Source organism: Micromonospora sp. NPDC005553, assembly GCF_042871765.1.
GTDB lineage: Bacteria > Actinomycetota > Actinomycetes > Mycobacteriales > Micromonosporaceae > Micromonospora.
In genome coordinates this window covers 391,156-446,279 of sequence record NZ_JBIAJD010000002.1, presented here as the reverse complement: position 1 = coordinate 446,279, position 55,124 = coordinate 391,156, and the positions used below count along the sequence as shown (strand labels likewise).

Genomic DNA, 55,124 nt, shown 5'->3' with positions numbered 1-55,124 from the left:
CAGCGGATCGCCGCCGCCGCCACCCCGGTCACCGCGGCGGCCATCGTCTCCGCGGTACGGGCCGAACCCGCCGCCGCAGTGCTCGGTGACACCGCCATGCTGCGGATCGCCGACCGGGTGCGCGACGACCTCGTCGGCGCCGGGCCGTTGGCGCCGCTGCTCGCCGACCCGGAGGTCACCGACGTCCTCGTCAACGGCGTCCGGGTCTGGGTCGACCGCGGGTCGGGGCTGCACCAGGTCGCCGTCCCGATGGGCTCGGTGGAGGACGTCCGTCGATTGGCGCAGCGGCTGATCGCCAGCGCGGGGCGGCGGCTCGACGACGGCTCCCCGTACGCGGACGCGCGGCTTCCCGACGGCACCCGACTGCACGCCGTCCTGCCGCCGGTGGCGACCGAAGGTCCCTACCTCTCGCTGCGGACCTTCCGGCACCGGCCGTTCACCCTCGACGAGCTGGTACGCCAGGGGACCGTGCCGCGACCGCTGGCACCACTGCTCGCCGCAGTTGTGGCGGCCCGGTTGGCGTACCTGGTGACCGGGGGCACCGGGTCGGGCAAGACCACCCTGCTCAACACCCTGCTGGGGATGGTGCCGACCACCGAACGGATCGTGCTGGTGGAGGACGCCGCCGAACTGCGTCCGGGGCATCCGCACGTGGTGGGGCTCCAGGCACGTACCGCCAATGTGGAGGGGACGGGCGTGGTCAGCCTGGCGGACCTGGTCCGGCAGGCGTTGCGGATGCGCCCGGACCGGCTGGTTGTCGGGGAGTGCCGGGGCGGTGAGGTGGTCGACCTGCTGGCCGCGCTCAACACCGGCCATGACGGGGGCGCGGGCACCCTGCACGCCAACACACCGTCGGACGTGCCGGCCCGGTTGGAGGCCCTCGGCATGTTGGGTGGGCTGCCTCGCGCCGCGCTGCACGCCCAGGTGGCCGCCGCGTTGCAGGTGCTGTTCCAGGTACGACGCGGCGACCGGGGTCGCGTCCTGGAGTCGGTCTGCCTGCTGCTGCCCGAGGGGCCCGAACGCATGGTGACGGTGGTGCCCGCCTGGGTGCGCGGCAGCGGGCTCGGGCTCGCCGCCCGTGCCCTCGGGGCGCTGCTGCGGGAGCGCGGGGTGGCGGTGCCACCCATCCTCAGCGAACCATGGCCCGGCTCGGCGGGTCCGGCATGACCGCCGAGACGATGCTGGTTGCGGCGCTGCTCCTTGTCGCCGCTGCCCTGGTGGCGTGGCCCGTGTGGACCATTCGGTCCCGTCGCCGCCGCGTGCTGGCACCGGAGCGGATGTCCGGCCGTGTTGATCCGGATGACGCCCTGGTGCAGTGGATCAGGGAACTCGGTCGCACGCCGGACGGGCCGGTCGACGGCACCGGAGCTGCCCCGACCAAGGGTCATCCGGTCGGCATCGCGGGCGAGTCGGGTGCCACCGCGGGTGCCAACGAAAGACGGACGGCACTCGGCTGGCCCGACCGGGACGTCACCCGCAGCCCGAGGTGGCCGGGAGCGGCAGACGGGTTCACACGTCCGGAGGGGCCGACGCGCCCGCCGGCCCGGCGGGATCCCCGACGCCCGACCGGCACCGCCCGCCCGGGGGTGGTCCCCACGATGCTCGATGCCGAACGGCAGCCGGGCGCGTCAGCGGCCACGATCACGATCGGTGTCAGCGGCGTGGACACGGCCGGTCGGAACGACGTCTCCGGCCCGGCAACCGCTGACAGGCACGGTGACCTGGACGCCGGCTGTCGAGGCGGCGCGTCCGCCGGGGCGGCGTCCGACGGGTGCGCGATCGTGGACTGCCGCGCCCACGGGCGCGTCGGCGCGATCGGAGGAAGGCCGGGTACGCCTCCATCGGTGCGCATCGCGCGATCGACGACCCGCGTGCTGCCGGTGGTCGGTCTGCTTGGCGGCGGGGTGGGTGCCGTGGTCGGCGGTCCAGTGGCTGCGGTCGCGGTGGCCGGGTACGGCACGCTGGCCGTGCGCGCCGCGCTGCGTTGGCGAGTGAACCGGAGCGCCGAGCGGGACAGACGACGTGGGCTGGACCAGCTCTGCGGCCTCGCGGCGGACCTGCGGGCCGGCCTGCCCGTCCCACACGTGCTCGACGTCACGGCCGTCGGAAGTGACGGGGGGAGTCGCCTACGTCAGCTGACCTCGGCGGCGGTGCGCTTGGCCGACCGGACCGGCGCGCCGCTAGCGGAGCTTCTGGAGCGGATCGAGGCGGACGCACGGGCGACCGACCGGGGTCTGGCCGCGGCGGCGGCCCAGGCGGCCGGTGCCCGGGCCACGGCCTGGCTACTGGCGGCCCTGCCGGTTGGCGGGATCGGGCTGGGGTACGGCATCGGCGTCGACCCCATGGCGGTGCTCCTGCACAGCACGGTCGGCGGCGCCAGCGCGGTTGTCGCGGTCGCCCTTCAGGTAGTGGGCCTCCTCTGGGCGGAACGGCTGGGCGCGGCACCGGGGCGGGCCGGATGACCGCCCACGGCCCAGCCAGGCGGCGACCGGACGTGATCCGGCTCGTGGCGGTGCTGGCTGGGCTCGCCGTCGCCATCGTCGTCGAGGGCTGGCTCGGGCTGCTCGGCGCTATCCCGGCCGCGTTCCTGCTCGATCTCCTGTTGCGGCGGATCGAGTCGCCCGCCGTGCGTCGGCGGCGGCAGCAGGAGGCCGCCGACCTACCGCTCGCCGCCGACCTGCTGGCCGCGGCGATGCGGGCGGGCGCCCCGGTGGATCGCTCGGTACTGGCCGTCGCCGAGGCACTGGACGGGCCGCTCGCCGGCCGGTTGGCCCGGGTCGGCCGCACGCTGCTGCTCGGTGGTGGCCCAGCAGAGGCGTGGTCCGCGCTGGACGGAGTGCCCGGCGCGGAGCGCCTGAGCGCAGCGGCGTTGCGGTCGGCAAACAGTGGTGCCGCCCTGGCCGGCGCGCTGACCCGGCTCGCCGACGACCTGCGCGCCGACCGGGCCACCGCTGCCGAGGCATCGGCCCGCCGGGCGGGTGTGCTCATCGTCCTGCCGCTGGGGCTCTGCTTCCTGCCGGCGTTCATTCTCGCCGGACTCGTGCCGGTGATCGTCGCCGTTCTCGGCGACGTGCTCTGACCCATCGAGAAGGGAAACAGTCATGCGCAAACTCATCGCCCGCCTGCGCGGTGATGCCGGAATGAACACGGCCGAGTACGCCGTGGGCACCCTCGCCGCGGTCGCCTTCGCCGGGATCCTGTTGAAGGTGCTGACCTCCGGCAACGTCCAGTCGGCACTGACCGCCGTCATCGACCGGGCACTGAAGTGATCGAGCGCCGGCAGGCCGGCCGCGATCCAGGTTCGAGCGTTCCCGGGCTGGCGGCACGCGGCGGGCGGAGACTTCGCGTCCTCCCGCGGACCGTTGGCGGGGACCGGGGGTCCTTCACCGCCGAACTGGCGGCCGGCCTGCCGGCGCTGCTCCTGCTCCTGCTGGCCGGCCTGACCGCTGTCAACGCCGTCAGCGCACAGGCGGGTTGCCTGCACGCGGCCCGGGAGGCTGCGCTCGCCGCCGCCCGGGGCGCGGACGGCGGCGCGGAGGGTGACAGCGCGGCGCCGCCGGGCGCGGCGGTTTCAGTGTCCGTCGACGGTGACCGGGTGCGGGCGACGGTACGGGCACCCGTCCGGACGTTGGGCGGCCGGCTACCGCGGATCACAGTGGTCGCCACCGCGGTCGCCGCCGTCGAACCGGGCGCGCACGAGGGGAGCTGGTAGTGCGAAGAGATCCGTCACCCGGCACCGGTCACCCACCGGCTTCCGGGGAGCACGTTGACGGCCGGCCGGACCGGCAGCGAGGTGGCGCTACGGTCCTGCTGCTGGCGATGGGGCTCGTCTTCGTGGTGTTCGGGACGTTCGGCGCCGCCATCGTCGCCGCCGGAATGGCGAGCCAGCGGGCGGCGGTAGCAGCCGACCTCGGCGCGCTGGCCGGGGCGGCGCGGGCGCTCGACGGCGACGCCGCAGCGTGCGCGTCCGCATCCGACCTCGCCGGTCGCAACGACGGCCGGCTGGTCGGCTGTCACCTCGACGGGATGGACGTGCTGGTGACGGTCGAGGTGGCGTTCACACCACTACCCGGCCTGACCCGGGTGGCTACGGCGAGCGCCCGCGCCGGCCCGGTACGTAGTTGAGCCGGGTGGTTGCCCGCCTGACCGGCGTCGTGGTGTCAAACGCGGGAACGGGTCGTTGCGCGGCTGACGGAGCTGGGGCCATCGGGGATTGGTGGGCGCTACGGAGCTGAATCGTTTACGACGCTGGGCGTGATGCGTTTACGACATCAGCTCCAAAGGGGGAGCGGACCGCATCCGGGGGCAGGGGGGCCAGGGCGCCTGCGGCCCGCCGGCCGGGACTGGTTGAGGTCCAGGTCCCGGCCGGCAGCCGAGGATTGGGTGGCCGCCACGGCGACCGTGGAGGGTCGCCGCACCGCCGTGGCCCGGGCCGGGTGTGTCAGCGGGCCTGGAGCGCGTCGAGGGCGACGGCCATCGCGATGACCAGGCGACGGTCGATCTGCGGGTTCTGCACCTCGACGACGTACTTGTCGCGCAGGCCCCACTTCTTGACCACCGTGAAGACCGGCTGACCGCCTGCGGTGAAGTCGAAGTGGTACGGCAGCCAGGACAGCGAGTCGACGAATCGACGCAGCAGTGCCACCGGCATGCTCCGCTCCTGGCCCGTCACCTGCGGCAGACCGGCCTGCTCGACGTGCCAGGTGGAGCGCAGCAGCGACTGGGCGAAGTCCTTGCGGAACAGCCCGATCGGGTTGCCGGCCGCGTCGGTGACGTCGTACGTGGCGCCGAGGTCGATGCGCTGGCGGGCCTTGAAGCCGAGCAGAGGCTGCTGCTTGGAGTCGTCCGTGTAGATGGTCACCTGCTCCTTGAAGGCGAGCCGCTTCTGCTGCGCGAACGCCAGCAGCTCACCCTCGGTGCCGTCGGGGGCGACCGCCCGGACCTCGTACTGGTTGACCATCATGCGCAGTCGCTGGCGGATGTGGAACTGGTGCTGGCCCTGCAAGTTGTCGAGCTGCATGTGCACTCCTCCGGGGGTTGGTGCGCCGGAGTCTCGCACAGCCCCACAACCGTCGCGTCCCTGCCGCCCTTGTTCAGCTGCTGCTGGGTAGCCGTCGAGGTCGCCGGACGACTACCCAGCACGGAGTGGTCACTGGTGCCCTGGCAGGACCACTCCGAAAGACGTCAGCGACTGTCGACGGAGTTCGCGGCCCGCAGCGACCAGGTGTTCAGCACCTGGTGGATGCCGCGCAGCCGCTCGTTGATCTGTTCCAGCCGTTCCGCCTGGGCCAGGGCGGCCAGTGCCGACCCCAGCGCGATCTGCTGGTCGAGGGTGAGATTGTCCTGGTCGATGGTGTAGAGCAGGTCGACGGTTTCGGCGATGGTGTCGGCCACGGCTTCTCCTCGGGCACGGGGGCGGTCGGCAACATGGGCATCGATGGAAGCGCTCCCACACCATTGTGCCCCGTGCCAGGCCGATTCATGCAAGCCGCTCAGTCCGGCAGGTTCGCCAACACCACGTCGAGCACCCGGATCGCGTCCGGCTTGGAGAGGGGATTGTTGCCGTTGCCGCATTTCGGTGACTGCACGCAGGACGGACAACCGGCCTCACAGCCGCACTCCGCGATCGCGTCCCGGGTCGCCCGCAGCCACGCCGCCGCCGTCCCGTACGCCCGCTCGGAGAACCCGGCACCACCCGGATGCCCGTCGTAGACGAAGACGGTCGGCGCCTCGGTGTCGGGGTGCAGGGCGGTGGAGAGCCCGCCGATGTCCCACCGGTCGCACGTGGCCATCAGCGGCAGCAGGCCGATCGCGGCGTGTTCGGCGGCGTGCAGCGCACCCGGCACGTCGGCCGGCTGGACCCCGGCGAGGGCCAACGACTGCGGTGACAGGGTGAACCAGACCGCCACAGTGCGAAGCTCCCGGGTGGGCAGGTCGAGCGGCCGGGTGTCGATCACCTCGCCGGTGGCGATCCGCCGCCGCTGGTACGACACCACCTGACTGGTCACATCCACCTCACCGAGGAACATGCCCACCGGGCCGGCGTCCACGTACGAGCGCACCGACACCACCGACAGGTCGGTGACGTCGCGGGCGTGGGTGGACCAGTCCGGCTCCTCGGCGCGTACCAGCGCGCAACCGTCGGCCAGGTCCAGCTGGTCGACCACGTACGAGACGCCCTGGTGCAGATAGACCGCGCCGGAATGCAGCAGGAAGTGCGACGAGCCGCCGTCGACAGTGCCGAGCAGCCGGCCGGTCGACGACTCCACCACCGCGACCGGGGCGCCGCCCTCGCCGCGCAGGTCCACCTCTGGCCGCTCGCGGTGCCGCCAGTACCAACCGGTGGGCCGCTGCCGCAGCGCCCCCGCCGCGACCAGCTCGTCGACCGCCTCCTTCGCCCCCTCGCCGAAGAGCGCCAGGTCGGCAGGTGTGAGCGGCGCCTCCACCGCGGCGCAGGCCAGCTGCGGTGCCAGCACGTAAGGGTTGGCCGGGTCGAGCACCGTCGCCTCCACCGGCGCGCCGAAGATCGCCTCCGGGTGGTGCACCAGGTAGGTGTCCAGGGGGTCGTCCCGGGCCACCAGCACCGCGAGGGCCTCCTGCCCGGAACGCCCGGCGCGGCCCGCCTGCTGCCACAGCGACGCCCGGGTGCCCGGGTAGCCGCAGATCAGCACCGCGTCGAGCCCGACCAGGTCCACGCCCAGCTCCAGCGCGTTGGTGGAGGCCAGGCCGAGCAGGTCGCCGTGCAGCAGCGCCCGTTCCAGCTCGCGCCGCTCCTCCCGCAGGTAGCCACCCCGGTAGGCGGCCACCCGGTCGCCGAGCCCCGGAACCGCGTCGTCCAGCGCTCGACGCGCGTTGGTGGCCACCACCTCGGCGCCCTTGCGGGAGCGGACGAAGGCGAGGGTGCGTACTCCCTCGGCGACCGTGTCGGCGAGCAGGTCCGCGGTCTCGCGCAGCGCCGACCGGCGGACCTGGTGGAGCTCGTCGTGTTCGCCCGTCGCCTGCGGCGGCACCGGGGTCGAGGCCGACGAGTCGGGTGGCAGCAGCGGCGGTTCCCAGAGCGCGAAGGTGACCCCGCCGCGGGGGGAGGCGTCCTCGGTGACCGCCGTCACCGGCAGCCCGGTCAGCCGCCCGGCCGCGGTGGCCGGGTCACCGGACGTCGCCGAGGCGAGCACGAACACCGGGGTGGCCCCGAACCGGGCGGACTGCCGGCGCAGCCGACGCAGCACGTGCGCGACGTGCGAGCCGAACACGCCCCGGTACGTGTGGCACTCGTCGATCACCACGTACGCGAGTCGGCGCAGGAAGCCGGACCACTGGGCGTGCTTGGGCAGGATGCCGTGGTGCAGCATGTCCGGGTTGGTCAGCACGAACCGGGAGTGCCGCCGGATCCACTCCCGCTCGGTGCGCGGAGTGTCCCCGTCGTAGCAGGCGGGGCGTACCCCTTCCAGCTCCAGCGCGGAGACGGCGCGCAACTGGTCCGCGGCGAGGGCCTTGGTCGGTGCCAGGTAGAGCACCGTGGCCCGGGGGTCGGCGAGCACTGTGGCCAGGGCGGGCAGTTGGTACGCCAGTGACTTGCCGGACGCGGTGCCGGTGGCGACGACGACGTGCTGGCCCTCGTACGCCAGGTTGGCAGCCTCGGCCTGGTGCTGCCACGGCGCGACCACGCCGCGTCGGGTGAACGCCGCGCGCAACTCCGCCGGTGCCCACGACGGCCACGGCGCGGGCACCCCGGCGCGGGCCGGCACCCGCTCGACGTGGGTGACCGGGTCGGCGGCGCCTCGGGCGCGTAGCCGGCGCAGCAGGTCGGCGGGCGCTGGCCCGGTGCCGGGAGCAGCGGATACGGTGGCCGCGGACGACGACTCCAGGTCGTGGCGCGGCGTGCCGCGCGCGGAGCTGAAGTCGTTGGAGGTCACGCCCTGCACTCTCGCACTGGTGTTCGGAGATGAAAAGTCGGACACCGGGGTAAGGGAAAGCCTCCGCTGGCGTCCGCAGGCCGCCCCGGCGGTAGTGGTTAGATGCCCACGAGAGTTTACGGCTCTGGCGAGGAGGACCGATGGAGCTGTCACTGGCGACCCGCACCGTGGGCGAGCACACGGTGCTCGAGGTCGGTGGTGAGGTGGACGTCTACACCGCGCCCCGGCTCCGTGAGCGACTCCTCGAACTGATCGACGGTGGCGCACGTCACGTGGTGGTGGACCTCGGTCGGGTGGACTTCCTCGACTCCACCGGGCTGGGCGTGCTGGTCGGCGCGCTCAAGCGGCTCCGCTCGGCCAGCGGTTCGTTCGCGCTGGTCTGCGACAAGGAGCCGCTGCTCAAGATTTTCCGGATCACCGCGTTGGACCAGGTGTTTCCGCTGCACCCGACGGTCGACGCGGCGGTCAGCGCCGACTCGGCGGGCGCCGACGCGTGATGGCGACAGTCAAGCTCTCCTTCTCGCCCGCTCCGGTGCACGTGCGCACCGCCCGCCTGGTCGGCGTCGCCGTTGCCCGGCGGGCCGGTGTGCGGGAGGACCTGCTGGACGAGGTGCGCCTGGCCATCGGTGAGGCGTGCACCCGCGCGGTGGCCCTGCACCGGCAGTACGGCCTGGCCGACCCGGTGCTGGTTGAGATGTCCGACGGTGGCTCGTACGCCGTGCGGGTGGTGGACCGGGCGCCGATCGAGGCGGGTATTGGTCTGTCCGCGCTGCCGCCCGACGAACTGGCCAACGAGTCGCTGACCGATGAGGCGCTCACCACCGGCGTCGGCTTCGCGCTGCTCGCCGGTTTCGTCGAGGACCTCCAGGTGCGCCCGGTCGACGAGGGCATCGGCACCGAGGTGCGGATGGTGTGGCCGGTCGGCCGCTGACCAGTTCCGCTGCGTAGGCCGCGTCCCCTGCTGGGGATGCGGCCTTCTTTGCATGGATCGGGCCCTATATCAGATTTCGTTTCATAACACAGCGACGAAGATCATCGCGACACGGTGCCACCTGGGTGTGACCTCCAACACTGTGGAGGGCTACAGTACCCGGGTTGTCAGCAAGTGACCTATCCCGCAGCCAGCGGGTATGGGTGTTCATCGCTGGTCCGCTGGTGGGTTGGCGCGCGCTTGCGAGTCCGCATCCAGGCGTCGGTCAGTGCGTCTCCACTCACCGGCGCGATTGTTCGGTAACAGGAGGACACAGATGTCCGAGACCTTGGCCGCCGACGGCGGCGGGCTTTCCCTTACCGGAAGCAATGTCACCTACGTCGTCATCGCCGCGGTTGTCGCGCTGGTGGCGCTCGGTTTCGCTGCCGCCCTGACGAAAACGGTGCTGGCCGCTGGTAAGGGCACCGAGAAAATGCAGGAGATCTCGGGGGCCGTCCAGGAGGGCGCCTCGGCCTACCTGCTCCGACAGTTCCGCACCCTGGCGATCTTCGTGGTCATCGCCGTCGTGCTGCTCTTCCTGCTTCCGGTGCACGACACCGACGGCAGTGAGCTCGCGGTGAAGCTCGGCCGGTCGCTCTTCTTCGTGGTGGGCGCCCTGTTCAGCGCGTTCATCGGCGGTGCCGGCATGTGGCTGGCCACCAGAGCCAACCTGCGGGTGGCCGCCGCCGCGAGGGAGCGGGCAGGCGGCCGCGAGGCGGCCATGAAGATCGCGTTCCGGACCGGCGGTGTCGTCGGCTTCTTCACCGTCGGCCTCGGCCTCTTCGGTGCCGCGCTCGTCGTTCTGATCTACCGGGGCGACGCGCCGACAGTGCTGGAGGGCTTCGGCTTCGGCGCCGCCCTGCTCGCCATGTTCATGCGGGTCGGTGGCGGCATCTTCACCAAGGCCGCCGACGTCGGCGCCGACCTGGTCGGCAAGGTCGAGCAGGGCATCCCCGAGGACGACCCGCGCAACGCCGCCACCATCGCCGACAACGTGGGCGACAACGTCGGTGACTGCGCCGGCATGGCCGCCGACCTGTTCGAGTCGTACGCGGTCACGCTGGTCGCCGCGCTGATCCTCGGCCGCGCCGCGTTCGGCGAGGAGGGCCTGGTCTTCCCGCTGATCATCTCCACCATCGGCGTGCTGATCGCGATCGTCGGCGTCTTCATCACCCGGCTGCGTGCGACCGACCGCAACGCCCTGACCGCGATCAACCGGGCCTTCTACCTGTCGGCTGTGCTCTCCGCGGTGCTGGTGGCTGTCGCCGCCTTCGCGTACCTCCCGGCGACGTTCGGCGAGTTCGACAGCGGGCTCACCGACGCGCCCGGCAACCCCCGGCTGGTCGCCATCGGCGCGGTCGTGATCGGCATCGTGCTGGCCGCCGCGATCCAGGCGCTGACCGGCTACTTCACCGAGACCAACAGGCGACCGGTGCAGGACATCGGCAAGAGCTCGCAGACCGGTGCCGCAACCGTCATCCTGGCCGGCATCAGCATCGGTCTGGAGTCGGCGGTCTACTCGGCGCTCCTGATCGGCGCCGGCGTCTTCGGGGCGTTCCTCCTCGGCGGCAGCTCCATCACGCTGTCGCTGTTCGCGGTGGCGCTCGCCGGCACCGGCCTGCTCACCACTGTCGGCGTGATCGTCGCGATGGACACCTTCGGGCCGATCTCCGACAACGCCCAGGGCATCGCCGAGATGTCCGGTGACCTCGACGAGCACGGCGCTCGCACGCTCACCGAGCTGGACGCCGTCGGCAACACCACCAAGGCGATCACCAAGGGCATCGCGATCGCCACGGCGGTCCTCGCGGCGACCGCGCTGTTCGGCTCCTACACCGACTCGCTCCGCAGCGCGTACGAGGACGCTGGCGTGGGCGACGTCGGTACGGAGATCCTCAACTCGCTGAACGTGGCGAACCCGCGCAACCTGGTCGGCCTGATCATCGGCGCGGCGGTGGTCTTCCTCTTCTCCGGGTTGGCCATCAACGCGGTGTCCCGCTCGGCCGGTGCCGTGGTGATGGAGGTCCGCCGGCAGTTCCGTGAGCTGCCCGGCATCATGGACGGCACCCAGCGCCCGGAGTACGGCAAGGTCGTCGACATCTGCACCCGGGACGCGCAGCGCGAGCTGATGACCCCCGGCCTGCTCGCCATCCTGGCGCCGATCGCTGTCGGCTTCGGCCTCGGGCCCGGCGCGCTCGCGGCGTACCTGGCCGGTGCGATCGGTGCCGGAACCCTGATGGCGGTGTTCCTGTCCAACTCCGGTGGGGCCTGGGACAACGCCAAGAAGCTGGTCGAGGACGGCGCGTACGGGGGCAAGGGCTCCGAGGCGCACGCCGCCACTGTCATCGGCGACACCGTCGGCGACCCGTTCAAGGACACCGCCGGCCCGGCGATCAACCCGCTGATCAAGGTGATGAACCTGGTCTCGCTGCTGATCGCACCCGCCGTGGTGGCCTGGAGCGTCGGCGACGAACGCAACGTCGGCCTGCGGGTCGGCATCGCGCTGGTCGCGACGCTGATCATCGTGGCGTCGGTGGTGTTCAGCAAGCGCAAGGGCATCGCGATGTCCGACTCGGACGCTGACGGCAACACCGGCGCGGGCAGCACCGACCACCGCCCGGAGACGGTCAACGCCTGACCCAGGAACGGCCCGGGGTCCCCGGTCGACGTAGCCCGTCGACCGGGGACCCCGGCCGTCCGGCCCGATGCCACACCTGGCCAAAGGCCGTACGCTGCAACGCATGCGTACGTGCCGGGCGTCTGCCGCCGGAAAGCTCACGGTGGTCCTGGCCACGATCGTCGTTCTGGCCGGCTGCGGCGGCGGCCCCAGCCCACGGGCCTGGGCGGCCTCGGTCTGTGGCGCCCTCACCCCGTGGCGCTCCGAGATCAACAAGTTGACCAGCAGCACCGACGAGCAGATGACCGCGCAGACCACGCCGGCGCAGGCCAAGGAGAACCTGGTGCGGCTCTTCGACGGGGCGGAGCAGGCCAGCGAGGCCGCGCGCCGCAAGGTCGAGAAGGCGGGCATCCCGGAGGCGGAGAACGGCGAGGCCATCTCCGCGGGTTTCCGCAGCTCGCTGGGGAAGATGCGGGACGCGTACGGCCGTGCCCGGGACACCATCGACGGCCTGGGCACCGGCGAGCCGACGGTCTTCTACGACGGCGTGCGGGCCGCCGTGGAGACCCTCAACAAGGAGTACGACGCCGGCGCGCTGGACACCAGCAAGCTCAACTCCGAGGAGTTGAAACAGGCATTCGACGAGGTGCCGGAGTGTCGCTGAGCGGGCTCGGTGACACCGGGAAGGCACAGCCGCCCCCGGCGCTGTTCCCCGCGCCCGAGTCCGACACGCCCACTCCCGGGCGACGCCGTGGCGGCGCGCCGCAGGACCGCCCGTCGCCGGACGGCCCGGTTCGGAACGGCCCGCCCCAGACGGACGACGCGGGCCGGCAACTTGTCTTCTTCGGCGCGGATGCGGCCGAACCGACAGTCGCCGACCTGGCCGGGCTGCTCGCCGGGCCGGCCGAGGTGGTCCGGATGGGCGGCACCGCCCGGCTCTCGGTGCAGGTGGACGCCGCCTGGCGGGTGCACGTGCTCGTCGCCGAGCTGGCGTCGCGTGGGCTGGCGGCGAGCTGGGAGCCGACCGAGGGCGCGCGACACGCCGTTCGTACGTCGTACACCCGGATCTTGAAGCCGCTGGCGGCCGCCTGGCTGCACGGTACGACGAAGCGTCCGCCGGCCGCTTTCCACCTGACCGGTCGGCGTTTGCGGCTGTGGCTCGCCGCCGCCGGGACGCCGGAGCCTCCGGACTGCTTCCTGTTGCGCCTGGGCGTCGACGACCAGGAGTGTTGGGAGCCGATCGGCGTGGCGCTCGCCTCGGCGGGGCTGGCCGGGGCGCTGCTCGGCCCGGGTGAGGGCGGCCCGGCGTACCGGATCACCGGCCGCCGCCGGTTGGCGCGGCTCGCCGAGCTGGTCGGCGGGCCGCCGCCCGCGACACCACCCGAAGCCTGGCCAACCTGACCCACCCCTCATCGTGTCGATCATGGAGTTGTGCTGGGGGATTTATTGCTCTCCCGGGGCTAAAACGCCCACCATGAGTCCATGATCGACGCGGTTGGGCGGCGGCTTGAGACGGTGCGGCCGGGTGTCTGGTGCCGGACAGACGGCGGGTCGATCCAGGCGGAAAACGGGCGGGTCGTGGGCCCGCCATCGTCACAGTGACCCGCTTCGAGCCCTACCCACGGTGTACGGTGGCGCCGTCCGGCAGTGCCGAGCGCGGCGGAGCGGCGTCGACAGCCGCGTCGAAGCGGTTTGCGGCCCGCGAAACCCGAAACGCGGGCGGCGCGTTACGTTGGACATCCGGACCGCCGGTGCGACGGCGGGGTCGAAAGCGGTCGCTGTCCGGGCGCCGGCAGGCCACGAGCAGGAGTGAGGTCGGGGAGAGACGTGCCGAGCAACGCTGGAACCACCCGTCTGGTCATCGTCGAGTCACCGGCGAAGGCCAAGACGATCTCGGGCTACCTCGGCCCGGGGTACGTCGTGGAGGCCAGCTTCGGTCACGTCCGCGACCTGCCACGCAACGCCGCCGACGTGCCGGCCAAGCACAAGAAGGAGCCCTGGGCCCGGCTCGGGGTGGACGTCGACAACGGCTTCCAGGCTCTCTACGTCGTCTCCGCCGACCGCAAGCAGCAGATCAGCAAGCTTGTGAAGCTGGCAAAGGAAGTCGACGAGATCTTCCTGGCGACGGATGAGGACCGCGAGGGCGAGGCCATCGCCTGGCACCTGGTCGAGACGCTCAAGCCCAAGGTCCCGGTCAAGCGGATGGTCTTCCACGAGATCACCAAGCCGGCGATCCAGGCGGCGGTGGCTAACCCCCGGGAGATCGACCGCGATCTGGTGGACGCCCAGGAGGCGCGCCGGATCCTCGACCGCCTGTACGGCTACGAGGTCTCCCCGGTGCTGTGGAAGAAGGTCATGCCGCGGCTCTCGGCAGGCCGGGTGCAGTCCGTGGCGACCCGCATCGTGGTCGAGCGGGAGCGGCAGCGGATGGCCTTCCGCACCGCCGAATACTGGGACATCCTGGCCAGCCTCGCGGTGGCCAACGCCGGTGAGGGCCCGCGTGCGTTCAACGCCACCCTGATCGCTCTCAACGGCGACCGGATCGCCACCGGTAAGGACTTCGAGCCGACCACCGGTCGCGTCCGGGCCGGCGCTGGCGTCGTGCACCTCGACGAGAGTGGCGCCCGGGGTCTCGCGGCCCGACTGGAGGGGCGGCCGTTCACCGTCACCCGGGTGGAGGAGAAGCCCTACCGCCGTCGCCCGTACGCGCCGTTCATCACCTCGACCCTCCAGCAGGAGGCGGCCCGCAAGCTGCGCCTGTCCTCGCAGCAGACGATGCGCACCGCGCAGCGCCTGTACGAGAACGGCTACATCACCTATATGCGTACCGACTCGGTCAACCTGTCGGAGACCGCCATCTCGGCGGCCCGCCGACAGATCGTCGAGCTGTACGGCGAGCGCAGCGTTCCGCCGGAGCCGCGCCGCTACACCGGCAAGGTGAAGAACGCGCAGGAGGCGCACGAGGCGATCCGCCCGGCGGGGGACAACTTCCGTACGCCGGGTGAGGTGGCCAAGGAGCTGTCCGCCGAGGAGTTCAAGCTCTACGAGCTGATCTGGCGGCGCACCATCGCCTCGCAGATGACCGACGCGGTCGGCTCCAGCGTGTCGGTGCGCATCCGGGCGGTCTCCACCTCGCAGGAGGAAGCCGACTTCGGCGCGACCGGCAAGACCATCACCGACCCGGGCTTCCTGCGCGCCTACGTCGAGTCGAGCGACGACGAGAACGCCGAGGCCGAGGACGCCGAGCGTCGGCTGCCCACCCTGGTCAAGGACCAGCCGCTGACCGCCGACGAGCTTGCCGCGCAGGGCCACCACACCCAGCCGCCGTCGCGCTACACCGAAGCGTCGCTGGTCAAGGCCCTGGAAGAGCTGGGCATCGGTCGCCCGTCCACCTACGCGTCGATCATGCAGACGATCCAGGACCGGGGGTACGTCACCAAGCGCGGCCAGGCGATGATCCCGACCTTCCTGGCCTTCGCGGTGATCGGGCTGATGGAGCGGCACTACCCCCGCCTGATCGACTACGACTTCACCGCCACGATGGAGAACGAGCTGGACGAGATCGCCGGCGGTGACCACGCGGCGGTCGACTTCCTCACGGCGTTCTACTTCGGCAGCTCCAACGGTGCCGGCGACCAGGACATCGCTCGTTCCGGCGGGCTCAAGAAGCTGGTCACCGAGAACCTCAACGACATCGACGCCCGCAGCGTCAACTCCATCCCGCTCTTCACCGACGACGACGGCCGCGAGGTCGTCGTGCGGGTCGGCCGCTACGGGCCGTACCTGCAACGGGAGCTGCCCGGCGGCGAGCAGCCGGCACCGGCCGCGGCTTCCGGTGAGGGCGAGGAGGGCGGCACCCAGGGTGACCGCGCGCCGATCCCCGAGGGCCTGGCCCCGGACGAGCTGACCCCGGAGAAGGTGCACGAGCTGTTCCTGGGCGGCAGCGGCGAGCGCAAGCTCGGCGACGACCCCGGCACCGGCGAGCCGATCGTGCTCAAGTCCGGCCGGTTCGGCCCGTACGTGTCCAGCGGCGAGCGGAAGTCGTCGTTGCTGCGTACGCAGACCCCGGACTCGCTGACCCTGGAGGAGGCGCTCAAGCTGCTCAGCCTTCCCCGGCTGGTGGGTGTCGCGCCGGACGGCGTCGAGGTCTTCGCGAACAACGGTCGCTACGGCCCGTACGTCAAGCAGGGCGAGGAGTTCCGTTCGCTCGAGTCCGAGGACCAGATGTTCACTGTCAGCCTGGACGAGGCGCTGGCTCTGCTGGCCGCCCCGAAGGCCCGTGGACGGCGTGCCGCGGCACCGCCGCTGCGCGAGATGGGCGTGGACCCGGCGACCGAGAAGCCGATGGTGATCAAGGATGGCCGGTTCGGTCCGTACGTGACCGACGGGGAGTTCAACGCGTCGCTGCGACGCGGGCAGACGCCGGAGGCGCTGACCATCGAGGAAGCGTCCGAGATGCTGGCCGAGAAGCGGGCCAAGGGTCCGGCGCCGCGGAAGAAGGCGGCGGCGAAGAAGGCGCCAGCGAAGAAGGCAACTGCCACGAAGAAGACGGCCGCCGCCAGCAAGTCCACGGCCGCGAAGAAGACCACCACTGCCAAGGCGACGGCGGCGAAGAAGGCTCCGGCGAAGAAGGCCGCCCCGCGCAAGGCCGCCACCAGCACGGAGTAGCCCTGCCGCGCCGTCTGATCCGTCGGGCGGCGCCGTTCCGACGCTCCAGATCTTGGACAGTTTCCGTCTTGTCTGAACGGGAACTGTCCAGGATCTATTTTTTGGTGTTTCGGGTCACGAGAGCGGCCGGGGCCCTTCGCGTTTCGCCGGTACCGTCGTACCGTATGGCCATGCCGATAAGGAAGAGGCGTGCGGGCGGAGAGAAGCGGGATGCCGTTCTCGACGCCGTTGCCGGCGTCTTGGCCAGCCGCGGTTACGAGAACACCCGCTTCACGGACGTGTCGGCTGCCGGTGGGGTAGCGATCAGCACCCTCCAGACCTACTTCGGCTCCCGCGAAGACATGATCATCGAGGCGATGCAGGTGTTCACCGACCGGGAGGTGGAGGCCCTGCGAGCCGTCTCCACCGCCGAGAACGATCCGTGGCGACGACTTGTCGCGTTAATCGACCGGAGCCTGCACAACTCGGAGCAGACCCGGCAGGTTCTGGTCGAGTTCTGGCGCTCCGCGATGCGCGACGACGAGCTGCGCGACTACAGCGCCAACGTGCAGGAGCGGTACCGGGCACCCTTTTTGGCCGCCGTCCGGGAAGGCGCTGCCCGTGGTGCGTTCACGCTGGCCCACGACGCCGAGGCGGTGACGGACCTCCTGCTCTCTGCGCTGGCCGGTCTGATCATCTCTCGCGTCCAGCACCATTCCACGCCGGCACCGGCGGACTTCCGCGATGTCCTCCTGACCCAGCTCAGGCTGATGCTGGGCGTCAACGGCTCCCGAACCGAACGGATCGAGACACGATGACCACCGTCGAAATCACCCGTTTCCGCGTCCCTGCCGAGCGCGCGGACGCCCTGCTGGCCGCGCGGCCGGCGATGCTGCGTGACTTCCAGGCCGACCGTGGTGGCTTCCTCGGTGCGCGACTGATCCGGCTGACGGCCGACGAGTGGCTGGACCTCGTCTTCTGGGCCTCGTCCGAGGACTACGCCGAATCCCGTCGCCGGGGGGCCAACCTGCCCGGCATCCAGACGTTCTTCGCGCTGATCGAATCAGTGATCAGCATGGAGGAGGGCACCACCACCGACCTGGACCGGCCATGATCTGGACCGCCGGTTTCCGTACCGGGTTGCTCAGCCCGTACGAGCAGCTCCAGTTCAGCGAACCCCGTGGCTTCGCCGACCAGACCGTCCGTCAGGTGCTGCACCTGGCCGGCGGCGGGGAGGACTTCCGGGTACGGCTGACGAACCGCTACGGCCGCACCCCGTTGACCATCGGGGCTGCCACGGTCGCCGTCGGCGGCCAGTGGGTCGCCCTCACCGTCGACGGCGCGGAGCGTCACGTCATCCCGGCGGGTGAGGAGGCGGTCACCGACCCGGTGGGCATCCCGGTCGCGGCCGGCACGGATCTGGTGCTGAGCCTCTATCTTCCGGAGCGGACCGGTCTGGCCACCCATTCGCACAAGCCGGCCGAGGTCGCCCGGATAGTCGACGGCGATCACGTCACCTCTCCCGATCTGGTCGGGGCCGAGCAGGTCGAGGCCAGGTACCACCTCGCGGGCGTCGACGTGCTCGCCCCCCCGGACACCGCCGTCGCCGTTGCCTTCGGCGACTCCTGGTTCGAAGGCGTCGGCACCACGACGAGCGCGAATCGTCGCTCGGTCGACGTCCTCAACCGGCGTCTGAAGCGCGGGTGGGTGGTCAACCAGGGCATCGCCGGGAACCGTCTCCTACGCGACGGCGTCGGTGAACACGCGCTGGCGCGCTTCGACAGTGACGTCCTCTCCATCCCCGCCCTGACCCACGTCCTGGTCCACTTCGGTATCAACGACCTCGGTCTCCCGGTCATGTTGGGCGAGCCGGCCGTCACCGCCGACGCTCTCGTCGGGGGCTTCCGGGCGCTGGCGGACCGCGCCCACGGCGCCGGTCTGCGGGTCGTCGTCGCCACCATCGGCCCCTTCGCGGGCGCCGGCCCGGAGATCAGCACGCCGGAGGGCCTCGCCACCCGACGCGAGGTGAACGACTGGATCCGCACGACGGACGCCTTCGACGCCGTCTTCGATGTGGCGAGCGCCGTCGCGGACCCGCACGCCCCCGACCACATCCACCCGGCGCTGGACAGCGGCGACGGCATGCACCTGAACGACAGGGGCGCGGAGGCGATGGCCGACGCGGTGAACCTGGACGACCTGGCGCTTTAAGGCCTGTTTCATAAGAACTGGCCGGCCTGCGCCGGGCCCGGACGACGACTCGGCTCGACCGCCCTTATGGAACAGGCCTTGGCACTGCTCACCGCGACGGCGCGTACAAACGTGAGCCGTCAGACCCCGAGGACGTGCTTCAGGTGGGGGTTGGTGAAGACGCGGTGCGGGTCGAGCCGGTCGCGGACGGCCTGGAAGTCCGCGAAGCGGGGGTACGCGGTGGCCAGCGAGGCGGCGTCGCGGTAGTGCAACTTGCCCCAGTGCGGGCGACCGCCCAGCCCGGCGGCCACCTGCTCGAAGGCCCGGAAGTACGGCTCGTACGGCATGCCGACGTACTGGTGCACGGCGATGTAGGCGTTGTCCCGGCCGTAGCCGTGCGACAGCCAGACGTCGTCGGCGGCGGTGAATCGCACCTCCACCGGAAAGAGCACCTTGAACGGCAGGCCGTCCACGATCCGCTGGAGCGCGGCGAGCGCCTCGGGCAACGCCTCCCGGGGCAGGCCGTACTCCATCTCCACGAAGCGGACCCGGCGCGACGTGCAGAAGACCCGGTCGGAGCGTCCGGTGTACTGCCGTTCGGTGAGGGCGCGGGCGGACACCGCGCTGATCCCCGGGGCCAGCGCGGGCACGACCCGGCCGAGACGGCAGGCGCCGGCGAAGACCCGGTTGGGCAGGAATTCGTCGTCCAACCAGCCGCGCCAGCGGGACAGCGGCCGGTCGTTGGCGGGTACCCGGTCGTTGGCCTTGACCTGCACCCGGGACGTGTACGGGAACCAGTAGAACTCGACGTGGTCGTGTCGGCCGATCAGCTCGGGTAGTTCGCCGAGCACGTCGGCCAGTTCGGCCGGTCGTTCGTGGGCGCGCAGGACGAAGGCGTCCACGCAACGCAGGGTCACCTCCACTAGGACGCCGAGCGCGCCGAGCGACACTCGGGCGGCGGCGAGGACGTCGGGATGCTCGTCGGCGGAGCAGCGCAGCACCTCGCCGGTGCCGGTGACCAGTGTGATCGCCTCGACGAAGGTGGAGAGGCACCCATAGGCGGCTCCGGTGCCGTGGGTGCCGGTGGAGATCGCCCCGGCGACGGTCTGCGCGTCGATGTCGCCGAGGTTGGGCAGTGCGAGGCCGTGCCGGGCGAGCAGGCCGTTGAGCGTGTGCAGGGTCATGCCCGCGGGTACGGTGACCAGTCGGTGTGCGACGTCCACGCTGACGGTGGTGTCCAGGTCGGACAGGTCCATCCGACGGTCGTCGGGGAGCGCGACGGCGGTGAACGAGTGGCCGCTGCCCGTCACCCGGATCCGACCGCCGTCGTCGGCGGCGGATCTGACGGCTTCTACGACGTCGGTCGGCGAGCCGGGGCGCAGGATCGCGCTGGCGCTGCCACGCTGGTTCCCGGCCCAGTTGGACCATCCAGCCCCGAGCGGTGCGGTGCGGACCATGCGCGCTCCTCATTCATGAATATGAACTGACTTCATATCAGGAACGTTCTAGCTGGTAAATACCGCAATTGCGATCCGCTCGTTGTACCGGTAGTCACGGACTCGTGACGTGGAGATATGTTCATCCGTCGAAGGGGGGTGGCGCAGAGTGTCCACACCAGCCGCCACGACCGGGCCGCTGCGCCGCGTACCGGTGCAAGGTCGAAGTGTCGCGCGGGTACAGCGCATGTTGGATGCCTGCGCCGAACTCGTCGACGAGGTGGGGTACGAGGGGCTGACCACCACCCTGCTCGCCGAGCGGGCCGAGGTGGCGATCGGGTCGGTCTACCAGTTCTTTCCGGACAAGCGAGCCATCGTGCAGGCGTTGACCCTGCGGACCATGGAGTCCTACCTCCAGCGCCTCGACGAGCGGTTCGCCTCCGACGAGATGACGCACTGGTGGGACGGCGTCGACGCGGGCATCGACGAGTACATCACGATGCACCGCACCGTCCCCGGCTTCCGTACCCTGCACTTCGGCGACGTGGTCGACCTGCACCTGCTCGACGAGCAGCGGGACAACAACGGCGTGATCGCCGACCAGTTGGCCCGGGTGCTCACCGAGCGTTTCGGGCTCACCGACGTGCCCAAGCTGCGCTTCGTGCTGGAGATCGCCGTCGAGGCGGCGGACGCGCTGATCAAGCTCGCGTTCCGTCGGAAGTCCGACGGTGACGAGCGGGTGCTGCTGGAGGCGAAGGCGTTGATCCGGGAGTACCTGCACCGCCAGGTCGACGGCCCGGACAACGGCCGGTCCGCAGTCGGCAAGCAGGCCGAGGCGCCCCAACCCGCCTGAGTCGGCGCGGGGCGCCGGCCCCGGCCGGCGGTGGGGGCGGCTGTCCGGTCTCAGAGGAAGGCCTGCCCCTCACCCCGGTAGGTGGGGACGGTCGCCACGACCGTGTCGCCCTCGATCAGGTGCAGCTCGTTGACCCGTTCACACAGCTCACCCGCCTTGGCGTGCCGGAACCACACCCGGTCGCCGACGCGCAGCCCGGCTGCCGCCGCTCCGGACAGCGGAGTCTGCACCTCGCCGGCGCCCTCGGCGCCGACCAGCTTCAGCCCTACCGGTAGCCACGGCCGAGGCAGTCGACTGTCGGCGGCCGGACCGGAGGCGATCCAGCCGCCGCCGAGCACCGTCGCCAGTTCCGGCGTCGGTCGGCGGACCACAGCGCAGGCGAAGAACGCCGCCGGGGTGGGCCGCCAGGCGCGGTACGCGTCGAACAGCGTCGGCCCGTACAGGCCCGATCCCGCGGTGATCTCGGTTACCGCGGGATCGGCGCTGGTCGCGGCCATGCTGCCGGTGCCGCCGCCGTTGACGAACTCCAGGTCGGCGTGCTCGCGTACCGCGGCGACCGCCGCGCCACGGCGGGCCAGCAACTCGCGGTACGACCCGCGCTGGGCCAGCCTGATCGCGCCCGCCAGCAGCGTATTGCCCGGCGGCGCGTCACCCAGGCCGGCGATCTGCGCCTCGTACGACATCAGCCCGACCAGCCGGAAGCCGGGCCGACCGGCGACGGCGGCGGCGAGCGCGCCGGCCGCCCGGGCGCTGTGCACCGGTGAGCGGCGGACGCCGACGTGCACCCCGCGCAGCGGTCGCCAGGAGGCGTCCAGATCCAGGCAGAGCCGTAGCTCGGCGCGCTGCCCCGGGGCCTTGATGGCGTCGATGAGGTCGAGTTGGCCGGTGCTGTCGATCATCAGGGTGATCGCGGCGGCGAGTGTCTGGTCGGCGCCCAGCTCGGCGAGGGCGGCCCGGTCGGCGCTCGGGTACGCGACCAGCACGTCGTCGCTGACGCCGGCGCGGACCAACCAGATCGCCTCGGGCAGTGTGAAGGCCATCACGCCCTGCCAGTCGGGCCGGGCGAGGGCTCGACTGATCAAGTCCCGGCTGCGGACCGACTTGCTGGCGAGCCGGACCGGTTTTCCCGCTGCGCGGTCGGCCAGGGCGGCCGAATTGGCGTCGAAGGCGGTGAGGTCGACCACCGCGTACGGGGGGTCGAGGTGGGCAGTCGCCCGATCCAGGCGCTCGCGAAGTTTGTCGCTTTCGATGGCCACGTGTGCACGCTAACTGTCTGACGGAGAATGCGAAATACCCTCGCGTACGTCCGGGCTGCGGTCGGTACCTTCGGCGGCCTAGGCTCAGCGAGCAGGAGAATGTCGCCCGGGGGGTGGCCCCCACCGGGTCTAGAGTGTTGCACCGGAGGTGCCCAGCGATGGGCCGGCACGTGGAGGTACGGCCATCGAAAGCCAGAACAGCGGCGAGTCGCCCGGCGTGTCGCGCTCGGGTGACCAGTCGGACAACGCCGCCACGCAGCCCAACAGCGGTCAGGTTGATCCGTCCGGTTATGCCGCGATCCGGTCCGTGCTGCGCATCCGGCCGTTCCGCCGGCTCTGGATCGTGCTCGGCGCGGCCTCCTTCGGTGACTGGCTCGGCCTGCTGGCCACCGCACTCTTCGCCGCCTCGCAGGTGCAGGGCAGCACCGCCCAGGGCGCCGCGTTCGGCGGGGTCACCGCGATCCGGCTGCTGCCCGCGCTGGTGCTCGGCCCGGTGGCCGGCGTCTTCGCCGACCGGTTCGACCGGCGCTGGACGATGGTCATCTGCGATCTGCTGCGCTTCGTGCTCTTCGCGTCCATTCCGCTCTACGCCCTCAGTGGGGCCGCGGGCGGCCTGGTGGTCGGCTGGGCGCTGATCGCCACCTTCCTGATCGAGTCGCTCACCCTCCTCTGGATCCCGGCCAAGGAGGCCGCGGTCCCGAACCTGATCCCGCGGGCCCGGCTGGAAGCGGCCAACCAGCTCACCCTGATCACCACGTATGGCCTCACCCCGATCGCCGCCGCCATCGGCCTCGCCGTGCTCGACCGTGGCGTCCGTGGCGCCGCTGGCGGCGACCTGCCGAACTGGGCGGAACCGGCCCAGCTCGCACTCTGGTTCAACGCCTTCTCCCGGCTCGCCACCGCACTGGTGGTGGCGTTCGGGATCAAGGAGATCAGCGAGGCGCAGCGCGGCGAGGCGGAGCGTGCCGAGCAGAGCATGTTCCGGCAGTTCTCCGAGGGCTGGAAGTACATCGGCCAGACCCCGCTGGTGCGTGGCCTGGTGCTGGGCATCTTCGGCGCGTTCGCCGGTGGCGGCATCGTGGTCGGTACCGCCAAGTTCTTCGCCAACTCGCTGGGCGCCGGCGACGCCGCGTTCTCACTGCTCTTCGGCGCCATGTTCGCCGGTCTGGCGCTCGGCATCGGGCTCGGCCCGATGGTCGTCAAGGAGATGTCCCGGCGTCGCTGGTTCGGCATGAGCATCGTGCTGGCCAGCGCCGCCGTGATGACCCTCGCCTTCGCCATCCACCTGTCCATGGCGATCGTCGGCGCGGTGCTGGTCGGCGCCGGCGCCGGCATGGCCTTCCTGGCCGGCACCACGCTGCTGGGCGGGGAGGTTGCCGACGAGGTGCGCGGCCGGGTCTTCGCGGTGGTGCAGATCGGCACCCGACTGGTGCTGATCCTGGCCATCGGGCTGAGCAGCGTGCTGGTCGGCGTCGGTGGCTCGCGCAAGCTGGAGATCGCCGACCTCGGCATCTCCGTCTCCTCCACCCGACTGCTGCTGCTCGCCGCCGGTGCTGCCGGCATCTTCGCCGGGATCAGCGCGTTCGGCCAGATGGACGACAAGAAGGGCGTCCCGGTCCTCGCCGACCTGTGGGGCTCCATCCGTGGCCGTCCGCTGATGCCCGCCGAGCCGTTCGTCTCCGCCGGGCTCTTCGTGGTCTTCGAGGGCGGCGAGGGCGCGGGGAAGTCCACCCAGCTCACCGCGCTCTCCGAGCGGCTGCGCGGTCACGGCCGAGAGGTGGTGCTCACCCGCGAGCCGGGGGCCACCGGCGTCGGCCGGCGAATCCGGTCGCTGGTGCTGGACACCTCCGGCGACGACGCGCCCTCCCCCCGGGCCGAGGCGCTGCTCTACGCCGCCGACCGGGCGCACCACGTGGCCACCGTCGTCCGGCCCGCGCTGGTTCGGGGCGGCGTGGTGATCAGTGACCGGTACGTCGACTCGTCCCTGGCGTACCAGGGCGCCGGCCGGACACTGCCCGTCGACGAGGTCTCCTGGCTCTCCTCCTGGGCCACCGGTGGGCTCAAGCCCGACCTGGTGGTGCTGCTGGACGTCGAACCGCGCACCGGTCTGTCCCGGGTGGCCTCGCGCAACACCGGCACCGACCGGCTGGAGGCCGAGTCGGTCGCCTTCCACGAGCGCGTCCGGTACGCGTTCCTCGACCTCGCCGCCGCCGACCCGAAGCGCTACCTGGTGCTCGACGCGTCCCGGCCGGCCGACGAGATCACCGGGCTGGTGGTCCGGCGGGTCGAGGAGATGCTCGGCAAGCCGGGTGGCATCGTGCACCCGCGACCGGCGCAGGGCCCGGACACCTCGGTGCAACCTGAGTTATCCGACGCGGAGCTGGTGACGATGGAGCACAAGACCTGATGCCGGACGTCTTCGCCGACCTGGTCGGCCAGGACGAGGCGGTGGTCGAGCTGCGGCGCGCCGCAGCGGCGGCCGCCGCCGTCCTGCGTGCTGGCGCAGCCGCGTTGGTCACCGCCGGCCCGAACGGCGGTAACGGGTCCGCGGGCGACGACGCAGTGACCGGCGTGGACCCGTCCGCCGGGATGACGCACGCGTGGATCTTCACAGGGCCTCCCGGTTCCGGCCGCTCGGTCGCCGCGCGCGCGTTCGCCGCCGCACTCCAGTGCGTGCACGGCACCGGCTGCGGTGAGTGCCCCGGCTGCCACACCACGATGGGTGCCACCAACGCCGACGTGCGGATGGTGGTGCCGGAAGGGCTCTCCATCGGCGTCAGCGAGATGCGCGCCCTGGTGCTCCGCGCGGCCAGCACCCCGTCCGGCGGGCGCTGGCAGGTGGTGGTCATCGAGGACGCCGACCGGCTCACCGAGGCCGCCGGCAACGCGCTGCTCAAGGCGATCGAGGAACCACCGCCGCGGACGGTCTTCCTGCTCTGCGCCCCGTCCACCCACCCGGACGACATCTCGGTGACCATCCGGTCGCGCTGCCGGGTCGTACCCCTGCGGCAGCCGCCGGCCGCAGCGGTGGCCGAGGTGCTGGTTCGTCGGGACGGCATCGCGCCCGACGTGGCGCAGTGGGCGGCGTCGGCCGCGCAGGGTCACGTGGGTCGGGCCCGCCGACTGGCCCGCGACCCGGAGGCCCGCAAACGACGCGAGGCGGTGCTCGCGGTGCCGCGCCGGTTGACCGGTGTCGGCGCGGCGTTCGACGCGGCGTCCGCACTCATCGAGGCGGCCGAAGCGGAGGCCGAGGCGTCGGTCACCGAGGCCGACACGACCGAGCGGGCGGCACTGGAGACCGCGCTCGGCGCGGGCGGCACCGGCCGGGGCGCGGCCGGCGCCCTGCGAGGCGCTGCCGGGCAGCTCAAGGAGCTGGAGAAGCGGCAGAAGTCCCGGGCCACCCGGGCCCAGCGGGACGCACTGGACCGGGCACTGGTCGACCTCGCGGGCTTCTACCGGGACGCGCTCACCATGGCGCTGCGCGCACCCGTCGCCCCGGTGCACACCGACACGGCCGCGCTCGCCGGTGCTGGCGCGCAGAAGTGGGACGCCGACGGGGCGCTGCGCCGGCTGGAGGCCGTGCTCGCCTGCCGTGCGGCGATCGAGGCGAACGTCAAGCCGCGGATCGCGGTCGAGGCGATGATGCTCGCTCTCTGGAAGGGCTGACCCGCACTTCCCGGCCGTTGTCCACAGGCATCGACAGGCCCGATTGCGGTGCGGTACGGTCCCTGTGCCGTGGTGACGGTGGCACCACACTGAGTGATGAATCACCCGGGAGGAGTCGGCCGATGCCGCGGGGGGAGATCGACGAGGCCTGGATCGAGGAAGCGGTGCGACGCTACCGCCGGATCGAGTCCCTCCAGGCCGAGTTCGACCAGGCGGTGTCGACCGTCGAAGTGACCGTCCGCTCGCCGGACGGCCTGGTCGAGGTGGTGGTCACCGCCGGTGGACGGATCACCGACGTCCGGTTCCTCGGGCCGCTGCACAGCCGCAGCCCGCGCGACGTCGCCGGTTCCGTGCAGGCTGCGGTCACCGCGGCGGCCGACGCCGCCGAATGGGCCCGGGAAAAGCTGCACAACGAGACGTTCGCCGCCTACCGACCGCTCGCGGGGGCCTGAGATGGACACACTGCGCGCGCTCTCCGCCCGACTGGACGAGGCGAGCGCCACGCTCACCGTCATTTCGCACACCGTCACCGCCAGCGATCCGGCCCAGGCCGCGTTCGGCGCCGACGCACCGGGTCGCCCGGGCGAGATCGGTCGGGCGCTGCACCGGCAGTGGACCACCGCCACCGACGACCGGGCCCGGGAGGCCCGCGCCGCGGCCGGTCGACTGGCCGCCGCCGCGGCTGCCGTGCGGGAGGCCGCCGACCGCTACGCCGAGGTCGACCGGGCGGCCCGCCGCCGGCTCACCGGGGAACCGTGATGGACGCGCTGGACCGGCTCGCCGAGCCCGGCCTCGACCTGCTCCGCCGGGTGGACAGACTGATCGCGGCCGGTGTCCCCGAGGGGCACCGGGTCTGGCCGCTACTGCGCCGCATGCAGGTGCTGCCGGGCGACGCGGTTCGCGGCTTCCTCGACCTGCACCCCGTGCCGCTCGCCAGCGCCGGCCACGCGGTGCGCCGGCTCGTCCGGGGGTACGACGACGTCTCCGCCGCGCTCACCGACCCGGTGCTCTGGTCCGGTCCGGCCGCCACGGCGTACGGGCACCAGCGGGCGGCACTGCTGCGCCACCTCGACGAGGGGCCGGACAGCCTGGTCGGGCGACTCGAATCCACCGCCGGTTACGCCGACGCCCTCGCCGACTGGGTGGAGGGCAGCCGACTCGCGCTGGCCCGCACGTTGGCCGATGTGCTCCGCTCGGCCGAAGCGGTCGCCGTGGTCGCCGCCACCGCCGCCGGTGCGTCGACCCGCCCCGGGCCGGTCGGGCCCGGTGTGGCCGACGCCGCCGAGATCGCCGCACGGGTGCTGGCGGTGCTCTGCGTCGCGTACGACGGTGCGGAGACGCTGCTGCGTCAGTGGGGGCCGAGCCTGGCCGAGACCGCGTGGCGTCCGCCAACGGAAGGGCGTCCCCACTACGACCAGCCCACCCGGGTCGGCTGGTAGCTGAGCCCGGCCCTCCGGCCGTGACCGTTCTGCCTCGGACAGGCCACGGCGTCGCTCGCGGGCGCCTGACCTGAAGCCGGCGCCCACGGCGACGCCGTGGTCTTCCCCCTGCACCCCCGCAGGTCTGCCTCCACTCAACGCCGCCGAGGCACGTCTTGTCTCCTGCCCGGCCCCGGATTCAACCGTCCGGGCGAGCAGCAACGGCACGACGGGACGCCAGGCAATAGGTCGAGTCGACGGTCATGAATGGCAGCGGGGCGTAGCCGGCCGGTGCGCCTTGCGCCGTGACCCGTCGTAGGGTGGGGGGATGGGCATGCTCTGCGCGGTCAGCTTCAACCGGTACGGGCGGCTCTACTACCTCGACCCGGGCGAGTTGCGTCCGCAGGTGGGCGACCGGGTGCTGGTGCCCACCGATGACGGGCCCGAGGTGGCGGAGTGCGTGTGGGCCGCGCAGTGGGTGACCGAGGAGACCGACGGCTTCCCCCGCCTGGTCGGGTTGGCCGGCGATGACGACCTCCGCCGGGACGAGGCGTTGCGTCGCCGCAAGGCCGAGGCCAAGGTGGCCGCGAAACGGCTGATCCGCTCGCACGGCCTGCCGATGAAGGTGGTGGCGGTCGACCATGTGCTCGGCTCCGCCGAGAGCGGCGGTGAGCGCAGCACCGTCTACTTCACCGCCCCGCACCGGGTGGACTTCCGGTCCCTCGTCCGCGACCTGGGCGCGACCCTGCACTGTCGGGTGGAGCTGCGCCAGCTCTCCGCCCGCGACTCCGCGCGGGTGCAGGGCGGCATCGGCTCCTGCGGTCGGGACCTGTGCTGCGCCACGTTCCTCACCGACTTCGAGCCGGTGACCATCCGGATGGCGAAGGACCAGGACCTTCCGCTCAACCCGCTGCGCATCTCCGGCGCGTGCGGGCGGCTGATGTGCTGCCTCAAGTACGAGCATCCGCTGTATCAAAGATTTCAGGAGACCGCCCCGGCGGTCGGCAGTCGGGTCTCCACCCCCGAGGGTGACGGCCGGGTCGTCGGCCACAGCGTCCCCCGCGACGCGGTGACCGTACGCCTGGACGCCGACGGCTCGCGCTCCATGTGCTCCCGCGCCGACGTCTGCGGCTCCCGCCAAGCCCACAACCAGCAATACACCCCCTAACCCACCCCACCCCCTAACCCACCCCCCCGGACCACCGGCCCCGCCTCTCCGGCGTTGATCATGAAGTTATTGCCATCCCGAACGGCGTGTCGGGGCAATAACCTCATGATCAACGCCGGCATGAGGTTCGCAGGTGAGGGTGGGGTGGGTTGGTCAGCGCAGGACTGTGGGTGGTTCCGTTAGGTGGGGAGTGAGGGGGGACTTGGGGGTCAGCCAACTTTGGGTGGGGGACTGGTCGGGGTTCACCTGCCAGTCGCGGGAGACTCGGTCCACCCCCAGCGGGTAGATGGTCAACGTGCCGTCCGGGTCGATGCGCAGTCGCAGGAACGACTTCGAGTCCTCGATGCCCTGGCCGGCGAAGAGTTCGTTGACGTTCACGCCGAACGAACCCGCCACCAGCAGGTACGCCGCCACCAGTTGGCTGGCGACCAGGCCGATCACCGGGCCGTAGAGCACCGCCGCGGCGACCGCCGGCAGCGGCCACGGCCAGTCGTAGAACGGCAGCGCCAACCAGACCCAGGTGCCGCCCGCCGCCAGAGCCACCTGCGCCACGCCGTGGCCGACGCCGAGGATCCAGTGCCGTGCGTGGCGTTTGCCGCTCGCGCTCGGCGGCTTGGCGAACAGGGCCGCGGCGATCACCGTCACGAGCACCATCACCACCAGCGGGACGCTGAACAGCCGCTGGTCGGTGCTGTCGGCCCAGTTCGCCGTCGCACCGGCCATGGCCAGCATCAGCAGGGTGTGCAGGGTGCCAAGCAACGTGGTGAAGCCGGGATTGCGCAACGGCAACCGGGGGAAGATGCCCCAGCCGTAGCGGCGCGACCGCGCGGCGTCCGGGTAACGGGCCACCAGGTCGTACGGCTGGGCGGTGCTGGCCTTGCGGGTCAGCGTGTCCCGCGGCGGCACCTCGATGCGCTCCGGCAGCTTGTGCGTGGGGTAGAGGTACGCGCCGCCCCCACCGCAGGTAATGAGCTGCCGGTCGGCCCCCGAGTAGCGGGCGTAGTGGTGCAGGTCGCCCGAGAGCAACAGCCGCACCCGCGCCCCGGTCGGATCGATGATCGTGCGGATGAAGTAGTCGATCGAGTCGTACGCCGTGGGGTCGTCGGCGGCCTTGACCCAGGTCGGCGCTGGCGCCGCGATGATCACCTTGGACTCCGGCCCGAGCCGGCGGGCCACCTCGTCGAAGTAGGCCAGCTGCGGGTCGTCCAGGTACGAGCCGGACTGGTCGTCCACGCCGAGCAACCACCAGTCGGCCGGCAACTCCACGGCGAAGTACGACCGGGACTGCCCGGTGCCCCAGCCCGCGAAGTTGCGGTCCCGGGAGCGGACGAACAACCGCAGGAACGCGGTGAGGCCGTCGTACCAGTCGTGGTTGCCCGGCACCGCGAAGAGCGTCGGCTTCTCGGCCGGCGCCACCGGCAGGGCGGCCTGGTAGGGCCCCTTGCACCGGTCCTCGTACGCGGCGTAGGCCGCCGACGGGTACACCTGGTCGCCGCCCATCACCAGCGTCTGCGCCCGGGGCAGGCGGTGCCCGTCGACGGTCAGTTCGGGTTGCGCCAGCAGGTACGCCACGGAGTAGGTGGCGTTGAAGCCGTCGCCGAGGTCGGCCACGTAGTCGAGCCACAGCCCGCCGTCCGGCCCGACCTGGCGGAAGACGTCGTCGCCGAACGCGTTCTGCAACTCACGCTTGTCGAGGTACGCCCCGAAGAGCACCGCCAGCAGCGTCCGGATGCCGGTGCTGATCAACAGGAACGGCGCCAGCCACGGCACCGGCTTGCGCGGTGTGAAGCCCAACTCCAGCGGGTCGGTGCTGCGCGGCCGGTGGGCGGCGCGTTCACCGGCCGGCGGGCGGTCAGGACGCTCCGGGTGGGGGGAATCGTCGCGTTCGTCGCTCACCCGCCGCAGCGTAGTCCCGGACCCGATCCTCCGCTGTCCGGTAATCGTCCAGATGGCGGCCGATGTCCGGTTGGTGCTGGCCGGCGCGACGGGGGGTATCCCGTTCGGTCGGTGGCGCCGGGGTGCCGTACACTTGCTGATCGTTGCCGCCTTAGCTCAGTCGGCTAGAGCGACGCACTCGTAATGCGTAGGTCGACGGTTCGATTCCGTCAGGCGGCTCCACGAAAAGGCCCAGGTCACTGACGTGATCTGGGCCTTTTGCTTGCGGTTGCGAAGCTGAGCAGCCAACCTCACTCACCCGACCACAGCGCCCCTCACTGGCGGCCAGCCGTCCAAGGGCCGCGCTCGCCGCCGTGCCGCCTCGGCGATGCGGCCCCCGTTCATGCCTGAGCCGTCCTCAACTAGCGTGCACCCATGGCCAGGTCGTTGGACGTCTCAAGTCCGGCTGCGCGTCGGGAAGCGCTCCGGGTGGTTGACGTAGCTGATCCCGGCCCTCACCATGCGATGCTCCGCGAGATCTTCGACCTCGAAAGAGCGTGGCGCGAAGGTCCGGACCCGGGCGAGAGCGACGAGTATGAGCAGATTTACGTAGCAGCCTTCCTGCTGTTTCTGATCGGCGATCCCGCAGACTCGCCCCGCCTATATGAAGCGAAGTTCCGTACAGGTGACATGGACCTGGCTATCGGCTTCGATGCCCAGGCCATCTTCGGAGCGGGCCGGCGTCAAACGCTTCAGTGGCTCCTGGACAACGGATACACCGACGAGCACGCGCATCTGTCCAAGTGGCTGTCGCAGGGGGAAGACCCCAAGATCGAAGACTGGGCTACGCATGTACGCCAGTACTTCTATTCGGCGGCCGGCGTACTGCTCCTGGATCCGCTCTAGACACCCGTGACCCTGGAACGTCGCCCCTGCTGCGAGTCTCGGGCTCGTCACGGCACCGGGGGCGATCATGTCGGACATCAACCGAGGCCGTAGCCGGCTAGAGCACCAGTTCAGCAGCAATGAGCGGGCGGCACCTGGTGAGCTACCGACGAGTCGGCCCTGTCGCTGGGTACCCCTCGTTACCTGTGTCGATTAGCGTGTCGACATGGATGGCCACCTCCTCGTCTGGGGCGCCGCGATCGTGCTTGGGTTGGCGACCCTCCTGCTGGGAGGAGCCATCTTGGCCAGGCGCCGCCGAACATCCCGAGTTGTTGGCCGAGAGGAACAGTTGCAGCAGGCCAGGCGTGCTGCCCGGCAAATCGTCAAGGCGGGCGGACGATCGAGGCGGGGTGGCCTGCGCGGCACTGGTACCGCAGCCGATGGCATCTTGAATGAGACGGGTGCTGCCCACTACGGAGGCGGTACGACAGGCTTGCCCTGATTGCCAATTCGCTGGCCTGCAGCAGGCAGCAAATCGTGCGTCATCATTCCCCACTCGGCCGAATACTGCTAACGCCGTTCGTGGTTGAGGTTGGCAGGGATGACTGTGGATCAGGGCAGTCGTCGTCCGACGATGATGCCGCCGAGCCGGCTCTCCGCCGAGGTGACTGTGGTCTGCGAGTCGATCGTGAAGCCGTTCTGGCGTAGCCAGGCCGCAACCTGGGCCGGCTGCCGACGATGGACGCGCACGTTCATCGGGTGCCCGCCGTAGCCCTCGGTCTTCAGGGTCGTTTCGTCGCCCACGTGGAAGCCGAGCAGCAGCGGGCCACCGGGGCGCACGACCCGCCGGAAGTGCGCGAACACGACGCCGATCTGGTCGTCGGGGATGTGGATGAGGGAGTACCAGGCGACCAGGCCGGCGACCGAGCCGTCGGCCAGATCGAGGTCGGTCATCGAGCCAACCTCGAACCTCAGCTCACTGTGGTCACGGCGGGCCACGTCGATCATCCCGGGCGAGAGGTCGATCCCGAAGGCGTCGACGCCGAGCGTGTGCAGGTGGGCGGTGATGCGCCCCGTTCCGCAGCCCACGTCCGCGACCGGCCCACCGCCGGCGGCCAGCACCAGCTCCGCAAACGAGGCCAGAGCAGCTCGTTCGTACGGTGCTTCCGCGAGGAGGTCACGCACCAGGCGCGCGTAGCTGACCGCCACGGTGTCGTAGGAGGTGCGAGTATCAGACAGCCAGCCGTCTACCGTCACCACGCCAACGTTAATTCAGCGACACGACCGGCACCTTGGAGGCGTCCACCCATGACTCCCGCACCGGTGATCGTGAGTCTGCCCATCGCCGACCGTCCGACCTCCTACCGGTTCTACCGCGAGGGCCTCGGCCTCCAAGCCGTGGGCGAGTTGGCCGACGACGGCCTCCCGGAGCCGTTGCAGTTCGTGGTCAATGACGGGCTGCGCCTGATGCTCGTCCCGACCGGCGGCTTCGGTTGGGTGATCGGCCGGCACGAGGTCGCCCCGAGGGGCCAGAGCGAGTGCCTGCTGAACCTCACTGTCGACTCGCCTGTCGACGCGGACGCGGTCGTCGAACGGGCCCGCGCTGCCGGCGCCGAGGTCATCACCGAGACGTCCGACCACCCCTGGGGGTACGCGGGCGTCTTCGCCGACCCGGACGGTCACTTGTGGATGGTCTCCGCCGCAGAGTCCTGAAAGCGTCGGTGGTGGTGGTTACGGTCTTGCGGTGACCGTGACCACGGATGCCCCTGGAACGCTGCCCACCGCTGCTGACGAGGCCCGGCTGTGGGCCCTCATCGAGGCGGCCTGGGCCGAGTTGGGCGCCGAGCCCCTGGCGCTGCGTCAGGCCCTCGTCGAGCGCGACCCCGCCGCTGACGACGGCGATGATGTCGACGATGACGACCCGTCCTACGCGATCGACGCCTGGCTTGATGCCTTCCTGGACCGGCTCGGGCAGTTGACCGTCGAGCTGACCGGGCAGGAGTTGACGGATCTGGACCGGGTGGTGGAGCGCAAGCTGTACGACATCGATCGGGAGGACATCCACGAAGTGACCGACGGGTCGGACGACGGCTTCCTCTACGCCCGAGGTTTCATCGTCGCCCTGGGTCGGGCCTACTACGAAGCTGTTCGTGCCGACCCCGCGATGGCGCTGCTGGACGCCGACTGCGAAGGCATGTGTTACCTCTTCGCGCACCTGCACAACGACCGGTTCGGTTCGTGGCCGGAGACCGGCTCGGGGATCTCCCGGGAGTCGTTCGGCAACCCGGACGGTTGGTCGGCCTGGCCTGCCGACGAGGCGGACCGGTCGCAGTCGGCCGAGGCGTAGCCAATCCGACCCGGCGCGGCCGATCAGACGTAGATCTTCGTGGCGTACTCGGGGCCGTAGTGCCGTTCCAGATCTTCGAGGCTCTCCGTCGGGGCCTCGACCTCCTTGATCAGGCGTGGCCGGGACGGCAGTGCCTCGGGCTGCCAGGTCTCCGGCCGCCACAGCGCGGACCGCAGGAACGCCTTCGCGCAGTGGTAGAAGATCTGCTCGATCTCCACCACCACGGCGAGCACCGGCCGGTGCCCCTTGACCACCATGTCGTCGAACCAGGGCGCGTCGCTGACCAGGCGGGCCCGCCCGTTGATGCGCAGCGTGTCGGTCCGCCCGGGGATCAGGAAGAGCAAGCCGATGTGCGGGTTGTCGAGGATGTTGCGGTAGCCGTCGGCCCGCTTGTTGCCGGGCCGCTCCGGCAGCGCGAGCGTCGTGTCGTCCAGCACCAGGGCGAACCCGGCCGGGTCGCCCTTGGGTGAGACGTCGCAGCTCCCGTCCGCGCCGGCCGTGGCCATCAGGCAGAACGGTGAGGCAGCGAGCCACTCGCGGTCCCGTTCGTGCAGGCGGGTGCGGTCCTTGTTGGCGGTCCGCGTGCTCGGCTCACCGAGCAACTCGCGTAACTCCTCGTGCGAGGTGATCTCCACCGTCACGTTGGTCCTCCCTCAGGCGTTGACCCGGTGGTGGGCACCACCGTCATCAGCCTAGGCCGCAGTGACCAGCGCGAGGTTTGTGCCGGGTTGCCGGGGGTACGGCCTCACCCGACGCGCTCGCCGACGTGGACCGTTCCGCAGGACGCCGACCAGTGGAGGCCGGGAGATGGAGAGCCGACTCAAGGTGCTGGGTCACCCAGTCCATCCGATGCTTGTCATGTTCCCGGTGGCGCTGCTGGCCACTGCGGTGCTGTTCGACCTGGTGGACACCGTCGGCGGTCCCGACTTCCTCGGCGAGGTCGCGTACTGGAACATCACCGTCGGCCTGATCGGCGGCCTGCTCGCCGCGGCGGCCGGCTCGTTCGACCTGCTGGCGATACCGAGCGGCACCCGCGCCAAGCGGGTGGGTCTGCTGCACGCGGGCGCCAACGTCGCGGTGATCCTGCTCTTCGCCGCCGTGTGGGCGGTGCGGCTCAACGCGGACTCCCGGGCCGCCGGCGGGGCGCTGATCGCCATCGAGCTGGTCGCGCTGGCGATTCTCGGCATCAGCGCCTGGCTCGGTGGCGAGCTGGTCGACCGGCTCGGTGTGGGAGTCGACCGTGACGCCGGCCTGGACGCGCCCAGCTCACTACGGCCGCCGACGGCCACCCAGCGAATCGGAGAGGTGTCATGAGCGAGCAGCAGTTTGGCGGCTTCGGCCGGGGGTGGCGCGGCAGTCGGCAGCAGGGCTGGGACCCGATGGGGGAGTTGCAGTCGCTGCGCTCCGAGTTGAGTCGCCTGGTCGGTGGTCGCGGCGGGGCGTCCGACGTCGAGTTGACCGAGACCTCGGACGGCTGGGAGGTCGTCGTCCGGTTGCCCGGAGTGGCGCCGGAGGAGGTGGCCGTCGAGTTGGACGACCGCGAGTTGTGCGTGCGAGCCCGCTCGGAGGCGGAGGTCAACGCCGACCACGGAATCCCCGGCGGCTTCGAGACGCGCGGCTTCGAATACCGGGTCAACCTGCCGGCGCGGGTCGACCCGGACACCATCGACGCGGTGATGGACCACGGCCTGCTGCGGGTGCGGCTGCCACGGGCAACGCGGCCCGCGCCGCGCACCATCACCGTCGGCCGCACCGGGCCGCGCTCCGGCGACCTCTCCACGGGTACGCCGATGCCAGCCGATCCCGCCGCGGACCGGGAGCTGCACCGCCCGGACACCGCCGGCGAGATCGACCGGCCGTAGCGGGTCGGGTGGTCACCCCGTCCGTGCTCGGCCCGACCGCCGAGCGCCTTCCCGACGTACGGCGGATCGCCGTGCTGCGCGCCAACGCGCTCGGTGACTTCATCTTCGCCCTGCCGGCGCTGGACGCCCTGCGCACCGCGTACCCCTCGGCGGAGATCGTGCTGCTCGGCGCGCCGTGGCACGCGAAGCTCTGGCGCGACCGGCCCGGCCCGGTGGACCGGGTGCTGGTGGTGCCGCCGGCACCCGGCATCCGTACGCCGGAGCCGGGCGAGCCGGAGTCGTCGATCGACGACTTCGTGGCCGCTGCCGCCGCTGCGGAATTCGACCTGGCGGTGCAGATCCACGGCGGGGGTGCCAACTCCAACCCGTTGATCAGCCGACTCGGTGCCCGGTTGACCGTCGGCCTGCGCGCCGAGGACGCGCCGCAGCTGGACCGGTGGCTGCGCTACGTCTACTACCAGCACGAGGTGATCCGCTACCTGGAGGTGGTGGCGTTGGCGGGAGCGCCGGCCACCACCATCACGCCGACGCTGGCGGTGACCGACGCCGACCGGGCCGAGGCCGCCCAGGTGCTCGGCCCGGCGAGCCGTCCCCGGGTGGCGTTGCATCCGGGCGCCACCGACACCCGCCGCCGCTGGCCCGCCGAGCGCTTCGCCGAGGTGGCCCGTGCGCTGCACGAGGACGGCTACGAGGTGCTGGTCACCGGCACGCCCTCCGAGCAGGAGGTGGTGGACCAGGTCGTCGCTGCGGCGCAGGTGCCGGTGCGCCCACAGGTGGGCACGCTCAGCCTGGGTGGGTTGGTGGGCTGCTACGCCGACTGTGCGTTGGTCGTCTCGAACGACACCGGGCCGCTGCACCTGGCCGCCGCGGTGGGCACGCCAACGGTGGGCATCTTCTGGGTCGGCAACCTGATCAACGGGGCCAGCCCGCTGCGGGGCCGGCACCGTCCGATCAGCTCGTGGACGGTGCACTGCCCGGTCTGCGGGGTCGACTGCACGCCGGGCATCTATCCGCACCGACCCGGCGACGGTGACTGCCCGCATCGGGACTCGTTCGTGACCGACGTGCCGGTGATCGAGGTGCTGGAAGCCGCCCGGGAGTTGCTCACCCGGTAGTTCAGGCCGGCTGCGGGGTGTCCTCCTCGGCGAGGACGACCTCCCACGCCTCCACGTCCCGGTCGGTGACGGTGGTGGGGGACTCCAGGTGGTACGCGCCGCTGGGCAGGATGCCCGCGCCACCGTAGCGGGACAACACGGCCAGCTGCGCCGCCACGTCCTCGCCCTGGTGCTTCTCCTGCACCCGACGCCAGAAGTCGAAGCCGCCGGCTTCGACGAGCTTGGCCCGGTCGTAGAGCACGCACCCGCCGATCCAGGAGACCTTGTACGCCCGCCACGCGCCCGGTGGCAGCGCCAACTGCTCGGTGATGTGCAGCAGGTTCGCGGCCGAGTGGATCCGGGCCCGGTGCCACTGCGGGGTGTCGGGTCGGATGCGCTCCGGTATTGGCGGCCCGATCCACTCCTCGTAGTGGCCGTGCGACTCCGGCCGCACGTCGTCGGTGTACGAGAGCCCGTGCACGCCGTTGCCGACGAACCCGCAGCCCAGCTCACCGATCGCGGTGACCAGTCGGTGCAGCGCACCCGGTTCCAGCCAGATGTCGTCGTCGAGGCTGAGGACGTACCGGGCGGCCGAGGCGGCGAGCAGGTAGGCGCGGTGTTCGGCCAACCCCCGTCGGGGCAGCCGGCGGGTCAGCAGCACCGGGTGGCCCCGGTGGCGCAGCGCCCGGACCATTGTGGCGGCGGCGGGATGCGCGTACGCCGGATCCCCGTCGGACTGATCGCTGACGACCACGCCGAAGCCGGGCACCCCGTCCTGGGCGGCGAGCCCGCCCAGGGTGACGGCCAGTTCGGCGGGCCGGTTCCGGGTCGGAATCAGCACGTCGACCAGCCGGTCGGTGCGGAACTCCTCCGGGGTGCCGGCGTCGAGAGGGCGGTTCACGACGCCTGGGTGCGCAGCGACGGGTCGGGCTCCCGGTCGTCGAGGTGTGGCGACGGGTCCTGGCTGTGCGACCGGATCCGCTCGATGATCGCGGAGGTGGACCGGTCCGGCACGTACCCCAGGGTGCGCACCTGGCCGCCGAGGCGGCGCACCAGCGGCGCCTCCGGCACCAGCTCGGGCGGATAGTCGCCGCCCTTGACGTACACGTCAGGTCGGACCGCCTCGATCAGCGCCGCTGGTGAATCCTCCTCGAAGACCACCACGTGGTCCACGCAGGCGAGCGCGGCGAGCAGGGCACCCCGGTCCTCGACCGGGTTGACCGGCCGGTCCGGGCCCTTCAGCCGTCGTACGCTGCCGTCCGAGTTGACCGCCACGATGAGCAGGTCGCCCAACGCGCGGGCCTGTTCCAGGTAGCGCACATGCCCGCGATGCAGGACGTCGAAGCAGCCGTTGGTGAAGACCACCGACCGTCCCGCCTCGCGGTACCCGGCGACGATCGTGTCCAACTCGTCGCCGCTGACCAGCGCGGGGTGGCTCGTGGTGTCGGTCGGCTCGCCCAACGCGGCGAGCAGGTCGTCGCGTCGGCACACGCAGGTGCCGGTGTCCGAGACGGTGATGGTGGCCGCGAGTTGGGCGAGTTGGGCGGCGGTCGGCAGGGGCGCGTCGGCGGCCAGGGCCAACGTCATCGCCGCCAGGTACGCGTCGCCGGCGCCCACGGCGTGGCTTGCCGGCACCGGAGTGCTGTGGCTGCGGCGTGGCTCCCCGTCGGCTCCGCCGACCACAGCGCCCTCAGTGTCCAGGGTCACCGCGACCACGTCGGCACCGGTGTGCGCACGCAGTTCGGCCAGCCGCGACTTGGCCAGGACAGCCCGATCGACGCCCTCCCCGGCCCGGGTGTTCACTGTGACGCCGGTGCCTGTGACGCTGAGCCCGTCCCCGGTGAGGGCGACCCGACCCTCGCCCGGGGTGGGCTCGCCGACCGGCCCCGGGCGGTCGGCCCGGGTCAGCTCGGCGGCGGTGTCGTCGGCGCGTACCGCCCCCGGGGCCGCGCCGACGGTCATCTCGGACGGCCCGTCGACGGGGTCGCCGTCCGGGTGTTCCAGGTGCAGTTCGGTTCCGCCGGTCGGTCGGGTCGTACCGCCCGCGCGGGCCAACAGTCGGGTCGCCTCGGCGAAGCTGGGGGTGACCACTGTCGGCGCGAGACCCCGCCAGTCGGCCAGGTCGTGGGCGTCCAGCGCGACTGTGGCGTACCGCTGGCGGTTCTCGACCAGCCACGCGCGGACCGGCGCGGGCAGCGCGCCCAGGCCGTAGTCGCAGACCACCAGGGTCGGCGCCTCCCCACCGGCGGCGGCGCGCAACTCCTCGGTGGCGCAAGTCAGGGCGGTGAGCAGCCGGCTCACCCCGTCGTGGTCCAACGCGTCCTCCGGGTCGCCGGAGTCCTCACGCAGCAGGATCTGGTTGCCGGCCAACATCCGCCGCTTCACCGGTGTGGGTCGCCCGGGTTGGTTGACGGTGCGGTCCCAGACGCTCGCGCGGTCCAGGCAGTCGTGCAGTTCGTCCCCGGCGACGTCGGCGCCGACCGGTGCCACCAGCACCGCCCGGCCGCCGAGGGCGGCGACGTTGACGGCGGTGTTCGCGGCCCCACCGGCGGCGGAGATCCGCCGACGCAGGGTGAGGACCGGGGCGGGCGCCTCCCGGCAGAGCCGGTCGGAGTCGGCGAACCGCCATTCGTCCAACATGGCGTCACCGACGATCAGGACTGGGCGTCCGAGCCAGCTCTCCACGACGGTGGCGAGCCGGCGCTGCTCCGCTGCTGCTCCTGCCATGCCTCCCCGGGTCCCCAGCGGCCTGGCGGACAAACCTGCGCGCCGACCGGTCCCGCCGCTGGTCAGGCGGTCTTCGGCGGTGTCTGACCGGTCCGAGCCGGTCCGACACCGCTCCGACCTGTTTCGGGCGTTCGAGGGCGGGAAGGGGATTGAGGTACCCCCGAAAGGAGATGTACCGAGATGGCAGCGACATTGCAGGGCAAGCGGATCGCCTTCCTGGCCGCCGACGGCGTCGAGGAGGTCGAGTACGTCCAGCCACGCGAGGCGGTCGAGGCCGCTGGCGCGACGGCCGAGCTGGTCTCGCTGAAGCCCGGTTCCATCCAGTCCTTCAACCACCTGGACCACTCCAAGACGTACGACGTGGACGTGACCGTCGACAAGGCCGACGCCGCCGGCTACGACGCGTTGGTGCTGCCCGGAGGGGTGGCGAACCCGGACTTCCTGCGGGGCGACCCGGACGCGGTGCGGTTCGTGAAGGCGTTCTTCGACGCGGACAAGCCCGTCGGGGTGATCTGTCACGGCCCGTGGACGCTGATCGAGGCGGACGTGGTGCGTGGCCGTCGGATCACCTCCTGGCCGACCCTGCGTACCGACCTGACGAACGCGGGAGCCACCTGGGTGGACGAGGAGTGCGTCACCGACGGCAACCTGACCAGCAGCCGCAAACCCGACGACCTCCCCGCCTTCTGCGCAACGATCACCAAAACCTTCACGACCCCCTAACCCCACCCCCAGTCTTTCCCCGGTGATCAAGAGGTTTGCGTCAGGAATGCGGTGCGTCCTGACGCAAACCTCTTGATCACCGCCAGGGTGCGGGGCGTGAGAGGGGGAGCGCGCGGGGGTTGGTTTTTTGGTGGGTTGGCGCATGTTCTGCGGCTCGCGGGATAGAAGGCCACATGACCACCGAAGCCTCAGATGCGCCGGTGCTGAACCGTCAGCAGATCCGGCTGCTCATGTTGGGCCTGATGACCGGCATGCTGCTGGCCGCACTCGACCAGACCATCGTCGGTACGGCGCTGCCGACCATCGTGGGCGAGCTGGGCGGGATCAACCACTACTCGTGGGTGGTCACCGCGTACCTGCTCGCCTCGACCGCGTCGACGCCGCTCTACGGCAAGATGGCCGACCTGTACGGGCGTCGGCCGGTCTTCCTCTTCTCGATCGGCACGTTCCTGGTCGGGTCGTTGCTGGCCGGGCTGTCGCAGAACATGACCCAGCTGATCGTCACCCGGGGCATCCAGGGTCTCGGTGCCGGTGGCCTGCTGACGCTCGCGTTCACCATCATCTCGGACGTGGTGTCACCCCGGGAACGTGGTAAGTACCAGGGCCTTTTCGGCGCGGTCTTCGGGATCTCGTCGGTCGCCGGGCCGCTCGTGGGCGGTTACTTCGCGGAGACCGACTGGAGGTGGATCTTCTACATCAACGTGCCGCTGGCGATCCTGGCGATCGTCGTCTGCTACCACGTGATGCGGCTGATCCCGTTCGAACGCCGGGACCACTCGATCGACTGGCTCGGTGCCGGCCTGCTGGTGGCCGGGGTGAGTTCCCTGCTGCTCGCGCTGAGCTGGGGCGGCAACGAGTACGCCTGGGGCTCCGGCGTGATCATCACGCTGTTCGTGGTCGGTGCGGTGCTGGGGGTGCTCTTCGTCCTCCAGGAGGCCCGGGTGGCCGAGCCGATCCTGCCGCTGCGGCTGTTCCGGAACGCCACCTTCGCGTTGGCCAACTCGGCGCTGCTCATCATCGGTCTGGTGATGTTCGGTTCGATCATCTTCATTCCGCTGTACCTGCAGATCGTGAAGGGCGCCTCGCCGACCCGGAGCGGTCTGCTGATGCTGCCGATGATGGCCGGCATCATCATCACCTCGATCCTGACCGGCCGTGCGATGACCCGGATCGGCCGCTACAAGTGGTTCCCGGTGGCCGGTTCGGCGACCCTCCTGGTCGGCATGTTCCTCTTCACCCAGTTGGAGGTGGCCACCTCGCTCTGGGTGGCGTTCGGGTACATGGTGGTGATCGGCGTCGGGCTGGGCCTGTGCATGCAGTCGCTGATCCTGGCGGTGCAGAACGCGGTCTCGGTACGCGACCTGGGTGCCGGCACCTCCTCGGCGACCTTCTTCCGGTCGCTGGGTGGTTCGTTCGGGGTGGCGATCCTCGGCACTGTGCTCTCGTCCCGGCTGACCGGTGGGCTCGCCGACCGGTTGCCCGGCGCGATCGCGCAGCTCCCGCCGCAGGAGCAGGCCGCGGTCGCGGCGAGTGGCGGCGCCAACATCTCGATCAACGATCCGGCCACCATCCTGGCCCTGCCGGGGCCGGTGCGCGCGGCCATCCAGGGTGCCTTCGTCGACGCGCTGGACATGGTCTTCCTGACCGCCGGCCTGATCGCGATCGTGGCGGTCGTGGTCACCCTGACCCTGCCCAACACGCAGCTGCGGGGTGCCGGCCCGAAGGGTGCCACCGGTGGCGCCGACCCGCTCGGCGGGGAGGCCCCGGCTCCGGGCGGCAAGCCGTTGACCCGCGAGTCGAAGGAGGAGGCGGCCGCCGACATGGAGGCCAAGTCCCAGACGATGATCTGAGCGTCTCGACACCGACCGTCCCGGATTGCTCCGGGGCGGTCGGCGTCATCCGGGGCGTCGGTGGTCAGGCGGGGCGGCGGTACGCGCCGTACCACCAGGTCGACCCGGGGTGCGGCCCTACTTGAGGATGAGCCGGTTCGTCTTCTCGAAGACGTCCAGGTCGGCAAGGGTTTCGACGACCGAGGTGGAGAGTGGGGTGGGAAACCGGTCGCGGGCGAAGAAGCCCGCGTCGGTGGTCTCGTCGGTGACCCGGGCCAACTGCCCGTCCCACTCCTCCACCTTGAACGCGGTCGTGAACACCTGGTACGTGTGCCCGTACATGTTGGTGCTCGTCCGGTCCGGGCCGGTGTAGAGGGCGAACGCGCAGACCCGCAGCGCGCGCAGGCCGGTCTCCTCACGGACCTCGCGTACCGCGCAGTCGGCTATCGACTCGCCCAGCTCCATCGCGCCGGCCGGCATGGCCCACTGGCCGTTGTCCGAGCGCTTGATCAGCAGAATGCGTCCGGCGTCGTCGTTGACCACGGCACGAGCGCCGACGAACATCAGCGTCCGATCGCCGGCGATCGCCCGCAACTGCCCCACGTACGAGTCGGCCCAGGAGATGCTCACCTGCGACAACTTACCGGGGGTTCCCAACGTGTGACCGGCGACACTAGCTTGTTACCCATGCGTAGCACGATGATGGACGCCCCTCTGCAGATCTCCCGGATCCTCGACCACGGTGCACTGGTGCACGGCTCGGCCGAGGTGGTCACCTGGACGGGCGCCGAGCCCCGCCGGATGACGTACGCCGAGGTGGGCCGGGCCGCCGCCCGGCTGGCACACGGGCTACGCGACGAGTGTGGGGTGACCGGCGACGAGCGGGTCGCGACCTTCATGTGGAACAACAACGAGCACCTGGTCGCCTACTTCGCGGTGCCGAGCATGGGTGCGGTGCTGCACACGCTCAACATCCGGCTCTTCCCCGACCAGGTCGTCTACATCGCCAACCACGCCGAGGACCGGGTGGTCCTCGTCGACAGCACGCTCATCCCGCTGCTGGCCCGGGTGATCGGTGAGCTGACCACCGTGCGGCACGTCGTGGTGGTCGGCGGTGGCGACCCGGCGCCGCTGGTGGCCGCGGCCGGCGACCGGATCACTGTGCACCACTGGGACGCGTTGCTCGCCGACCGGCCCGAGGTGTACGACTGGCCCGAGGTGGACGAGCGCGACGCCGCCGCGCTCTGCTACACCTCGGGCACCACCGGCAACCCGAAGGGCGTGGCCTACTCGCACCGGTCGATCTATCTGCACTCGTTGCAGGTCTGCATGCCGGAGGGTTTCGGCCTCGGCCCGACCGACCGCGAGTTGGCCATCGTGCCGATGTTCCACGCCATGTCGTGGGGCCTGCCCTACGCGGCCTTCCTCTCCGGCGCGTCGCTGATCATGCCGGACCGGTTCCTCCAGGCCGCGCCGATCGCCGAGATGATCGCCGCCGAGAAGCCCACCCTGGCCGGTGCGGTGCCGACCATCTGGACCGACCTGCTGGCCTACCTGGACACCCACGACGTGGACACCTCCTCGCTCGGTGAGGTGATCGTCGGCGGCTCGGCATGCCCGCCGGCGCTGATGCACGCGTTCGACGAACGGCACGGTATCGACGTCATCCACGCCTGGGGGATGACCGAGATGTCCCCGCTGGGGTCGGTCTCGCGTCCGCCCGCCGGAGCGACCGGTGACGATGCCTGGCGCTACCGCTACACCCAGGGGCGGGTGCCGGCGGGCGTGCAGGCGCGGATCGTCGGCCCGTCGGGCGACCCGATGCCCACCGACGGCACGGCAGTGGGTGAGCTGGAGGTCCGGGGGCCGTGGGTGACCGCCCGGTACGTCGGTGACGACGCCCCGGACGAGGAGAAGTTCCGCGACGGCTGGCTGCGGACCGGCGACGTGGGCACCCTCTCGCCGGACGGGTACATCAACCTGACCGACCGCGCCAAGGACGTGATCAAGTCCGGCGGCGAGTGGATCTCGTCGGTGGAGTTGGAGAACGCGCTGATGGCCCACCCGGCGGTGCTGGAGGCGTGCGTGGTGGGGGTCCCGGACGAGCGATGGGACGAACGTCCGCTGGCCACCGTCGTGGTCCGGGAGGGCGCTTCGGTGACCGCCGAGGAATTGCGGGACTTCCTGGCCGGGTCGGTGGCGCGCTGGCAGTTGCCCGAGCGCTGGGCGTTCATCGACACGGTGCCGAAGACCAGCGTGGGCAAGTTCGACAAGAAGGTCGTCCGTTCGCGGTACGCCGAAGGCGAGCTGACTGTCCGGGAGCTGACAGCCCCGTAACGTTTTCCCCGGCACTGTCGCCTGTTGGGGCGGGAGTACTCCTGAACCCTCCCCAGGGGCGGCCCCGGCGTTCGCACCGCGCCGGGGCCGCCCGCTCCACGCGGTTACCCGCAACGCCATTGTTGCGAAACTTGTTCGCATCTGTCCTGCTGACGGGAAAATCGGGTGGTCGGCGACCCGATCAGGCGTCGCTGGTGGTGATGAGCACCTTGCCCACCGTCGAGTCCTCCACCGCCTGGTGCGCCGCGGCCGCCTCCGCCAGCGGGTAGTAGTGCAACGGCAGACCGGCGTCCGCGCCGACCCGGATGCCACCCTGGCTGGCCGCCGCCGCCACGTCCTTCACGCCCTGCGCCTTGGCCGCCTTCGGCTCGGTGTAGACCAGGACGAACTGCCAGCGGGCGTTCGGCGCCATCATCGCCCGGATCGGGATGCTCACCTCGTCCCCGCCGTTGTCGGCGTACATGCAGACCGCGCCGCCGTGCCGCAGCACCCGTGCGTCGACCGAGGCGTTGCGGGCGGGGGCGACCTCCACGATCGTGTGGACCCCATCGGGAGCGATCTTGTGGACCTCCTCGACCACGTCCTGCTCCCGATAGTTGATCACGAAGGATGCGCCGGCCGAGGCTGCGAGCTGGGCCTTCTCCGCGCTGCTCACAGTGGCGATCACAGTGGCGTCGGCCCACCGGGCGAGCTGGATCGCGGCGTTGCCGACCGCGCCCGCGCCGCCCTGCACCAGCACCGTGTGATCCGCCAGCGCGCCCGCCCGCAGCGTGTCCGGCATGAACTCGCCAGCCGTCAGGCAGCGGTGCGCGGTGAGGAACGGAATGCCGAGGGCCGCGCCCAGCTCGAACGGAGCGGCACCGAGACGTACCGCCTGCCGGACCGGCACCAGCGTGTACTCCGCCGTCGTGCCCCACTGTCGCTGCCAGGCGGCCTCCCAGACCCACACCCGCTCACCGATCAGGTCGGGGTCGACCCCATCGCCGACCGCCTCGACCAACCCCGCGCCGTCCTGCCCGGGGATCTGCCACCCGTTCGGCGGGCTGTTGCGGCGGGACTTCCAGTCGGTCGGGTTCACCCCGGAGACCGCCATCCGCACCAGGACCTCGCCCGCCCCCGGCTCGGGCACCGGGCGGTCGACCAGGTCGAGCACCGAAGGGTCGCCGTTGCGCTCGTACACGATGGCCTTCATCCGTGGTCTCTACCCGGCTCGAACCGGGTCAACCCAGCTCGTCCACCAGCTCCGGGGTCAGCTCACCGATCGCGTTCAGCGTCGCCACGGCCAGCCCGGCGGCGTCCGGATCGAGCGGGTACGAGCCGTGCGGCACCGCCACCACCCGCATCCCCGCCGCCGCAGCGGAACGCACCCCGTTGGACGAGTCCTCCACCGCCACACACCGGGTCGGGTCGACGCCGAGGCGCTGCGCCACGCTCAGGTACACGTCCGGTGCGGGCTTGCCCCGCTCGGTCTGCTCGGTGGAGAGGGTCGCGCCGAACGCGTCGGTCAGGCCGGTCGCCGCCAGCGCCGCCTCGATCAGCCGGGTCGGCGACGAACTGGCCAACCCGAGCGGCCACCGCGCGGCCAGCCCGCGAACGACCTGGTCGGCGCCGTCGATCAGGGGTACGTGGTCCCGGTAGCGTCGGGCCATCTCCTCGACCACCTCGACGGCGACCTGCTCGGCGGTGCGGTCGACGCCCAGCTCTCCGCTGAGGTAGTGCGCCCACTCACCGGTGCTCATCCCCATCAGTCGGCGTTGCGTGTCGGGCTGCCACGTCCCGCCGTGCGCCGCCAAGTACGCCCGCCGGACCTCCTCCCACACCGGCTCGGAATCCACGATCACGCCGTCCAGGTCGAAGACCACAGCATCAGTCACGGGCCCATCCTGCCCGACCGGTGGGTGCCCGGTCAGCCGGGCAGCGCGGGTAGACCGAGCGGGCTGCCCTCGGGGAGCAGGGTGTGGGCGGACCGGGCGATCGGCTCCAGCAGCTCCCGCAGCCGGTCCGTGTCGTCGGCGCCGAGCGCCTGCCAGGAGTGCGCGGCGGCCAGGTCGGTGGCGTCCTCGATGGCCTGGAACTCGGCCCGGGCGTGGTCGGTGGCCGCGCCGTCACCGGTCAGCCAACCCCGCTCGGTGAGCCGCTCGCGGGCGGCCTGCCACTGCTCCTCGGACCAGCCCCGGCCCAGCAGGTACTGCGGTGGCGAACCGTCCAGCGCCACCCGCGCGGTCAGCGTCTCCACCGGGTCCAGGCCGGCGGCCACCAGCGCCGCCACGTGCCCGTCCCCCCGGTGCTCCCGCAGCGTGGTGGCGGCCTGCCAGAGCCGCGCCAACGGGTACTCACCGGCCGGGAGGGCCGCGTTCGCCGCGCCGAGCACCCGGCCGGCGGTCTGCGCCGCCGTTGCAGCCCGTTCCAACAGGTCGGCGGCCTCCACGAGGTGCGACTCAGGAAGCTCGTAGGTCAACTCGGCGAGCGCCTGCACCGCACCGGTCAGGCGGGCGCGCAGCGCCTCCTGGGGAGTGGCCAACCGCCACACCGCAGGCAGTGCCCGGGTCACCATCGGCGGCGCGAAGTTGAAGAAGGCGGCGATCACCGGGGCCGCCTCGGCGGCTCCCAGCGGCGCGGCCCGGCCGGCGAAGTAACCGCGCCAGTAGCCGCGCAACCCGACCGCCTCGTACGCGGCACGCGCCCGGGGGTGAAGGTAGGTGACAGCGTGGACCGGCTCGAAGTACGCCCACATCGACCGGGCGGTCCGCCCAGGCTCGTCCAGCGCAGTCACATGCACCTCCGCGTCGCGGTTCCGGATGCTCACCCCGGGCGGCGAACCGCCCGGGGTGACGCCGAACCTACTGCCGCTGGGTGACGGGCCGGAAGCCCCATGTGAACAACTCCATCCCGTCCCGGCGACAACCGGGACGATCCGGACAGGTTACTGGGCGGCGAGCACGTCCACCACGAAGCGCAGCGGACCGGTCGGACGTCCACCGGCGTTGGCCTCGTCGTTGCCGTACGCCAGCTCGCCCGGGATGTCGAGCTGCACCCGGCTGCCCACTGTCACCCCGACCAGGCCCTGGTCCCAGCCCGGAATGACCTGGCCGACGCCGATCGGGAAGGTGGCCGGCTGCCCGGCCTTCCACGAGGAGTCGAACTCCTTGCCGTCCTTGAAGAACACCCCCACGTAGTTGGTGGTGATGTTCTGGCCCTTCTGCACGGCCGGGCCCTTGCCCTTGATCAGCGGGGTGACGGTGAGCTTCTTGAGCTCACCGGTGCCCGGCGTCACCGTCGGCTTGGTGCCCAGCGCCGGGTCGGAACCCTCGGGCAGCTGCGGAGCGGGGGGCGCGCCAGCCTCGTCGGGGGCCGGAGCGGAGGCGGACGGGGTCGCGTCGGCCTGGGTCTTGGGCTTGTCGTCGCCCCCGCCGATCGCCACGAAGACGCCGATCAGCGTCGCGGCCACGGCGAGGGCGGCGAGGCTGCTGAGCCCAGCGTTGATCTTCCGCCTCCGGTCGGCGGCCTTCTTCTCCGCCAACTGGGCGGCCAGGCGGCGCCCCGACTTGGTTGCCGGGCTCTGGTCCGGGCCCGTCTGCTGCGTCCGCTCGCTCACGTCGTCGACTCCCTGCTGCGAAGTGTGGCCGGCACCCGGTGCCGGGGGGAAAGCCGACGCACACGGTACCCGCACAGCGGCCCACCGTGCCCGCCGCGGACGCCTCGGATCGCCCAGCGCGACAGTTCCGGGTCTTTCCCGGGCGGTTATTGCGGGACGACCATGAAGTCGGTCACGAACGAGGTGACCCGCCCGTCGGCGGCACGGCCGATCCAGGTGCCGTAGCAGCCGTCGCCCCAACCGGTGGCCACTGTGACGACGTTGGCACCGCTGGCCTCGTCCAACACGGCGGTGATCAGCCCTGGAACCGGGGACGAGGGCAGCTCGGCCGGAATGAAGACCTCCTCGACCAGGTCGGAGTCCCAGCCCTCCAGGACGGCGAGGGCGGTCGGGTCGGCGAAGGTGCCGACGCCGGCATCCACCCCGTAGCCGAAGTAGTCGTCCCCTCCGAGCGTGGCGACGTCCTGGTCACCCGCGACGGCCGGCTCCCAGCGGATGGTCGGCTCGGCTGAGACGACCAGTTCCAGCGCGGCGACCCGCCGGTCCACCTCGGCGTCCTCCCGGAGCACCACAGCCACCCAGGCGCGCGCGGGATGCCGCCCCGGCGGCACTGTCACGGTGAACGGCTCCGCCTCCGGGCAGACCAGCGGGTCACACCCGACCACCCGGCCGGTCGGCAACACGATGTCGCCCACCGGGTGCACCTCGATCAGGTATCCGCCGTGCTGGTCGGTGAAGCGGGCGCCGGGCGTCAGTAACCGGTCCAGATCAGGGGTGTACGGCATGGGGGCTCCTCCGGTCGCCAGCGGCCGGCGGAGCGTACCCGGCGAGGCGGACACCGCCGCCGCTGCCGTACGGTCAGGCGCTCTTGCGGGGTGCGGTCTTGCGTGCGGCGGTCTTCTTCGCCGGCTCCGCCTTCTTCGCGGCGGTCTTCTTGGTGGCGGTCTTCTTCGCCGGCTCCGCCGCCTTCTTCTCGGCCGTCTTCTTCGCCGCGGTCTTCTTCGCGGGGGCCTTGGCCGCCTTCTGCTCGGCTGCCTTCTGCGCCGACCGGGCCGACGAGATGGGCGTCGGCTCACCCCCGCCACCACCCCCGCCGGCGGGCTGCTCGCCGCGAGCCGCCTTGGCGCGCTCCACCGAGGCCTTCAACGCCGCCATCAGGTCCACCGCCGCGGCCGGGGCCTCCTCGACCTCCTCCGGCTGGACGACCTCCCGACCCTCCACCTTGGCGTCGATAACCTCCTGCAACGCGGCCCGGTAGTCGTCTGTGAAGACGTCCGGCTCGAACTCGCCGGTCATCGAGTCGATCAGCGAGCTGGCCATGGCCAGCTCCGGGGGGCGCACCTTGAGGTCCTCGTCGAGGAAACCGAAGTCCGGGGTACGGATCTCGTCCGGCCAGAGCATGGTGTTGAGCAGCAGCACACCCTCACGGACCCGCAGCGTGGCCAGCTGCTCCCGCTGGCGCAGCGCCACCTTGACGATGGCCACCCGCTCCGAGTCGATGAGCGCGTCGCGCAGCAGCACGTACGGCTTGGTAGCGGCGCCCTCCGGCTCAAGGAAGTACGCCTTGTTGTAGAGGATCGGGTCGACCTGCTCGGCCGGCACGAACTCCAGCACGTCGATGGCACGGGAGCTGGTCAGCGGCAGGTCGGCGAAGTCCTCGTCGGTGAGGATCACCATTTCACCGCCGCCGATGTCGTAGCCCTTGGCGATGTCGTCGTAGGTGACCTCTTCGCCGCAGACCGAGCAGGTGCGCTTGTAGCGGATCCGGCCGCCGTCCTCGCGGTGCACCTGGTGGAACCGAATGTCCTTCTCCTCGGTCGCGGAGTAGAGCTTCACCCCGATCGAGACGAGCCCGAACGACACGGCTCCCTTCCAGATGGCACGCATCCTGCGCTCCCTTCCCCGGTATCGACCATGCTCGCATCCGAAGGAACCTGACGCGAGGTGTTCGGCCCGCTACTACAATTCGGGTCGTGCCCGGAGCGCCGCTCAAGCCGATGCTCGCGATGACCGGGCCGCTCCCGGCCGGCGACGGCTGGGCGTACGAGTTCAAGTGGGACGGCGTCCGCGCCCTGGCCGACATCTCAGGTGGTGGTCAACACCTGTATGCCCGCTCCGGCGTGGAGATCACCGCCGCGTACCCGGAGTTGGCAACCCTGCCCGAGCAGGTCGACGACGCGCTGCTCGACGGTGAGGTGGTGGTGCTCGGCCAGGGTGGGCAGCCGTCGTTCACCGCGCTGGCCGAGCGGATGCACGTCCGGGACCGGGCCAAGGCGGCCCGGTTGGCAGCGGTCATGCCGGTGACGTACATGATCTTCGACCTGCTCCGGCTGAACGGCGACGACCTGACCGGCTGGCCGTACGAGCGCCGCCGTGAGGCGTTGGACGCGCTGGCGCTCGGTGGCCTCCGGTGGGCGGTGCCACCGATGTTCACCGACGGGCCGGCGACCTACGAGGCGGCCGGGGAGCACGGCCTGGAAGGTGTGATGGCCAAGCGCTCCGGGGCCGTCTACCGCCCGGGGGTGCGCTCGCCGGACTGGGTGAAGGTCAAGCTCGAGGTGACCGGCGACTTCGTCATCGGCGGTTGGCGACCGGGCGCGCGCCGGATCGGCGGGCTGCTGGTCGGGGTGCCCGGCCCGGATGGCCGACTGATCTACCGGGGTCGGGTCGGCGGCGGGATCGGCGCGGCCATCGAGCGGCAGCTCCTCGCCGAGCTGGAGCCGCTGCGCTCCGGCGTGTCACCGTTCGCGCCGGGGGTGCCGCGCGAGGATGCGCGGGGCGCCATCTGGGTAGAACCCCGGGTGGTGGTGGAGGTGAAGTACGGCCAGCGCACCCCCGACGGCCGGCTGCGCTTCCCCCGGGTGCTGCGGTTGCGCCCGGACAAGCCTCCGGAGGAGGTCGACGATGCCGGCTGATCGGCTACGGGTGGACGTCGAGGGCCGCGCGCTGGAGCTGTCCAACCTGGACAAGGTGCTCTACCCGGCGGCCGGGTTCACCAAGGGCGAGGTGATCGACTACTACACCCGGATCTCGCCGGTGCTGCTGCCGCACCTGCGGGACCGACCGGTCACCCGGATCCGCTTCCCCAACGGGGTGGACGACAAGTCGTTCTTCGAGAAGAACACGCCGGCCGCGACCCCGGACTGGGTGCGGGTGGAGAACCTGCCGGCACCCGGGTCGACGAAGGGCCGGGAAACCATCGACTACGTGGTCGCCGACGACCTTCCCACCCTGGTCTGGCTGGCCAACCTGGCCGCCCTGGAGCTGCACACACCGCAGTGGAAGGTGGGCGAGCACCCGGACATGATGGTCGTCGACCTGGACCCGGGCCCGCCGGCCGGGCTGGCCGAGTGTTGCCCGGTGGCGGTGCTGATGCGCGACCGCCTCGCCGACGACGGCATCGAGTCGTACCCGAAGACGTCCGGTAAGAAGGGCATGCAGCTCTGCTGCCCGATCGCCGGCACCCAGTCGTCCGACCTCGTCTCCGACTACGCCCGGCGGATCGCGCAGGAGTTGGAGAAGGCCCACCCGAAGCTGATCGTGTCGAAGATGGCGAAGAACCTTCGACCGGGCAAGGTCTTCATCGACTGGAGCCAGAACAACGCGGCGAAGACCACAGTGGCGCCGTACTCGCTGCGGGCCCAGTCGGTGCCGTCGGTGTCGACGCCGCTGACCTGGGACGAGGTGGAGGCCGGCGCTCGCGGCCGGAAGCCGGCCGTCCGCCAGTTCACCGCCGCCGAGGTCCTGGCCCGGGTCGAGGAGTACGACGACCTGCTCGGCCCTCTGCTCGACGGCGGCCCGGAACTGCCCACCCACTGACGCGGCGCAGCCGCCACCAGGCGCCGCCGACCAGGGCGAGCGTGAGGACTGTGACCGCGACGTCGCCGGCCAGGGCCGCCGCCGGGCTCGCCGGGGAGTAGGGCGGCACCAGGTACGCGAACGCGGCGGCGATGACCAGGCCCGCCGACCCGGCCGCGAGCACGTGCCGTTGCCCCCAACCGCTGCCCGACGACCAGTAGGCGATCAGGGCCCCGGCGAAGGCTGCCAGCGTCAGTGCCACAGTCACTCCCGCCCAGCCGGGCGTCAGGTCGCCGCCGAACCGGACGAGGACGACCAGCAGACCCACCCAGAGCGGGTGCGGCACCCGACGGGCCCGACGCGGGCGGGGGTGACGCCAGCGGGGCAGCAGGGCCACGGCGACGAGGGCGACGACCACCACGGCGGCGAAGGACAGTTGGAGCGGGCTGGCCAGGAAGCCTTTGTCCCCGTTGATGTCCGAGAAGATGAACAGACTGCCGAGCAGGTAAATCAGACCGACGACGAGGAGGCCGGGGCGGCCCAGCCACGGCCGCAGCCGGCGATCCGCACCGAGGAACGACTCGATCAGTACGATCGGCGCGCAGATGGTCAGCACGATGTGGTTGCCGACGTAGTCGAACGCCTGCCGGAGGCTGAATTCGAGCCCCGGCACCAGCGACGCCTCGGCGGCGGCGCGGGTGTCGGCGTACTGCGTGTCGTCAAGGAAGTCGGGGTTGAACAACGACTGGTCGACCAGCCCGGCCTGGAGTACGCCGAACGCGGCGGCGAGCAGCACGATCGTCGGCCAGCCCGCGCCGAGGTGCCGGGCGGTCTCCCGGATGAGGATCGCCGCACCGCCGTACATCGGGCCCAGGAAGATCAGCACCGGGAGGAAGCCGTCGATGGCGAAGCCACCCCACGAGCACTCGGCCGCCCACGGGGCGAGCAACAGCAACGCGATCACCGGCAGGAGCCGCCGGCGAAGAGGCAGACGGTCGGCGGATACGAGACGGTCGGCGGCGGGGCGGTCGCCGGTGACGGGGTCGGAACCGGTCGGCATGGGCGCTCCTCGGCGGCGTTCTCTTCGGGGGTCACCTGCACGGTGCCCGGGCCACCCGGCCACCCGATACGGCCATCGGCTGACGACCGGCGCTACCAAAGTCGTTGAGTACTGTGATGCCGACGTCGACCCGGGGAGCGTGGAGATGCAGCCAACCGACACGGCCGACCTGGCGGCCCGGCCCGTCGAGGCCGAGCGCCCGCTGCTCAGCTACCGCGACGAGGCGACCGGCGAGCGCGTCGACCTGACCGCTCAGCAGGTAGGCCAGTGGGCGGCCCGGAGCGCCGGCCTGCTGCGGGACGGTTGCGGCCTTGGCCCCGGCAGCCGCGTAGCGGTCCTGCTGCCGCCGCACTGGCGTACCGCCGCTGTGTTGTTGGGGGCTTGGGCCTCGGGCCTGGCGGTGTCGTTCCGCCCGCGCGCCACCGCGGGCCTGGCGGTCCTCGAACCGGGCGGCGACCGGCCGTTCGATGCGGTCTTCGTGACGCCGGAGCGGCAGGACGACTGGCTGGAGGACGTGCCGGACGCGCCGCACCGATACCTCGTCGGCACCGGTCCGGGGCGGCTGGACGACGTGCCGTTGGGCTGGTTGGACTGGTCCGCCGAGGTGCTCCGGCACGGCGACGGCACGCCCGACCACGCGGCCATCCACCCGTCGGACCCGGCCACCGCTGACGGCACCACCTACGGCCAGTGGGGTGCGCTCGCCCAGGAGTTCGCCACGATGCTGGACCTGCGCGCCGGCGACCGCCTGCTGGTCGACGCCGCCGAGACCGAGCAGCCGCTGAAGTGGTTGCTCGCACCGCTCTCGGTCGGCGCGTCAGTGGTGATCAGCGCCAACCTCGACCCGGCGCGGCGGGACTCGATCGTCACCGCGGAACGCATCACCCGCGTCCTCTGAGGCCGTCTCGAGTCACCCGACCGATGGAGCCGCCGCCTTCCGTCAGCTCTCACATTCCCCCTGCTCATACGCTTCGCCGAAGGCACGCGCGATGGTCCGGGCGCGGCCACTGTGCACAGCGGCGGAGGGTTGATGGCTTCGAGGCGTACACCTCGGGTTGTGGTCGCGGCGGTCGCCGGCGGACTCTTCGCCCTCGGGGTGGTCGCGCCCGGCCCGGCGGCGGCGCCGCTGCCCCGCGCGGCCCAGGCCGACGGACCCACGGACCCCGACCCGCGCGAGCCGCGCCCGCCGCTGCTCCCCGCCGACTTCCAGGGCACCGGCCGGTACGTCGTGCGGGACCTCGGCATCGACGTGCCGTTCTCCTGGCAGGGCCGGGACGGCAACAGCCAGATGATCGCCGGCGGCCCGGACCACCCGATCTGGTTCACGAACCTGATCTACGAGAACACGCTCTACACGCTCACCTACAAGTGGCCGAACATCCCGCTGTTCCCGCCCCGCGCGTGCAGCAAGGTCCCGGGTTTCTTCAACCGGCAGATCTTCAACGACAAGCTGAAGACCGCCCGTTACGTGGGGCCGGAAATCCTCCAGGGTGAGAAGGACCTACATGTCGACCACTGGCGGGTCGGGGTGGTCGGCGGCTCCGCGGTGCCAGGGGAGTTCTTCCGGTTCCCGATCGCGCTCGGTGACATCTACGTCGACCAGCACGACCCGAGCCGGTGGTGGCAGGTGTTGCAGTTCGGGTTGCAGAACCTTTTCGACCCGGAGCTGGACGAATGGTTCACAATGGACACCTTCGACCACCGCTCCGGCGAGGTCACCCTCCCCGACCGCTGCCCACCCCCGACCTCGTAGCGCATCCGGCGCACGCCTTCCGCCTTGATCGACCCGGTTCCCGCGAGGCCGGGGCATCCGAGTGCTGCCGGGCGCCGCGATATTGGCATTGAGTCGATCAAACAAGGTGTCGCTACTGTGGTACCGCCGGTAGTACCATTTGCAGGTGCCCTCCATAGACAAGCTCGTCGAGGCGATGCGAAGGAACCAGCAGAACGTCGCCTACAACGATCTCTACGGGGTGTGTGAGCACTACTTCGGCAAGCCTCGGCAAGCTGGCAGCTCCCACGCGGTCTTCAAGATGCCCTGGGTGGGTGACCCGCGCGTCAACATCCAGAACGACAAGGGCAAGGCCAAGGCATATCAGGTACGGCAAGTGATCAAGGCGATCGACAAGAAGGGGGCCTCGTGATGCAGACCGAACCCCGTCCTGAGGTGTCCCACTACACCTACCGCGTCACCTGGTCCGTCGAGGATCGCGAATTTGTCGCCACCTGCGCCGAGTTCCCATCCCTCTCCTGGCTGGCGCCTTCGCAGATCGATGCTCTAGAGGGCTTGCAGGACTTGCTAAGGAAGACTGTGGCCGACATGGAGGATGAGGGAGAGCAGGTGCCGCAGCCATTTGCCGAGCGGAACTACTCGGGCAAGTTCAACCTCCGCGTCGGGGAGAGCCTGCACCGCGAACTCGCAATCCAGGCTGCCGAAGACGGGATGAGCCTCAACCAGTACGTCTTGCGCAAGCTCCGCGCCGCCTGACGGCGACCACGCTTCCCACTTGCTGAACGCGAAGGTCGCCCCGAACGCCCTACCGCTGGACACGTCACCAGGAAGCGCGGTCAGAGGGCGAACAGCAGGGCGGCGTCCAGGAGGACGACGACGGCTGTGGCGAAGTGGATGCCGAATGCCACAGCCTTCGTTCCGCCGTTGCGCAGCACGATGACGGTGTCGCCCAGCGGGACGAGCGCGACGATCAGCATGAACCACGCGACCGCGTCGGCGGTCGTGAAGGCGATCAGGGCGAGGCCGAGCAGCCCGAACGTGAGGTCCTTCAGTCCTTTGACCGTCAGGTAGGCGGGGTCGCCGTCCGGACGGGCCGGTACGCCGTACCCGGCGGCGGCGGCCTGCG

At 71.3% G+C, this 55,124-nt stretch carries 56 protein-coding genes and 1 tRNA gene (2 of these 57 only partly in view); 38 read left to right on the top strand and 19 right to left on the bottom strand.

The features are described 5' to 3' along the window. The 6 genes in view from ACFYPG_RS09400 to ACFYPG_RS09375 are tightly spaced (at most 47 nt apart) and all read left to right on the top strand, a layout consistent with a single transcriptional unit that may run on beyond the window. On the top strand, positions 1–1,167 hold the 3' portion of the coding sequence (locus tag ACFYPG_RS09400; protein ID WP_355004895.1) for a TadA family conjugal transfer-associated ATPase. The gene continues 45 nt to the left of window position 1, outside the view; the window shows 1,167 of its 1,212 coding nt (coding positions 46–1,212); the start codon falls outside the window, past its left edge; the stop codon is at positions 1,165–1,167. Beyond that, on the top strand, positions 1,164–2,462 hold the full coding sequence (locus ACFYPG_RS09395) for a hypothetical protein (RefSeq protein ID WP_387351284.1): 1,299 nt from the start codon (positions 1,164–1,166) through the stop codon (positions 2,460–2,462). The genes ACFYPG_RS09400 and ACFYPG_RS09395 overlap by 4 nt, the downstream gene beginning before the upstream one ends. Next, on the top strand, positions 2,459–3,079 hold the full coding sequence (locus tag ACFYPG_RS09390; RefSeq protein WP_387351282.1) for a type II secretion system F family protein: 621 nt from the start codon (positions 2,459–2,461) through the stop codon (positions 3,077–3,079). The genes ACFYPG_RS09395 and ACFYPG_RS09390 overlap by 4 nt, the downstream gene beginning before the upstream one ends. Before the next feature lie 22 nt (positions 3,080–3,101). Further along, positions 3,102–3,269 carry a DUF4244 domain-containing protein gene (locus ACFYPG_RS09385; protein WP_081883916.1) on the top strand — a complete coding sequence of 56 codons (168 nt, stop codon included), beginning with the start codon at positions 3,102–3,104 and terminating at the stop codon, positions 3,267–3,269. Positions 3,270–3,316: 47 nt separating this feature from the next. Then, complete coding sequence (locus ACFYPG_RS09380; protein WP_387351837.1) at positions 3,317–3,712, top strand: TadE family type IV pilus minor pilin; 396 nt, start codon at positions 3,317–3,319, stop codon at positions 3,710–3,712. Continuing rightward, positions 3,712–4,125, top strand: coding sequence for an Rv3654c family TadE-like protein (locus ACFYPG_RS09375; protein ID WP_355004898.1), 414 nt, complete (start codon positions 3,712–3,714; stop codon positions 4,123–4,125). Before ACFYPG_RS09380 ends, ACFYPG_RS09375 begins: the two co-directional genes overlap by 1 nt. 316 nt (positions 4,126–4,441) lie before the next feature. On the opposite strand, the gene ACFYPG_RS09370 is transcribed toward ACFYPG_RS09375, so the two are convergent. The 3 genes from ACFYPG_RS09370 to ACFYPG_RS09360 form a co-directional block, all read right to left on the bottom strand. Next, positions 4,442–5,020, bottom strand: coding sequence for a hypothetical protein (locus tag ACFYPG_RS09370; RefSeq protein ID WP_238668797.1), 579 nt, complete (start codon positions 5,018–5,020; stop codon positions 4,442–4,444). 164 nt (positions 5,021–5,184) lie between these two features. Beyond that, on the bottom strand, positions 5,185–5,394 hold the full coding sequence (locus tag ACFYPG_RS09365; RefSeq protein ID WP_355004899.1) for a hypothetical protein: 210 nt from the start codon (positions 5,392–5,394) through the stop codon (positions 5,185–5,187). A 98-nt stretch (positions 5,395–5,492) separates the two neighbouring features. Beyond that, positions 5,493–7,913, bottom strand: a complete 2,421-nt coding sequence (locus tag ACFYPG_RS09360) for a DEAD/DEAH box helicase (RefSeq protein ID WP_387351279.1) — start codon at positions 7,911–7,913, stop codon at positions 5,493–5,495. 140 nt (positions 7,914–8,053) lie between these two features. On the opposite strand from ACFYPG_RS09360, the gene ACFYPG_RS09355 reads away from it, so the two are divergent. From ACFYPG_RS09355 to ACFYPG_RS09315, 9 genes are all read left to right on the top strand, one after another. Then, positions 8,054–8,410, top strand: a complete 357-nt coding sequence (locus ACFYPG_RS09355) for an STAS domain-containing protein (RefSeq protein ID WP_355004901.1) — start codon at positions 8,054–8,056, stop codon at positions 8,408–8,410. Further along, positions 8,407–8,844 (top strand): ATP-binding protein, encoded by a 438-nt coding sequence (locus ACFYPG_RS09350; protein ID WP_387351277.1) that lies wholly within the window; start codon positions 8,407–8,409, stop codon positions 8,842–8,844. Before ACFYPG_RS09355 ends, ACFYPG_RS09350 begins: the two co-directional genes overlap by 4 nt. A gap of 316 nt (positions 8,845–9,160) precedes the next feature. Continuing rightward, positions 9,161–11,521 (top strand): sodium-translocating pyrophosphatase, encoded by a 2,361-nt coding sequence (locus ACFYPG_RS09345; protein ID WP_355004902.1) that lies wholly within the window; start codon positions 9,161–9,163, stop codon positions 11,519–11,521. A 103-nt stretch (positions 11,522–11,624) separates the two neighbouring features. Further along, positions 11,625–12,164, top strand: coding sequence for a hypothetical protein (locus ACFYPG_RS09340; protein ID WP_355004903.1), 540 nt, complete (start codon positions 11,625–11,627; stop codon positions 12,162–12,164). Next, positions 12,155–12,901: a hypothetical protein gene (locus tag ACFYPG_RS09335; RefSeq protein WP_387351275.1), complete on the top strand. Its 747-nt coding sequence runs from the start codon at positions 12,155–12,157 to the stop codon at positions 12,899–12,901. The genes ACFYPG_RS09340 and ACFYPG_RS09335 overlap by 10 nt, the downstream gene beginning before the upstream one ends. Before the next feature lie 426 nt (positions 12,902–13,327). Next, the gene (gene topA, locus ACFYPG_RS09330; RefSeq protein WP_387351273.1) at positions 13,328–16,168 is read left to right on the top strand and encodes a type I DNA topoisomerase; all 2,841 of its coding nucleotides are present in this window, start codon (positions 13,328–13,330) and stop codon (positions 16,166–16,168) included. Positions 16,169–16,338: 170 nt separating this feature from the next. Continuing rightward, positions 16,339–16,965 (top strand): TetR/AcrR family transcriptional regulator, encoded by a 627-nt coding sequence (locus ACFYPG_RS09325; RefSeq protein ID WP_387351271.1) that lies wholly within the window; start codon positions 16,339–16,341, stop codon positions 16,963–16,965. Then, positions 16,962–17,261: an antibiotic biosynthesis monooxygenase gene (locus tag ACFYPG_RS09320; protein WP_355004907.1), complete on the top strand. Its 300-nt coding sequence runs from the start codon at positions 16,962–16,964 to the stop codon at positions 17,259–17,261. Before ACFYPG_RS09325 ends, ACFYPG_RS09320 begins: the two co-directional genes overlap by 4 nt. Further along, positions 17,258–18,358 carry an SGNH/GDSL hydrolase family protein gene (locus ACFYPG_RS09315; protein WP_387351269.1) on the top strand — a complete coding sequence of 367 codons (1,101 nt, stop codon included), beginning with the start codon at positions 17,258–17,260 and terminating at the stop codon, positions 18,356–18,358. The genes ACFYPG_RS09320 and ACFYPG_RS09315 overlap by 4 nt, the downstream gene beginning before the upstream one ends. A 119-nt stretch (positions 18,359–18,477) precedes the next feature. On the opposite strand, the gene ACFYPG_RS09310 is transcribed toward ACFYPG_RS09315, so the two are convergent. Next, positions 18,478–19,794 (bottom strand): D-arabinono-1,4-lactone oxidase, encoded by a 1,317-nt coding sequence (locus ACFYPG_RS09310; protein WP_387351267.1) that lies wholly within the window; start codon positions 19,792–19,794, stop codon positions 18,478–18,480. A 226-nt stretch (positions 19,795–20,020) separates the two neighbouring features. On the opposite strand from ACFYPG_RS09310, the gene ACFYPG_RS09305 reads away from it, so the two are divergent. Beyond that, positions 20,021–20,626: a TetR family transcriptional regulator gene (locus ACFYPG_RS09305; RefSeq protein WP_355004910.1), complete on the top strand. Its 606-nt coding sequence runs from the start codon at positions 20,021–20,023 to the stop codon at positions 20,624–20,626. Between the two features lie 50 nt (positions 20,627–20,676). Here ACFYPG_RS09305 and ACFYPG_RS09300 read toward each other — a convergent pair whose 3' ends face one another. Then, complete coding sequence (locus ACFYPG_RS09300; protein ID WP_387351265.1) at positions 20,677–21,882, bottom strand: amino acid deaminase/aldolase; 1,206 nt, start codon at positions 21,880–21,882, stop codon at positions 20,677–20,679. A gap of 307 nt (positions 21,883–22,189) precedes the next feature. Between ACFYPG_RS09300 and tmk the strand changes: the two genes are divergently transcribed. The 6 genes from tmk to ACFYPG_RS09270 all read left to right on the top strand — a co-directional run bounded on the left by tmk (position 22,190) and on the right by ACFYPG_RS09270 (position 28,134). After that, positions 22,190–24,289: a dTMP kinase gene (gene tmk, locus ACFYPG_RS09295; RefSeq protein WP_355005188.1), complete on the top strand. Its 2,100-nt coding sequence runs from the start codon at positions 22,190–22,192 to the stop codon at positions 24,287–24,289. Then, positions 24,289–25,548, top strand: a complete 1,260-nt coding sequence (locus tag ACFYPG_RS09290; protein WP_387351263.1) for a DNA polymerase III subunit delta' — start codon at positions 24,289–24,291, stop codon at positions 25,546–25,548. The genes tmk and ACFYPG_RS09290 overlap by 1 nt, the downstream gene beginning before the upstream one ends. Positions 25,549–25,670: 122 nt before the next feature. Next, a complete protein-coding gene (locus tag ACFYPG_RS09285) occupies positions 25,671–26,000 on the top strand; it encodes a YbaB/EbfC family nucleoid-associated protein (protein WP_053659404.1) in 330 nt (109 codons plus the stop codon). A 1-nt stretch (position 26,001) separates the two neighbouring features. Continuing rightward, complete coding sequence (locus tag ACFYPG_RS09280) at positions 26,002–26,307, top strand: type VII secretion target (RefSeq protein WP_355004913.1); 306 nt, start codon at positions 26,002–26,004, stop codon at positions 26,305–26,307. Further along, positions 26,307–26,987, top strand: coding sequence for a hypothetical protein (locus ACFYPG_RS09275; protein WP_355004914.1), 681 nt, complete (start codon positions 26,307–26,309; stop codon positions 26,985–26,987). Before ACFYPG_RS09280 ends, ACFYPG_RS09275 begins: the two co-directional genes overlap by 1 nt. 307 nt (positions 26,988–27,294) lie before the next feature. Continuing rightward, entirely contained in the window at positions 27,295–28,134 is an 840-nt protein-coding gene (locus tag ACFYPG_RS09270; RefSeq protein WP_357198373.1) for a regulatory iron-sulfur-containing complex subunit RicT, read from the top strand. A gap of 153 nt (positions 28,135–28,287) precedes the next feature. On the opposite strand, the gene ACFYPG_RS09265 is transcribed toward ACFYPG_RS09270, so the two are convergent. Next, positions 28,288–30,030, bottom strand: coding sequence for a metallophosphoesterase family protein (locus ACFYPG_RS09265; RefSeq protein ID WP_387351259.1), 1,743 nt, complete (start codon positions 30,028–30,030; stop codon positions 28,288–28,290). Between the two features lie 145 nt (positions 30,031–30,175). Here ACFYPG_RS09265 and ACFYPG_RS09260 point away from each other — a divergent pair. After that, positions 30,176–30,252: transfer RNA gene (locus ACFYPG_RS09260), tRNA-Thr, on the top strand. Positions 30,253–30,534: 282 nt separating this feature from the next. Continuing rightward, positions 30,535–30,915 (top strand): hypothetical protein, encoded by a 381-nt coding sequence (locus ACFYPG_RS09255; RefSeq protein ID WP_387351258.1) that lies wholly within the window; start codon positions 30,535–30,537, stop codon positions 30,913–30,915. 591 nt (positions 30,916–31,506) lie between these two features. Here ACFYPG_RS09255 and ACFYPG_RS09250 read toward each other — a convergent pair. Then, a complete protein-coding gene (locus ACFYPG_RS09250; RefSeq protein WP_387351256.1) occupies positions 31,507–32,151 on the bottom strand; it encodes a class I SAM-dependent DNA methyltransferase in 645 nt (214 codons plus the stop codon). A 51-nt stretch (positions 32,152–32,202) separates the two neighbouring features. Here ACFYPG_RS09250 and ACFYPG_RS09245 point away from each other — a divergent pair, with 51 nt between their 5' ends. Continuing rightward, positions 32,203–32,607: a VOC family protein gene (locus ACFYPG_RS09245; RefSeq protein WP_355004927.1), complete on the top strand. Its 405-nt coding sequence runs from the start codon at positions 32,203–32,205 to the stop codon at positions 32,605–32,607. A 31-nt stretch (positions 32,608–32,638) separates the two neighbouring features. Next, positions 32,639–33,241, top strand: a complete 603-nt coding sequence (locus tag ACFYPG_RS09240) for a DUF4240 domain-containing protein (RefSeq protein ID WP_387351254.1) — start codon at positions 32,639–32,641, stop codon at positions 33,239–33,241. Positions 33,242–33,264: 23 nt separating this feature from the next. On the opposite strand, the gene ACFYPG_RS09235 is transcribed toward ACFYPG_RS09240, so the two are convergent. Then, positions 33,265–33,882 carry a pyridoxamine 5'-phosphate oxidase family protein gene (locus ACFYPG_RS09235; RefSeq protein ID WP_355004929.1) on the bottom strand — a complete coding sequence of 206 codons (618 nt, stop codon included), beginning with the start codon at positions 33,880–33,882 and terminating at the stop codon, positions 33,265–33,267. A gap of 166 nt (positions 33,883–34,048) precedes the next feature. Between ACFYPG_RS09235 and ACFYPG_RS09230 the strand changes: the two genes are divergently transcribed. From ACFYPG_RS09230 to ACFYPG_RS09220, 3 genes are read left to right on the top strand one after another with little or no spacing between them, the layout of a single operon-like run. Further along, positions 34,049–34,555, top strand: a complete 507-nt coding sequence (locus ACFYPG_RS09230; RefSeq protein ID WP_387351252.1) for a DUF2231 domain-containing protein — start codon at positions 34,049–34,051, stop codon at positions 34,553–34,555. Next, the gene (locus tag ACFYPG_RS09225; protein WP_355004931.1) at positions 34,552–35,103 is read left to right on the top strand and encodes an Hsp20/alpha crystallin family protein; all 552 of its coding nucleotides are present in this window, start codon (positions 34,552–34,554) and stop codon (positions 35,101–35,103) included. The genes ACFYPG_RS09230 and ACFYPG_RS09225 overlap by 4 nt, the downstream gene beginning before the upstream one ends. 8 nt (positions 35,104–35,111) lie before the next feature. After that, a complete protein-coding gene (locus ACFYPG_RS09220) occupies positions 35,112–36,218 on the top strand; it encodes a glycosyltransferase family 9 protein (protein ID WP_387351250.1) in 1,107 nt (368 codons plus the stop codon). 1 nt (position 36,219) lies between these two features. On the opposite strand, the gene ACFYPG_RS09215 is transcribed toward ACFYPG_RS09220, so the two are convergent. Further along, positions 36,220–37,098, bottom strand: coding sequence for a glycosyltransferase family 2 protein (locus ACFYPG_RS09215; RefSeq protein ID WP_387351249.1), 879 nt, complete (start codon positions 37,096–37,098; stop codon positions 36,220–36,222). Further along, positions 37,095–38,924, bottom strand: coding sequence for a D-glycero-beta-D-manno-heptose 1-phosphate adenylyltransferase (rfaE2, locus tag ACFYPG_RS09210; RefSeq protein WP_355004934.1), 1,830 nt, complete (start codon positions 38,922–38,924; stop codon positions 37,095–37,097). Before rfaE2 ends, ACFYPG_RS09215 begins: the two co-directional genes overlap by 4 nt. Positions 38,925–39,104: 180 nt before the next feature. On the opposite strand from rfaE2, the gene ACFYPG_RS09205 reads away from it, so the two are divergent. Continuing rightward, complete coding sequence (locus ACFYPG_RS09205) at positions 39,105–39,647, top strand: type 1 glutamine amidotransferase domain-containing protein (protein ID WP_387351246.1); 543 nt, start codon at positions 39,105–39,107, stop codon at positions 39,645–39,647. Between the two features lie 173 nt (positions 39,648–39,820). Next, positions 39,821–41,497 carry an MDR family MFS transporter gene (locus ACFYPG_RS09200; RefSeq protein ID WP_355004936.1) on the top strand — a complete coding sequence of 559 codons (1,677 nt, stop codon included), beginning with the start codon at positions 39,821–39,823 and terminating at the stop codon, positions 41,495–41,497. Between the two features lie 117 nt (positions 41,498–41,614). On the opposite strand, the gene ACFYPG_RS09195 is transcribed toward ACFYPG_RS09200, so the two are convergent. Next, on the bottom strand, positions 41,615–42,106 hold the full coding sequence (locus ACFYPG_RS09195) for an NUDIX domain-containing protein (protein WP_355004937.1): 492 nt from the start codon (positions 42,104–42,106) through the stop codon (positions 41,615–41,617). Between the two features lie 57 nt (positions 42,107–42,163). On the opposite strand from ACFYPG_RS09195, the gene ACFYPG_RS09190 reads away from it, so the two are divergent. Continuing rightward, positions 42,164–43,813: a fatty acid--CoA ligase gene (locus ACFYPG_RS09190; RefSeq protein ID WP_355004938.1), complete on the top strand. Its 1,650-nt coding sequence runs from the start codon at positions 42,164–42,166 to the stop codon at positions 43,811–43,813. A 181-nt stretch (positions 43,814–43,994) separates the two neighbouring features. Here ACFYPG_RS09190 and ACFYPG_RS09185 read toward each other — a convergent pair whose 3' ends face one another. From ACFYPG_RS09185 to ACFYPG_RS09160, 6 genes are all read right to left on the bottom strand, one after another. Next, positions 43,995–45,005, bottom strand: a complete 1,011-nt coding sequence (locus ACFYPG_RS09185; protein WP_357203791.1) for an NADPH:quinone reductase — start codon at positions 45,003–45,005, stop codon at positions 43,995–43,997. Positions 45,006–45,033: 28 nt separating this feature from the next. Then, complete coding sequence (locus ACFYPG_RS09180) at positions 45,034–45,687, bottom strand: HAD family hydrolase (protein WP_387351244.1); 654 nt, start codon at positions 45,685–45,687, stop codon at positions 45,034–45,036. A 32-nt stretch (positions 45,688–45,719) separates the two neighbouring features. Beyond that, positions 45,720–46,547, bottom strand: coding sequence for a hypothetical protein (locus ACFYPG_RS09175; protein ID WP_387351835.1), 828 nt, complete (start codon positions 46,545–46,547; stop codon positions 45,720–45,722). A gap of 189 nt (positions 46,548–46,736) precedes the next feature. After that, positions 46,737–47,408, bottom strand: a complete 672-nt coding sequence (locus tag ACFYPG_RS09170; RefSeq protein WP_355004941.1) for an FKBP-type peptidyl-prolyl cis-trans isomerase — start codon at positions 47,406–47,408, stop codon at positions 46,737–46,739. 146 nt (positions 47,409–47,554) lie between these two features. Then, complete coding sequence (locus tag ACFYPG_RS09165; protein WP_355004942.1) at positions 47,555–48,193, bottom strand: DUF4241 domain-containing protein; 639 nt, start codon at positions 48,191–48,193, stop codon at positions 47,555–47,557. Between the two features lie 73 nt (positions 48,194–48,266). Continuing rightward, positions 48,267–49,295 carry a Ku protein gene (locus tag ACFYPG_RS09160; RefSeq protein WP_387351243.1) on the bottom strand — a complete coding sequence of 343 codons (1,029 nt, stop codon included), beginning with the start codon at positions 49,293–49,295 and terminating at the stop codon, positions 48,267–48,269. 86 nt (positions 49,296–49,381) lie between these two features. On the opposite strand from ACFYPG_RS09160, the gene ligD (ACFYPG_RS09155) reads away from it, so the two are divergent. Together ligD (ACFYPG_RS09155) and ligD (ACFYPG_RS09150) are read left to right on the top strand one after the other, a co-directional pair. Further along, the gene (gene ligD / locus ACFYPG_RS09155; RefSeq protein WP_387351241.1) at positions 49,382–50,323 is read left to right on the top strand and encodes a non-homologous end-joining DNA ligase; all 942 of its coding nucleotides are present in this window, start codon (positions 49,382–49,384) and stop codon (positions 50,321–50,323) included. Further along, positions 50,313–51,227, top strand: a complete 915-nt coding sequence (gene ligD / locus ACFYPG_RS09150; RefSeq protein ID WP_357203779.1) for a non-homologous end-joining DNA ligase — start codon at positions 50,313–50,315, stop codon at positions 51,225–51,227. Before ligD (ACFYPG_RS09155) ends, ligD (ACFYPG_RS09150) begins: the two co-directional genes overlap by 11 nt. On the opposite strand, the gene ACFYPG_RS09145 is transcribed toward ligD (ACFYPG_RS09150), so the two are convergent. Further along, a complete protein-coding gene (locus tag ACFYPG_RS09145) occupies positions 51,136–52,266 on the bottom strand; it encodes a hypothetical protein (protein ID WP_355004946.1) in 1,131 nt (376 codons plus the stop codon). The genes ligD (ACFYPG_RS09150) and ACFYPG_RS09145 overlap by 92 nt on opposite strands. Before the next feature lie 145 nt (positions 52,267–52,411). Between ACFYPG_RS09145 and ACFYPG_RS09140 the strand changes: the two genes are divergently transcribed. The 4 genes from ACFYPG_RS09140 to ACFYPG_RS09125 all read left to right on the top strand — a co-directional run bounded on the left by ACFYPG_RS09140 (position 52,412) and on the right by ACFYPG_RS09125 (position 54,754). Beyond that, positions 52,412–53,164 carry a TIGR03089 family protein gene (locus tag ACFYPG_RS09140; RefSeq protein ID WP_355004947.1) on the top strand — a complete coding sequence of 251 codons (753 nt, stop codon included), beginning with the start codon at positions 52,412–52,414 and terminating at the stop codon, positions 53,162–53,164. A 132-nt stretch (positions 53,165–53,296) separates the two neighbouring features. Then, entirely contained in the window at positions 53,297–54,019 is a 723-nt protein-coding gene (locus ACFYPG_RS09135) for a hypothetical protein (protein WP_355004948.1), read from the top strand. A gap of 145 nt (positions 54,020–54,164) precedes the next feature. Beyond that, positions 54,165–54,410 carry a toxin HicA gene (locus ACFYPG_RS09130; protein ID WP_355004949.1) on the top strand — a complete coding sequence of 82 codons (246 nt, stop codon included), beginning with the start codon at positions 54,165–54,167 and terminating at the stop codon, positions 54,408–54,410. After that, positions 54,410–54,754: a toxin-antitoxin system HicB family antitoxin gene (locus tag ACFYPG_RS09125; protein ID WP_355005190.1), complete on the top strand. Its 345-nt coding sequence runs from the start codon at positions 54,410–54,412 to the stop codon at positions 54,752–54,754. The genes ACFYPG_RS09130 and ACFYPG_RS09125 overlap by 1 nt, the downstream gene beginning before the upstream one ends. An 80-nt stretch (positions 54,755–54,834) precedes the next feature. Here the strand turns inward: ACFYPG_RS09125 and ACFYPG_RS09120 are convergent, their stop codons facing one another. Next, a protein-coding gene (locus tag ACFYPG_RS09120) for a DUF4267 domain-containing protein (RefSeq protein ID WP_355004950.1) crosses the window boundary here: on the bottom strand, positions 54,835–55,124 show its 3' portion. The gene runs 82 nt beyond the window's last position; 290 of the gene's 372 nt are visible here — the last part of the coding sequence; its start codon lies beyond the right edge, outside the window — the gene reads right to left on this strand; its stop codon occupies positions 54,835–54,837.

Excerpts from the sequence above, each read along its gene's own strand:
- ACFYPG_RS09160 (WP_387351243.1), bottom strand. The coding sequence starts at position 49,295 with ATGCGTGCCATCTGGAAGGGAGCCGTGTCGTTCGGGCTCGTCTCGATC.
- ACFYPG_RS09145 (WP_355004946.1), bottom strand. The coding sequence starts at position 52,266 with ATGCCGACCGGTTCCGACCCCGTCACCGGCGACCGCCCCGCCGCCGAC.
- ACFYPG_RS09225 (WP_355004931.1), top strand. The coding sequence starts at position 34,552 with ATGAGCGAGCAGCAGTTTGGCGGCTTCGGCCGGGGGTGGCGCGGCAGT.
- ACFYPG_RS09320 (WP_355004907.1), top strand. The coding sequence starts at position 16,962 with ATGACCACCGTCGAAATCACCCGTTTCCGCGTCCCTGCCGAGCGCGCG.
- ACFYPG_RS09305 (WP_355004910.1), top strand. The coding sequence starts at position 20,021 with ATGTTGGATGCCTGCGCCGAACTCGTCGACGAGGTGGGGTACGAGGGG.
- ACFYPG_RS09135 (WP_355004948.1), top strand. The coding sequence starts at position 53,297 with ATGGCTTCGAGGCGTACACCTCGGGTTGTGGTCGCGGCGGTCGCCGGC.
- ACFYPG_RS09340 (WP_355004903.1), top strand. The coding sequence starts at position 11,625 with ATGCGTACGTGCCGGGCGTCTGCCGCCGGAAAGCTCACGGTGGTCCTG.
- ACFYPG_RS09285 (WP_053659404.1), top strand. The coding sequence starts at position 25,671 with ATGCCGCGGGGGGAGATCGACGAGGCCTGGATCGAGGAAGCGGTGCGA.
- ACFYPG_RS09270 (WP_357198373.1), top strand. The coding sequence starts at position 27,295 with ATGGGCATGCTCTGCGCGGTCAGCTTCAACCGGTACGGGCGGCTCTAC.
- ACFYPG_RS09140 (WP_355004947.1), top strand. The coding sequence starts at position 52,412 with ATGCAGCCAACCGACACGGCCGACCTGGCGGCCCGGCCCGTCGAGGCC.
- ACFYPG_RS09370 (WP_238668797.1), bottom strand. The coding sequence starts at position 5,020 with ATGCAGCTCGACAACTTGCAGGGCCAGCACCAGTTCCACATCCGCCAG.
- ACFYPG_RS09390 (WP_387351282.1), top strand. The coding sequence starts at position 2,459 with ATGACCGCCCACGGCCCAGCCAGGCGGCGACCGGACGTGATCCGGCTC.
- ACFYPG_RS09325 (WP_387351271.1), top strand. The coding sequence starts at position 16,339 with ATGCCGATAAGGAAGAGGCGTGCGGGCGGAGAGAAGCGGGATGCCGTT.
- ACFYPG_RS09275 (WP_355004914.1), top strand. The coding sequence starts at position 26,307 with ATGGACGCGCTGGACCGGCTCGCCGAGCCCGGCCTCGACCTGCTCCGC.
- rfaE2 (WP_355004934.1), bottom strand. The coding sequence starts at position 38,924 with ATGGCAGGAGCAGCAGCGGAGCAGCGCCGGCTCGCCACCGTCGTGGAG.
- ACFYPG_RS09290 (WP_387351263.1), top strand. The coding sequence starts at position 24,289 with ATGCCGGACGTCTTCGCCGACCTGGTCGGCCAGGACGAGGCGGTGGTC.
- ACFYPG_RS09395 (WP_387351284.1), top strand. The coding sequence starts at position 1,164 with ATGACCGCCGAGACGATGCTGGTTGCGGCGCTGCTCCTTGTCGCCGCT.
- ligD (WP_357203779.1), top strand. The coding sequence starts at position 50,313 with ATGCCGGCTGATCGGCTACGGGTGGACGTCGAGGGCCGCGCGCTGGAG.
- ACFYPG_RS09280 (WP_355004913.1), top strand. The coding sequence starts at position 26,002 with ATGGACACACTGCGCGCGCTCTCCGCCCGACTGGACGAGGCGAGCGCC.
- ACFYPG_RS09190 (WP_355004938.1), top strand. The coding sequence starts at position 42,164 with ATGCGTAGCACGATGATGGACGCCCCTCTGCAGATCTCCCGGATCCTC.
- ACFYPG_RS09175 (WP_387351835.1), bottom strand. The coding sequence starts at position 46,547 with ATGTGGGCGTACTTCGAGCCGGTCCACGCTGTCACCTACCTTCACCCC.
- ACFYPG_RS09185 (WP_357203791.1), bottom strand. The coding sequence starts at position 45,005 with ATGAAGGCCATCGTGTACGAGCGCAACGGCGACCCTTCGGTGCTCGAC.
- ACFYPG_RS09345 (WP_355004902.1), top strand. The coding sequence starts at position 9,161 with ATGTCCGAGACCTTGGCCGCCGACGGCGGCGGGCTTTCCCTTACCGGA.
- ACFYPG_RS09165 (WP_355004942.1), bottom strand. The coding sequence starts at position 48,193 with ATGCCGTACACCCCTGATCTGGACCGGTTACTGACGCCCGGCGCCCGC.
- ACFYPG_RS09315 (WP_387351269.1), top strand. The coding sequence starts at position 17,258 with ATGATCTGGACCGCCGGTTTCCGTACCGGGTTGCTCAGCCCGTACGAG.
- ACFYPG_RS09355 (WP_355004901.1), top strand. The coding sequence starts at position 8,054 with ATGGAGCTGTCACTGGCGACCCGCACCGTGGGCGAGCACACGGTGCTC.
- ACFYPG_RS09385 (WP_081883916.1), top strand. The coding sequence starts at position 3,102 with ATGCGCAAACTCATCGCCCGCCTGCGCGGTGATGCCGGAATGAACACG.
- ACFYPG_RS09245 (WP_355004927.1), top strand. The coding sequence starts at position 32,203 with ATGACTCCCGCACCGGTGATCGTGAGTCTGCCCATCGCCGACCGTCCG.
- ACFYPG_RS09255 (WP_387351258.1), top strand. The coding sequence starts at position 30,535 with ATGCTCCGCGAGATCTTCGACCTCGAAAGAGCGTGGCGCGAAGGTCCG.
- ACFYPG_RS09230 (WP_387351252.1), top strand. The coding sequence starts at position 34,049 with ATGGAGAGCCGACTCAAGGTGCTGGGTCACCCAGTCCATCCGATGCTT.
- ACFYPG_RS09310 (WP_387351267.1), bottom strand. The coding sequence starts at position 19,794 with ATGGTCCGCACCGCACCGCTCGGGGCTGGATGGTCCAACTGGGCCGGG.
- ACFYPG_RS09125 (WP_355005190.1), top strand. The coding sequence starts at position 54,410 with ATGCAGACCGAACCCCGTCCTGAGGTGTCCCACTACACCTACCGCGTC.
- ACFYPG_RS09205 (WP_387351246.1), top strand. The coding sequence starts at position 39,105 with ATGGCAGCGACATTGCAGGGCAAGCGGATCGCCTTCCTGGCCGCCGAC.
- ACFYPG_RS09200 (WP_355004936.1), top strand. The coding sequence starts at position 39,821 with ATGACCACCGAAGCCTCAGATGCGCCGGTGCTGAACCGTCAGCAGATC.